Source organism: uncultured Streptococcus sp. (assembly GCF_963528215.1).
Taxonomy (GTDB): domain Bacteria; phylum Bacillota; class Bacilli; order Lactobacillales; family Streptococcaceae; genus Streptococcus.
In genome coordinates this window covers 1-52,179 of the sequence record NZ_CAURVL010000011.1, presented here as the reverse complement: position 1 = coordinate 52,179, position 52,179 = coordinate 1, and the positions used below count along the sequence as shown (strand labels likewise).

Annotated in this window: 49 protein-coding genes and 3 pseudogenes; 8 read left to right on the top strand and 44 right to left on the bottom strand. The window is 44.4% G+C overall.

Annotated elements, in window-relative coordinates:
* A partial coding sequence (locus RWS24_RS06310; protein WP_314366151.1) for a M3 family metallopeptidase occupies positions 1–371 on the top strand: 371 nt, incomplete at its 5' end.
* A 52-nt stretch (positions 372–423) separates the two neighbouring features.
* Here the strand turns inward: RWS24_RS06310 and RWS24_RS06305 are convergent.
* The 4 genes from RWS24_RS06305 to RWS24_RS06290 form a co-directional block, all read right to left on the bottom strand.
* The gene (locus RWS24_RS06305; RefSeq protein ID WP_314366150.1) at positions 424–834 is read right to left on the bottom strand and encodes a hypothetical protein; all 411 of its coding nucleotides are present in this window, start codon (positions 832–834) and stop codon (positions 424–426) included.
* A gap of 158 nt (positions 835–992) precedes the next feature.
* Complete coding sequence (gene trxA, locus RWS24_RS06300) at positions 993–1,307, bottom strand: thioredoxin (RefSeq protein ID WP_314366149.1); 315 nt, start codon at positions 1,305–1,307, stop codon at positions 993–995.
* Between the two features lie 18 nt (positions 1,308–1,325).
* Positions 1,326–1,547, bottom strand: a complete 222-nt coding sequence (locus RWS24_RS06295) for a DUF4649 family protein (protein WP_125337653.1) — start codon at positions 1,545–1,547, stop codon at positions 1,326–1,328.
* A 188-nt stretch (positions 1,548–1,735) separates the two neighbouring features.
* The gene (locus RWS24_RS06290; RefSeq protein WP_314366148.1) at positions 1,736–2,149 is read right to left on the bottom strand and encodes a YjdF family protein; all 414 of its coding nucleotides are present in this window, start codon (positions 2,147–2,149) and stop codon (positions 1,736–1,738) included.
* Between the two features lie 287 nt (positions 2,150–2,436).
* On the opposite strand from RWS24_RS06290, the pseudogene RWS24_RS06285 reads away from it, so the two are divergent.
* Both RWS24_RS06285 and RWS24_RS06280 read left to right on the top strand, forming a co-directional pair.
* Positions 2,437–2,751: pseudogene (locus RWS24_RS06285) on the top strand (cinnamoyl ester hydrolase); the annotation flags it as partial.
* Positions 2,742–2,970 (top strand): annotated as a pseudogene (locus RWS24_RS06280) (IS3 family transposase); the annotation flags it as partial. The pseudogenes RWS24_RS06285 and RWS24_RS06280, both read left to right, overlap by 10 nt.
* Positions 2,971–3,016: 46 nt before the next feature.
* Here RWS24_RS06280 and RWS24_RS06275 read toward each other — a convergent pair.
* Together RWS24_RS06275 and RWS24_RS06270 are read right to left on the bottom strand one after the other, a co-directional pair.
* A complete protein-coding gene (locus RWS24_RS06275; protein ID WP_314366147.1) occupies positions 3,017–3,988 on the bottom strand; it encodes an AraC family transcriptional regulator in 972 nt (323 codons plus the stop codon).
* 17 nt (positions 3,989–4,005) lie between these two features.
* Complete coding sequence (locus tag RWS24_RS06270; RefSeq protein ID WP_399553768.1) at positions 4,006–4,779, bottom strand: oxidoreductase; 774 nt, start codon at positions 4,777–4,779, stop codon at positions 4,006–4,008.
* A 232-nt stretch (positions 4,780–5,011) separates the two neighbouring features.
* Here RWS24_RS06270 and RWS24_RS06265 point away from each other — a divergent pair, with 232 nt between their 5' ends.
* Positions 5,012–6,157: a low temperature requirement protein A gene (locus tag RWS24_RS06265; protein ID WP_314366153.1), complete on the top strand. Its 1,146-nt coding sequence runs from the start codon at positions 5,012–5,014 to the stop codon at positions 6,155–6,157.
* A 135-nt stretch (positions 6,158–6,292) separates the two neighbouring features.
* A complete protein-coding gene (locus RWS24_RS06260) occupies positions 6,293–7,219 on the top strand; it encodes an alpha/beta fold hydrolase (protein ID WP_314366146.1) in 927 nt (308 codons plus the stop codon).
* A 450-nt stretch (positions 7,220–7,669) separates the two neighbouring features.
* On the opposite strand, the gene rpsO is transcribed toward RWS24_RS06260, so the two are convergent.
* From rpsO to RWS24_RS06245, 3 genes are all read right to left on the bottom strand, one after another.
* Positions 7,670–7,939: a 30S ribosomal protein S15 gene (gene rpsO, locus RWS24_RS06255; protein ID WP_003004251.1), complete on the bottom strand. Its 270-nt coding sequence runs from the start codon at positions 7,937–7,939 to the stop codon at positions 7,670–7,672.
* 166 nt (positions 7,940–8,105) lie between these two features.
* On the bottom strand, positions 8,106–8,834 hold the full coding sequence (locus RWS24_RS06250) for a pseudouridine synthase (RefSeq protein WP_314366145.1): 729 nt from the start codon (positions 8,832–8,834) through the stop codon (positions 8,106–8,108).
* A gap of 11 nt (positions 8,835–8,845) precedes the next feature.
* Entirely contained in the window at positions 8,846–10,015 is a 1,170-nt protein-coding gene (locus RWS24_RS06245) for an MFS transporter (RefSeq protein ID WP_314366144.1), read from the bottom strand.
* 212 nt (positions 10,016–10,227) lie between these two features.
* On the opposite strand from RWS24_RS06245, the gene def reads away from it, so the two are divergent.
* Positions 10,228–10,842: a peptide deformylase gene (def, locus tag RWS24_RS06240; protein ID WP_314366152.1), complete on the top strand. Its 615-nt coding sequence runs from the start codon at positions 10,228–10,230 to the stop codon at positions 10,840–10,842.
* 61 nt (positions 10,843–10,903) lie between these two features.
* On the opposite strand, the gene RWS24_RS06235 is transcribed toward def, so the two are convergent.
* The 5 genes from RWS24_RS06235 to RWS24_RS06215 all read right to left on the bottom strand — a co-directional run bounded on the left by RWS24_RS06235 (position 10,904) and on the right by RWS24_RS06215 (position 17,746).
* Positions 10,904–11,134 (bottom strand): GlsB/YeaQ/YmgE family stress response membrane protein, encoded by a 231-nt coding sequence (locus RWS24_RS06235; protein ID WP_002893807.1) that lies wholly within the window; start codon positions 11,132–11,134, stop codon positions 10,904–10,906.
* Positions 11,135–11,228: 94 nt separating this feature from the next.
* On the bottom strand, positions 11,229–12,470 hold the full coding sequence (locus RWS24_RS06230) for an aminopeptidase (protein WP_314366143.1): 1,242 nt from the start codon (positions 12,468–12,470) through the stop codon (positions 11,229–11,231).
* Between the two features lie 21 nt (positions 12,471–12,491).
* Entirely contained in the window at positions 12,492–12,644 is a 153-nt protein-coding gene (locus RWS24_RS06225; protein ID WP_000778898.1) for a hypothetical protein, read from the bottom strand.
* 18 nt (positions 12,645–12,662) lie between these two features.
* The gene (locus RWS24_RS06220) at positions 12,663–13,346 is read right to left on the bottom strand and encodes a class I SAM-dependent methyltransferase (protein ID WP_314366142.1); all 684 of its coding nucleotides are present in this window, start codon (positions 13,344–13,346) and stop codon (positions 12,663–12,665) included.
* Positions 13,347–13,357: 11 nt separating this feature from the next.
* Positions 13,358–17,746 carry a PolC-type DNA polymerase III gene (locus RWS24_RS06215; RefSeq protein WP_314366141.1) on the bottom strand — a complete coding sequence of 1,463 codons (4,389 nt, stop codon included), beginning with the start codon at positions 17,744–17,746 and terminating at the stop codon, positions 13,358–13,360.
* A 166-nt stretch (positions 17,747–17,912) separates the two neighbouring features.
* Between RWS24_RS06215 and RWS24_RS06210 the strand changes: the two genes are divergently transcribed.
* Entirely contained in the window at positions 17,913–18,455 is a 543-nt protein-coding gene (locus RWS24_RS06210) for a DUF1307 domain-containing protein (protein WP_125445691.1), read from the top strand.
* Between the two features lie 56 nt (positions 18,456–18,511).
* Here RWS24_RS06210 and RWS24_RS06205 read toward each other — a convergent pair whose 3' ends face one another.
* The 21 genes from RWS24_RS06205 to RWS24_RS06105 form a co-directional block, all read right to left on the bottom strand.
* Complete coding sequence (locus RWS24_RS06205) at positions 18,512–18,892, bottom strand: PH domain-containing protein (RefSeq protein WP_032905620.1); 381 nt, start codon at positions 18,890–18,892, stop codon at positions 18,512–18,514.
* An 89-nt stretch (positions 18,893–18,981) separates the two neighbouring features.
* Positions 18,982–20,832: a proline--tRNA ligase gene (locus RWS24_RS06200; protein ID WP_314366140.1), complete on the bottom strand. Its 1,851-nt coding sequence runs from the start codon at positions 20,830–20,832 to the stop codon at positions 18,982–18,984.
* Positions 20,833–20,897: 65 nt separating this feature from the next.
* Positions 20,898–22,154, bottom strand: a complete 1,257-nt coding sequence (rseP, locus tag RWS24_RS06195) for an RIP metalloprotease RseP (RefSeq protein WP_314366139.1) — start codon at positions 22,152–22,154, stop codon at positions 20,898–20,900.
* Between the two features lie 226 nt (positions 22,155–22,380).
* Complete coding sequence (locus RWS24_RS06190; protein ID WP_314366138.1) at positions 22,381–23,184, bottom strand: phosphatidate cytidylyltransferase; 804 nt, start codon at positions 23,182–23,184, stop codon at positions 22,381–22,383.
* An 18-nt stretch (positions 23,185–23,202) separates the two neighbouring features.
* Positions 23,203–23,952 carry an isoprenyl transferase gene (locus RWS24_RS06185; protein ID WP_125352480.1) on the bottom strand — a complete coding sequence of 250 codons (750 nt, stop codon included), beginning with the start codon at positions 23,950–23,952 and terminating at the stop codon, positions 23,203–23,205.
* Positions 23,953–24,191: 239 nt separating this feature from the next.
* A complete protein-coding gene (yajC, locus tag RWS24_RS06180; protein WP_126435040.1) occupies positions 24,192–24,527 on the bottom strand; it encodes a preprotein translocase subunit YajC in 336 nt (111 codons plus the stop codon).
* A gap of 178 nt (positions 24,528–24,705) precedes the next feature.
* The gene (gene tkt / locus RWS24_RS06175; RefSeq protein ID WP_314366137.1) at positions 24,706–26,682 is read right to left on the bottom strand and encodes a transketolase; all 1,977 of its coding nucleotides are present in this window, start codon (positions 26,680–26,682) and stop codon (positions 24,706–24,708) included.
* A 630-nt stretch (positions 26,683–27,312) separates the two neighbouring features.
* Positions 27,313–27,570, bottom strand: coding sequence for a hypothetical protein (locus RWS24_RS06170; RefSeq protein WP_002927965.1), 258 nt, complete (start codon positions 27,568–27,570; stop codon positions 27,313–27,315).
* Between the two features lie 205 nt (positions 27,571–27,775).
* A complete protein-coding gene (locus RWS24_RS06165; RefSeq protein ID WP_314366136.1) occupies positions 27,776–28,654 on the bottom strand; it encodes a CPBP family intramembrane glutamic endopeptidase in 879 nt (292 codons plus the stop codon).
* A 27-nt stretch (positions 28,655–28,681) separates the two neighbouring features.
* The gene (locus RWS24_RS06160) at positions 28,682–29,689 is read right to left on the bottom strand and encodes a serine hydrolase domain-containing protein (RefSeq protein ID WP_314366135.1); all 1,008 of its coding nucleotides are present in this window, start codon (positions 29,687–29,689) and stop codon (positions 28,682–28,684) included.
* Between the two features lie 368 nt (positions 29,690–30,057).
* The gene (locus RWS24_RS06155; protein WP_314366134.1) at positions 30,058–32,196 is read right to left on the bottom strand and encodes an ATP-dependent Clp protease ATP-binding subunit; all 2,139 of its coding nucleotides are present in this window, start codon (positions 32,194–32,196) and stop codon (positions 30,058–30,060) included.
* Positions 32,197–32,676: 480 nt separating this feature from the next.
* On the bottom strand, positions 32,677–33,828 hold the full coding sequence (locus RWS24_RS06150; RefSeq protein ID WP_314366133.1) for an iron-containing alcohol dehydrogenase: 1,152 nt from the start codon (positions 33,826–33,828) through the stop codon (positions 32,677–32,679).
* Between the two features lie 187 nt (positions 33,829–34,015).
* Positions 34,016–34,444, bottom strand: coding sequence for an RbsD/FucU domain-containing protein (locus RWS24_RS06145; protein WP_314366132.1), 429 nt, complete (start codon positions 34,442–34,444; stop codon positions 34,016–34,018).
* Complete coding sequence (locus tag RWS24_RS06140; RefSeq protein WP_314366131.1) at positions 34,445–35,929, bottom strand: rhamnulokinase family protein; 1,485 nt, start codon at positions 35,927–35,929, stop codon at positions 34,445–34,447. It abuts the gene before it with no gap.
* A 42-nt stretch (positions 35,930–35,971) separates the two neighbouring features.
* Positions 35,972–37,054 (bottom strand): ABC transporter substrate-binding protein, encoded by a 1,083-nt coding sequence (locus tag RWS24_RS06135; protein WP_314366130.1) that lies wholly within the window; start codon positions 37,052–37,054, stop codon positions 35,972–35,974.
* Between the two features lie 56 nt (positions 37,055–37,110).
* A complete protein-coding gene (locus tag RWS24_RS06130; RefSeq protein ID WP_004185311.1) occupies positions 37,111–38,094 on the bottom strand; it encodes an ABC transporter permease in 984 nt (327 codons plus the stop codon).
* A gap of 24 nt (positions 38,095–38,118) precedes the next feature.
* Positions 38,119–39,615, bottom strand: coding sequence for a sugar ABC transporter ATP-binding protein (locus RWS24_RS06125; RefSeq protein ID WP_314366129.1), 1,497 nt, complete (start codon positions 39,613–39,615; stop codon positions 38,119–38,121).
* 1 nt (position 39,616) lies between these two features.
* A complete protein-coding gene (locus RWS24_RS06120; RefSeq protein ID WP_314366128.1) occupies positions 39,617–39,979 on the bottom strand; it encodes a PTS lactose/cellobiose transporter subunit IIA in 363 nt (120 codons plus the stop codon).
* 4 nt (positions 39,980–39,983) lie between these two features.
* Positions 39,984–40,280 (bottom strand): PTS sugar transporter subunit IIB, encoded by a 297-nt coding sequence (locus RWS24_RS06115; protein WP_002916544.1) that lies wholly within the window; start codon positions 40,278–40,280, stop codon positions 39,984–39,986.
* A gap of 65 nt (positions 40,281–40,345) precedes the next feature.
* The gene (locus tag RWS24_RS06110) at positions 40,346–42,112 is read right to left on the bottom strand and encodes an L-fucose isomerase (protein WP_314366127.1); all 1,767 of its coding nucleotides are present in this window, start codon (positions 42,110–42,112) and stop codon (positions 40,346–40,348) included.
* Positions 42,113–42,133: 21 nt separating this feature from the next.
* Complete coding sequence (locus tag RWS24_RS06105) at positions 42,134–42,853, bottom strand: class II aldolase/adducin family protein (RefSeq protein WP_032906171.1); 720 nt, start codon at positions 42,851–42,853, stop codon at positions 42,134–42,136.
* 212 nt (positions 42,854–43,065) lie between these two features.
* On the opposite strand from RWS24_RS06105, the gene RWS24_RS06100 reads away from it, so the two are divergent.
* On the top strand, positions 43,066–43,818 hold the full coding sequence (locus tag RWS24_RS06100; protein ID WP_314366126.1) for a DeoR/GlpR family DNA-binding transcription regulator: 753 nt from the start codon (positions 43,066–43,068) through the stop codon (positions 43,816–43,818).
* A 138-nt stretch (positions 43,819–43,956) separates the two neighbouring features.
* Here RWS24_RS06100 and RWS24_RS06095 read toward each other — a convergent pair whose 3' ends face one another.
* The 9 genes and pseudogenes from RWS24_RS06095 to RWS24_RS06055 all read right to left on the bottom strand — a co-directional run.
* Positions 43,957–44,721, bottom strand: a complete 765-nt coding sequence (locus RWS24_RS06095; protein ID WP_314366125.1) for an amino acid ABC transporter ATP-binding protein — start codon at positions 44,719–44,721, stop codon at positions 43,957–43,959.
* A 12-nt stretch (positions 44,722–44,733) separates the two neighbouring features.
* Entirely contained in the window at positions 44,734–45,420 is a 687-nt protein-coding gene (locus RWS24_RS06090) for an amino acid ABC transporter permease (protein WP_314366124.1), read from the bottom strand.
* A 3-nt stretch (positions 45,421–45,423) separates the two neighbouring features.
* The gene (locus RWS24_RS06085) at positions 45,424–46,116 is read right to left on the bottom strand and encodes an amino acid ABC transporter permease (protein ID WP_314366123.1); all 693 of its coding nucleotides are present in this window, start codon (positions 46,114–46,116) and stop codon (positions 45,424–45,426) included.
* A gap of 207 nt (positions 46,117–46,323) precedes the next feature.
* Positions 46,324–47,208, bottom strand: coding sequence for a transporter substrate-binding domain-containing protein (locus RWS24_RS06080; RefSeq protein WP_314366122.1), 885 nt, complete (start codon positions 47,206–47,208; stop codon positions 46,324–46,326).
* A 15-nt stretch (positions 47,209–47,223) separates the two neighbouring features.
* Positions 47,224–48,225, bottom strand: a complete 1,002-nt coding sequence (locus RWS24_RS06075; RefSeq protein ID WP_314366121.1) for a uroporphyrinogen decarboxylase family protein — start codon at positions 48,223–48,225, stop codon at positions 47,224–47,226.
* 87 nt (positions 48,226–48,312) lie between these two features.
* Positions 48,313–48,513 carry a hypothetical protein gene (locus tag RWS24_RS06070; protein ID WP_314366120.1) on the bottom strand — a complete coding sequence of 67 codons (201 nt, stop codon included), beginning with the start codon at positions 48,511–48,513 and terminating at the stop codon, positions 48,313–48,315.
* A 55-nt stretch (positions 48,514–48,568) separates the two neighbouring features.
* Positions 48,569–49,615, bottom strand: coding sequence for a uroporphyrinogen decarboxylase family protein (locus RWS24_RS06065; RefSeq protein WP_314366119.1), 1,047 nt, complete (start codon positions 49,613–49,615; stop codon positions 48,569–48,571).
* 210 nt (positions 49,616–49,825) lie between these two features.
* The gene (glmS, locus tag RWS24_RS06060) at positions 49,826–51,637 is read right to left on the bottom strand and encodes a glutamine--fructose-6-phosphate transaminase (isomerizing) (protein WP_314366118.1); all 1,812 of its coding nucleotides are present in this window, start codon (positions 51,635–51,637) and stop codon (positions 49,826–49,828) included.
* Positions 51,638–51,988: 351 nt separating this feature from the next.
* Positions 51,989–52,179: pseudogene (locus tag RWS24_RS06055) on the bottom strand (type I glyceraldehyde-3-phosphate dehydrogenase); the annotation flags it as partial.

Below are 52,179 nucleotides of genomic sequence, written 5' to 3'. Positions count from 1 at the left end.
TCGGCGCAAGCAAACTCAACGCTATCATGAAAGAAGTCTTGACAGAATTCTGGGGGGATGCCGTTGAGATTGACGACGATGCTGCCCTGACCTGGATGCGCCAAGCGCATTACTACATGGGGCTTTACAGCTATACTTACTCAGCAGGTCTGGTCATCTCTACTGCCGGTTACCTCCACCTGAAAAATGACGAAAATGGTGCCCGCGACTGGCTTGAGCTACTCAAATCCGGCGGCAGCAAGACTCCGCTTGAGTCAGCTATGATTATCGGAGCAGATATCTCAACAGACAAACCACTCCGTGATACCATCCAATTCCTGTCAGACACAGTTGATCAGATTATTGCTTACAGCGAGGAGTTGGGGGAATAAAGAAGAAACAAAAACAGCTTGAAGCAAATCTTCAAGCTGTTTTTTAAATAGTTCAATAAAAATAAAGCGATCCAAAAAAGCGGAGATAAAGTAAAATATAGGCACTAAAACAAGCGATAAATATAAGCCATCTTGTCCAGTACTGTGACTTAGTATAATTCTTCATTCGCAGCAGCCCGATGAAAAACCAAATCAGACTCCAAAAAACCAGACCTAGTATCTGAGGAGCACAATAGGAAATTAAAAGCAAAATTGGAATCAACAAGGCTAATACTAGTATGATTCTTTTTTGCGTGATCTGCTCTCTAGGAATCATCCAACCTACAAAGAAACACAAAACCGCTGGAGCAACAAATGGTGTAAAAATCATAAAAACAAATAAAAGATGTTTTAGAAACTCAATCATTAACATTACCACATTCCCATCATGTTTTAAATAAACCGGATCTCTAGCGCAACCCATTGGAAAAAATTTACCTCTACTTATTATACCTTAAAAAGTGAATTTTCGAACAAATTTTTTAAATTGACTCCTTATTGTTACAATCGCAATAAAAAAGACCACTCTATAACCTGAGCAGTCTCAATTTTAAATAGGTCTAATTTAATCTTCTACTCACCTTATCCCAAGTCTGCCACAATCGCTTTAATCTGCTGGGCAGTATGAACACCTGCTAGCTGCTTGACGACTTGACTGTCTTTTTTAAAGAGCAGAGTCGGGATAGACATGATGCCAAAGGCGCGTGCTGTAGCTGGATTTTCATCCACATCCATCTTGACAATCTTGAGCTCATCTTCGGAAAGTTCCTCTGAGAGTTTGTCAAGGATTGGCCCCTGCATCCGACAAGGTCCGCACCAAGTCGCCCAAAAATCAATCAGCACCAATCCGTCTTTTGTTTCTTGCTCAAATGTTGCATCTGTGATTGCTTTTACCATTATTTTTCTCCTTTATTCTTAGTCAAACTTTGTTAAATCCTGCTTCATCAGGAAAAAGAAGACATCACCGTAAGTACCCTGATAATTCAAATCATGGCCTTTATAAGTCAATTTTTTAACTGGGTAATAATCTGCCACTCCAATCAAGCAGGCTTGCTGGGACTGCTCAAACTCCTGATAAGACTCAAAAATCATCTTCCGCTCCTGCTTGACAGCATCCAAATATGTAATTTCAATCATAATTTCTCCTTTTTCAAATTACTCTTGTAATTTTTATTTTATGATTATATTGTAATGACTTTGATTACATCTGTCAAATAAAACGACTTGGAGAAATCAATTCGCTTTCCAAGAAACTCACCGATTTCCTGACAAACAAAAAAGCCTCCCATCGGAAGACTTTCTCATATAAATAAGAAAAACCAGGCTCAATGCCCCTTGTGCTTTTCCAATCGTTTTTGCTGTTTGAGTTCGAATTTCCTTTGCTTAGCCAGTTCTTTCTGCTGCTTGCGCTTGACTCGAGCAATTTTCTTTTGCTCTTCAAATTGCAGTTGTAGCGCTTCCTGTGACTTTGAAGAACGTGAAGCCATCTGCTCTTTTTTAACCTGTCTCTGCAGGCGTTTAGGACTGACCGACTTAGTCTTCTCTTTCACTCTGATGCTAGGACTAAACTGCAACCGATGATAATAACGGTTTAGAAAATCCAGCAATTCCTGCGTGCTAGGCTCTGCACCAAAGGTGACTCGGCAAACTCTATAAGATTGAGCATGTTCCTGCTCGAAAAGACCGTGCCAAAATCCCTCTTCAAAATAAACTGTCAGCGTCATTGAAATCTTATCCATGACAGCACCTCCTTTAAAAATCCCTAAGAATGGACAACCAAGGAGGAAGGTTACTGACAAAAAATGGATTTTTTGCGTCTGGACTACCAACCAGAACTGTGTTTTTATCTTAGCAGCTACAGTTTAGCAAGATTTTCTAAAAAAATCAAGGTTATCGGAATCTCGCTTAGATGGCTGAATTGGATTTTCTTGTAAGAGATCCAGAAAAATCAAAAACAAGAAAGCTCACGTATTGTAAAACGCCTTCGTTTTCGCAATAATACTGCAAATAATGAAAGGAGAGAACTATGAAGTATATTTGGGCTTTCTTAGCAGCCTTGTGCTTGGCTGGACTAGGTCTTTTCTTCTGGCATTCCCAGACCAAACCGAATCCTACCCCTTCTACGCCAGAAACCACTCAGACAAGTTCTAGCGAGAAGAGCGATAAGCAGCCGACTCCGACAGAAGACATCGTATCCGAAGAGTACAGAATTTCATACGATAACAAACAGCTTTATGGAAAGATTACTGCTCCTCGTGACTACAAGAGTTAAAAATTGCCGACTATTGTTATCGCGCATGGATTGAACAACACCCTTGAGCAATATGAAATGTACAGCCGTCCATTTTACGCAAGGGCAACAGTCCAGACAACGTCATGATGGAGTCTTTCTTTGACATTTTGAAATCCGAAATGTTTTATGTTTTTGAAAAGGAGTCTCAGTATCTTGAAGAACTTAAGAAGGCGATTGTCAACTACATTAATTACTACAACAAACGAATTAAAGTCAAAATCAAAGGACTTAGCCTGTGCTTTCAGTACCAAATCCTTTGATGAATGATTTTACGAATCTTTTAAATCTGGAGTTCTTCCGACTACAAAGGTCTCTATTTCTCTTTGTCTCTATATTCTGAAATGGTTTGTCCTGTCCACTTTTTAAAGGCTCGTGAGAAAGAGGAGACTTCCGAATAACCTAGCAGATAGGCGACATCTTCTGTTGTCATTTCTGGATTTTTGAAATAAGCAAAGGCGAGAATCTTTTGGACATTTTGCAATTCTTGATTAAATTTGGTTCCTTCTGCAGTCAGGTTCCTTTGCAAGGTGCGACTGCTAATACCTAATGATGCTGCTATATCTTCAATAGTAAAGAAACCACTTGGAATAGCCTGGTAGAGTTTCTGCTGGACGATACCTGTGAAACTTTCACTGGTCATGACTTCTGCTAAGCGTTCCTTGAGTTGAGGTTCTAGGTAGTCTAACATGACATTATTGGCTGTGAGGAAAGGTTTCTCCAAGTCAGCTTTTTTAAAGACCTGTTCATTCCCTTCCATTACTTCAACTTGGCATCCAAAAATATTAGCACTGACTTCCTCATAAGAATATGGGGATCCGACATGCACTGGGACAATCTCTTCACCTGTTCCCGTCCGAATCAAATCAAGCAACAACAACTGTTCATTGAGGACTGCAAAGCGAGGCAGATCTAACCCTGGATAATCATAACGATAGCTTACACGGACAAGGTCATCAAAGACTTCCATATTCACAACAATCGGACCTGTAATCTTCTTGTATTTGGCAAAATGCTCTATGGCTGCGAGACCATTTTTAGAAGATAGGGCCGCGAAAAAAGGCGGCATAAACATCTGAATGTTCTTGATGCGGCTCATGGCTATGATTTGCTCATCATTGGCCACCTGATCAAAAGCTGTTAAGAGATGATAATAATCCAGAGTTGAGAGGTTCATTTCCTCTTTCCAAGTGCTATCTGGTAGATTAGCCAATTGCAGAATCATTTTCAGATCCAGCCCTATAAGGCTTAAATTTTCAATATACTGTTGACTGAGACTAAGGCGCATAAGCTTTCTCCATTCTATTAACGCATTGACATCAACATCATACGATCAAAGAATTTATCTCCAAAGATGCGACGGATTCCTACCAAAAGCTTGCCTCCACGGCCCACAAGATAGCGAGTTTTAGGGTTACGAGCATTGATGATTTTAAGAACTGTACGTGAGATGACTTCTGGATTTGAGACTGGTGTTGGGTTTTTTTCCATAGCTTTGATATAGCCATTCACCAAACGACTGTAAGCACCATTTTTAGATTCATAAGAGAAGTTTTGACCAACTGTTGCGTTAAAACCAGTATTGATCATTCCGGGTTCTAAAACAACCACCTTGATGCCAAATTCCTTGACTTCCATACGGAGACAGTCACTAAAACCTTCAATAGCGTGTTTTGAAGCGTGGTACCAAGCTCCAAGTGGTGTGTAGATTTTACCACCCATTGATGACGTATTGATGATCAGACCATCCTTTTGTTGGCGCATATATGGCAATACTTTCTTCGTCAAGCGGGCTACACCGTAGACATTGACTTCGAACTGTTGTTGCGCTTTTTCCATTGAAAGGTCTTCAACAGGACCATAAAGTCCGTAACCTGCATTGTTCCAAAGAACATCGATGCGACCTTGTTCTTCAATGACTTTTGCTACAACTCTTTCAATATCCTCTTCGTTTGTTACGTCCATTTTCATGATATGGCCACCAAGTGCTTCAAGGTCTTTCATTTTATCGACACTACGAGCAACAGCGTAAACGGTGTGACCAGCTTTGATAAGATCTTGGGCTGAAAGTTTCCCCATACCTGATGAAGCGCCTGTGACTAAGATATTTTTTTGTTTGACATGATATTTTCCTCTTTATTTCATTTGATTTATGAGACTATTATACAAGACAGAAAACGACAGGTAAATGACAAAAAAAGACAATACTTTGACAATTTACGCCACATAAAGTCATTAAAGAATATCCTTCTCGTTCATTGCCATTTTCTGTTATAATAAATTGTTACATTTTAAATAGAAAGGTCTTATGATGACAAACCTTATCAAGCACAAATGGGTAGAATTTTCAGAGCTATTTTATGACCTGGTTCTTGTTTTTGCCATTTCAAAAACAACTGCCCTTATTCACCATCTTCATAACGGCATTTTGACTTGGAGTTCTCTCTTTGATTTTTTCATGTCACTTTTGGTCCTGGTCAATTCCTGGATGATTCAGACCGTTTATACCAATCGCTATGGGAAGAACTCTTTATTTAACATGGTGATCATGTTTATCAATATGGGTCTCTTGCTCTTGATATCGAATATGATTGGCCATGATTGGCAGCTCTATTTCCACTCTTTTTGCTGGGCCGTTGGTACCTTAACCTTCACACTTTTCTTCCAATATCTAGTTGAATATTATCGAAAATCGACAGATGCTAGCGATCGAAAAAGCATCAAGGGTTTTCTCTGGATGACAGGGCTTCGCACATTTGGTGTCTACCTAGCAGCCCTGCTTCCCATTAATTTTGGTATCTATGCCTTCGTTCTCAGTATCCTCCTTACCTTTATTATGCCCATTACCATGACTCGTAGGGCCAAGCATTTTCAAGTCAATCTCCCCCATTTAATCGAACGCATCTCCCTTCTAGTCATTATTACTTTTGGGGAGATGATTATGGGGCTAGCTAACTTCTTTACCGTTGAGAACTTCTCGATTTATTCGGTTCTATATTTCATTATCATGCTTTCTCTATTCTTGTTTTATTTTGGTCAATTCGATCATGCTATTGATGAAGCATCTAATCAAAAGGGAATATTTCTAATTTACAGTCACTATCCTATTTTCATTGGACTGATTATGATGACTGTTTCTATGAGTTTTCTCCTTAATCCTGAAGCCAATCATATCTTTGTGACCAGCTTCTTCTATATCGGACTTGGCCTCTTCCAAGCGGCTGTCCTAGCAAATGGCCCCTATAACAAACACTATCTTCGCTATCCGAAACATTTCTACTTTGTCCAAACCGCACTCTATCTGACTGCCTTGATTCTCTCTTTACTCTTTGCTTCTAACCCTATGATAGTAGTGACTATTGCAACCATTTTAGCTCTAGCAATCCAAATCCATTTTGTTTACTTCTACATGACCCAGACTAGAAAATATTCAACACCTTACTGGGATTTATTCTAAGCGACAAAAAGACTCTTTTCCCGAAAGAGAAAGGAGTCTTTCTTTCATAAGATTGAGACCTTTATTGCCAATCTTTCTCCTTGTAAAACAGTTTCATTTCCGCTATAATACTACAAATACTGAAAGGAGAGAACGATGAAATACATTTGGGCTTTTCTAGCCATCCTGAGTTTGTCCGCTCTAGCTATTTTCTTCTGGCACTCCCAGACCAAACCGAATCCTACCCCTCCTAAGCCAGAAACCACACAGACAGCCTCTAGCGAGAAGAGCGACAAGCAACCGACTCCGACAGAAGACATTGTATCCGAAGAGTACAGTATTTCATACGATGACAAGCAACTCTACGGAAAGATTACTGCTCCTCGTGACTACAAGAGTAAAAAATTGCCGACTATTGTTATCGAACATGGATTGAACAACACCCTTGAGCAATATGAAATGTACAGCCAGCTGCTGGCAAAGCAAGGTTATCTGGTTTACAGCTTTGATTTCTACGGTGGTAGCCGCCAATCGAAAAGCGGTGGGCGGGATATGCTGAATATGTCGGTCAAGACCGAACTCACAGACTTGACTCAAGTCATGGAAAAGCTTCGTTCTGAGGCCTTTGTAGATAAGAGCAAAATGAGCTTATTTGGCGCCAGCCAAGGTGGGGTTGTGGCCAGTCTCTATGCTGCTACTTATCCAGACCGCGTGCACAAACTCATACTTATCTTTCCAGCTTTTGTTCTTTTCGATGATGCCAAAGAGACTTATCATGAGCTAGGGAGCCCTGACTTCGATCAACTTCCTGATAGCCTGACACACCACAATACTACTCTGGGCAAGATTTATCTAATCGATGCCTTAAACATTGACATCCAAGCAGAGCAGGCCAAAATCACGGATCCGACTCTCATTATCCACGGCTCTGATGATGCAGTCGTGCCCTACCAGTATGCGGTCGAAGCGAGTCAGATTATTCCAAATGCAGAGTTGGTCACTGTAGAAGGTGGGGAACATCGCATTGACGAAAGATTTGCTATCACTGCCGCTCCTGCAATCCAAAAATTCTTGAAAGAGTAAATACTCTGATAGAAAAAGTTCTTCTAAAATAATAGAAGGGCTTTTTTGGACCACAAAAAGAGTCTTACTGAGTTAGAAGCAAGACTAAGGAAAAGCCTTCTGAATCCAGAGGAGGTGATTTGTACTCGGACTAAGATCCTAGTGAAAACAAAAAAATCTCCCCGAAGGGAGATCATTCTGGTTTATTTTACCTTACAGTGCTAGGAACCGTAACCGAAGATAATACTTGAGTATATCGAGGTAAGGTGACAAGGCAATGTAAGTGGAAAATAAAGCAGATTAACGACGAAGTCCTAAAAAGTTGACAAAACAAAAAAGCCCCCTGAAGTCAGAGAGCTATTTTGATCTCGGGCTAAAATCCTAGTGAAAAAGATGAAACTCCTTGTGTTCATCGAACACGGTGTCGTTTCCCTATTTTCATACGGATTTTTGGCGCCCTTAGCATCATGATTAACGACGAAGTCCAAGAGAGTTGATCAACTCACGATAACGGTTAACGTCATTTGTACGAAGGTAAGCCAACAAGTTACGACGGCGACCGATTTTCTTCATCAAACCACGGTAAGTAGCGTGGTCTTTTTTGTGTTGTTTGATGTGTTCGTTCAAGTGGTTGATTTCCCAAGTAAGGACAGCAACTTGTACTTCTACTGAACCAGTGTCACCTTCGTGACGTGCGTATTGTGCAATGATTTCATTTTTTTTCTCTTTTGAGATTGCCATGATATACTCCTTTTCTTTACGCTTCATCCGAGTGGCAGGTTTGGCATGGCCTGCAACCAAGAAGAAGTTATTTGTCTTTTAGACATTCTTATTCTACCAAGAAGGGCTACCTTTGTCAAATGATTCTGTTTAAACTCTTTTGTATGAGGAATTCAGGCTCTTTCATTTACAATTCAACGCCGAAGATTTCTAAAGAAAGCATTTCTACCTCGGTCAGCCTCCGCCATTCTCCAAGAGCCAATGCAGGATCCGACTGTAGGGGTCCCATCGTGAGGCGCTGCAGATCCGTGACTTCTTTTCCACAGGCAGCCACCATGCGCTTGACCTGGTGAAACTTGCCCTCAGCTAAGGTAATTTCTACGAGAGAAGTCTCTTTTGCTTCATCTAGCTCTAAAATCTTGAGCTGAGCTGGCTGACAGGTGAAGTCTTTCAGTTCTATTCCCTCAGCAAATCGCTCTACATCTGCTTGGTTCATCAGGCCAGCCACTTGAGCTCGGTAGATTTTTTCGACGTGCTTTTTGGGTGACAGCATGGCATGGGCTAGCTTGCCATTATTGGTCAGAAGGAGCAGACCATGGGTATCAATATCCAAGCGGCCAACAGGAAAGACTTCCTTCTGACGGGCGGTCTCATCCAGCAAGTCCAGAACCGTCTTATGACGGTCATCCTCTGTCGCCGAAATGACTCCCTGCGGCTTGTTGAGAAGGTAATAAACGAATTTTTCATAGGTCAGCCTTTGGCCAGAAACAATAATTTCATCTTCTGTCTCATCAATCTGGGTCTTAGGTGATTTCTCTGCTCTGCCATTGACCAAAACTAACCCTTTCTTTAGGATCTGCTTAACCTGAGCGCGGGAGCCCAGACCATTTTCTGCTAAAAATTTATCCAGACGCATCGTATAACCTCCTAACTTTCTGAAGCCATTCCGCTCTTTTCTTTGCTAAATCTTAGCACAAAGAGCGAGGTCAAAATCATAGCCAGCCCCAAAACGCTGAAGATAAAGGCTGGGGCGTTAGAGAATCTCCCAATGAAACTGAGGACAAATGTAGTGGCCGTTGCTCCAATACTGCAACCTAAAATCACGATAGAAGTGGCTTGATTGAGGAGGTGGGCGGAAATGCGCTCGGACAGGGTGTAAAAAATGGTCGTCAGACCGACACTATAGACAAAGCCGGCGCTAATAGTAGCCATGCTGAGTGACAAGAGATTAGGTGAGAAGCCAATGATAATCTGACTCAGGCCAAAAGCCAGACCAGAAAGCATCAGCAGTTTATCTCTAAAAAGACGGGTCAAACTAGCAAAGCTGATACCCGCTGCAATCCCAATCAACTGCATCAAGGAAAGAATCACACCTGCAGTCTGGGCCGTTCCCATGCCGGACTTCTCTACAATCCCCGGCACGCGCACATTGATGGCAATATAAGCCAGCACAATGACCCCCGCCACAAAGGCAAAAGCTAGACTCAGCTGCCAATCCTGCCGGCTTAGCTTAGGAGTCAATTCAGACTGCTCGTGCTGCTTTTCAGAGACCTTGTTATAAGGGACAAAAAGCAGATATAGCACCAAGACCACCAGTCCGAAGCTATAGACGAGAAAGGCAGCCTGCCAACCGAGAGGAAGAAGCCGACTGACACCAAATGTCAAGAGGGCTGTCCCGACTACTTCTGCTGAGCCTCGCAGTCCTAAAAGATGTACGCGCTCCTGTCCCTTGTAGCGCTCGCTAACAATCGAAATTGCCTTGGCATTGAGCATGCCAAGCCCCATCCCAAAGACAAGCCGAGACGCAAACATCAGCCAGTAAGACTGATTAAGAAGAGGAAGAAGCCCGCAAAGTGAGAAAATCAGAAGCCCGCTCACAATCATCTGGCGCTCTGTCAGGTATTTTTCAATGACCCTATTAAACAGCAACATGAGCATAATCCCAGCCGAAGGCAAAGAAACCAGAAGTTCTACCCAACTTTCTGGAATCCCTTTATAAAAAGCAAACATGGCCGACTGGGCACTGGAAATCGAAAAAGCCGTAGTCAGTATCAAAGAAAGCGAGAGGATACTCACCTTTTCCATCAATTTTTTCATTCTATTTTCCTTTAAAATTCACACTACCTCTATCATACAGTTTTTTGGGTCAAGACGCAATTTCTTTGTCAGGAATATTATGGGACGCTGTGCCTCCATCCAAAATCAGGCACCAACAGCTATCCAAAAACCGCTCCCTCCTTTATTTCTGGCTTGTTTTATGTTATGATGAAGGATAGAAAAAGGAGAGAATCATGTCTGTGAGTGAAAAAATATCTGTTATTGAACGATTAACCAAACCAGCCCATTTAATTGATATGAAGGACATTATCCGCGAGGGCAATCCGACCCTGCGCGCTATCGCTGAGGAAGTCAGCTTCCCTCTATCAGACCAGGAAATCATTCTGGGCGAGAAGATGATGCAATTTCTCAAGCATTCCCAGGATCCAGTCATGGCGGAAAAAATGGGGCTGCGCGGTGGTGTTGGTCTAGCTGCTCCCCAGCTGGATATTTCTAAACGGCTCATCGCTGTTTTAGTTCCCAACCCTGAGGACGAAGAGGGAAATCCGCCTAAGGAAGCTTATAGCCTGCAAACGCTGATGTACAATCCTAAGATTGTGGCCCATTCCGTTCAGGATGCAGCCTTAGCTGATGGTGAAGGCTGCCTGTCAGTCGATCGAGAAGTACCGGGCTACGTAGTTCGTCATGCGCGAGTAACCGTGGATTACTTTGACAAGGACGGTCAAAAGCATCGTATCAAGCTCAAGGGCTATAACGCCATTGTTGTTCAGCATGAAATCGACCATATCAACGGCATCATGTTCTATGACCGCATCAATGAAAAAGACCCATTTGCAGTCAAAGACGGCATGTTGGTGATTGAGTAAATAGCTTATATATCATTATCAAAAATACCTAGATAATTCATATCTAGGTATTTTTTCTATTCTAACTATCCCGTCTCCAGAAAATAGCCAAGAGGATAACTGCTCCTAGCACTGATGGAACAATAGCTGTATCAGCAAGCATTGGTCCCCAATGGCCAAAGAGAAATTGACCAATCAAGGAACCAAACCAGCCCAAAAGGATTTTTCCGATACAGCCCATGCGCTCCCCACGGCTGGTAATAGCCCCGGCGATAAGGCCGATGATAAAACCGACAAACATACTACCAATCATATATTCCCCTTCTTTCTATATTTCTAGCAAGGCTTCTCAAGAAGCAAGTGGAAGCTGTCATTATGGAATGAGCCATTTAGGGCAGCTCAAAATCTTAGATTGCCCAGTCTCCATTGCGGAAGATTGCTACGCGGCTGCCATCTTCTCGGATACCGTCAATATCCATCTGATTTGAGCCAATCATAAAGTCCACATGGACATCCGAGCGGTTGAGACCCGCTGCTTCCAGCTCTTCCTCAGATAAATTCTCTCCACCAACTACACTAGTCGCATAGGCTGCACCGATAGCCAAGTGGTTAGAAGCATTTTCATCAAAAAGTGTATTGAAGAAAGTAATGCCTGACTGGGAAATCGGGCTTGGATCTGGCACCAAGGCACACTCACCTAAAGCGCGCGCACCCGCATTTTCAAAGACAAGATCCTTCATAACCTGGTCGCCCTTTTCAGAAGTAATGTCCACAATCTGTCCATCCTTGAAGGTTACCTTGATGCCTTCGATAATGTTGCCATTGTAGCTGAGAGGCTTAGTGCTGGTCACATAGCCATCAGCCCGACGGAAGTCCGGTGCTGTAAAGACCTCTTCTGTCGGCATGTTGGCAATGAAATATTCACCTTGGGCATTGAGGCTACCAGCTGACTCCCAGTGATGGTTCTTGGGCAAGCCCAATGTCAAGTCTGTTCCAGGAGCTGTGTAGTGCAGAGCAGTGAATTGCTCTTCATTCAAAACTTTAGCCTTTGAGCTGAGTTTTTCTTCATGCGCCTGCCAAGCGGCTACTGGATCATCTTCATAGACACGGCAGGTTTTGAAAATCTGATCCCAAAGCAAGTCTACTGCTTCCTCATCGCTGGCTGCATTTGGAAAAACCTTCTTAGCCCACTCTGTACCAGCTGCTGCAGCGACTGTCCAGCTGACTTTATTGGATTGGGTTGCGATTCGCATTGGCTTCATGGCTATGCCCATAGCCTTAGCAGAAGCTGATAATTTCTCAGCATCCACGCCGTTCAAAGCCCCCGGATCAGATGAACGAACGCCCAAGCGGCTGGCTTTCTTTTCGAGGAGATAGTTCATCTCAGCCACCTTATAGTCTGGGACATTGTCCAAGCACTCCATTGGCGCATGGAGGAATTTTTCCCGCGTAGTCAAATCATCCGCCCACTGGACGATGACCTCGTGAGCTCCCAGAGCATAGGCTTCCTTGACAATCAAGTGAGCCAGCTCACGCTGCTCCACATCAATATTGAGCGCCACTGTGTGACCCGGCTGCACATTGATACCATTGGCAACCAATAGTTTAGCATATTTTTCTAAATTTTCTTTAAAATTTGGCAGAACCATTCTGCTTCTCCTTTTCTTTTGTTATTTCTCTTTAAATAAGGACAGCAGGCTAACCGCTGCTACCGTACCACAAATCAAAGCGGTCATTTTCAAAATCGTATCTGGATCAAGATCCAGCTGGTAATCAAACACTTTTTGCGCTGGCTTATCCTGAGCGGAAATGGTAAGTTTCATGAGAAAGTCCTTTCTTTGCTAATCATATACTGTTTTTTGCCAGATGACTTTCATATTCCAGCCATTTTGACTGAAATTACAATCTGGCAGTCGCTTTCCATACATTTCTTCATATTCCTTTTTAGAAAGGTAGCGATCTGTTGCTAAATGATTGAGCCAAGATTTGGAGGTGCTATGTTTGAAGATTCTTCTGGCATTTTTCAAACCAAATCTTTTCCAATGTCGAGGAAAATCTAAATAGGCGCCTACAATATAGATCCAAGTTGAAGGAGTGGGCTTTTCTGATACATTGTCCATAACAAACAGGATACCACCTGGCTTTAATAATTTCTTACATTTTTCCAAAGCTTTGGGGATGTCCAAATGATGAAATGTCGTTCGACTAAAAATAAAATCAAATTGCTTTTCAAAAACAGCGGTTAAAAAATCATCCTGCAGTAACTCTATATTCTGTAAATCTTCTTTTTCTACTTTATCTTTTGCTATCTGCAGAAAATCTGCAGAAAGATCTATTCCTGTCACATGTTGAAAATATGAAGACAGAAAAATGCAGGTATTGCCTCCGCCACAACCAATATCCAAAGCGGAAACTCTAATGTCAGGCAAATTATCCAGTAGATAATCGGGCTTGCCTTCCAAAAGAGTGGTTACCCAATCATATTCTAAAGCAACCGCATTAAATTGTTCCGTAATATTTTCCATGAACATCCTTCTTAAAACAACTCATCAAACAGACTCAACTGGTTATCCTCAGGCATATTGCCTAAGATTCCCATGTCGTCCATTTTTTCGACTAGGGTGCTAGAGAGGCCGCCACGTTTGCGGAGCTCTGTCTTAGAGAGGAATTCGCCTTCTTCCCGCGCTCTGACCACTTGGCGGGCAACGTTGTCACCCAGACCGTCCATAGCAGAGAATGGTGGGATAAGGGTGTCCCCTTCGATGAGAAACTCAGTCGCGTGGCTCTTGTAGAGATCTAGCTTCCCGAACTTGAAGCCCCGCTCCAGCATTTCATTGACGATTTCCAGAGTCGTATAAAGGTCAATTTCTACATTGGAGGCTTCGTTGTTCTTGCGCTTTTCAGCGATTTTGTCCATCCGGCGCTTGACGGCATCAAGTCCGCCACTCATGGTCTTGATATCAAAGGCCTTAGCCCGGATGGAGAAATAAGCACAGTAGTAGTAAATCGGATGATGCACCTTGAAGTAGGCCACCCGCAGGGCCATCATAACGTAGGCTGCCGCATGGGCCTTGGGAAACATGTACTTGATCTTTCCACAGGACTCGATGTACCACTCTGGCACATTGTTTTCCTTCATGGCTGCGATGTAGCCGTTGCGCTCTTCTTCAGAAATCTTCAGCCAAAGGCCCTTCCGCACGCGCTCCATGATCGTAAAGGCCATCTTAGGATCCAAGCCCTTGTGCATGAGGTAAACCATGATGTCGTCTCGACAGCCGATAACGGTGGATAGGTCAGCAATCCCTTGCTTGATCAAGTCCTGAGCATTGCCTAGCCAAACGTCCGTACCGTGAGAGAGACCAGATAGCTGTAAGAGCTCGGCAAATGTCGTCGGATGGGTCTCATCAACCATGCCCCGTACAAAATTAGTCCCAAACTCTGGAATCCCCAGCATACCAGTCGGCGTGCCGATTTGCTCCTGAGTCACACCCAGAATGTCTGTTCCAGAAAAGAGGGCCATGACGCCAGCATCATCCATAGGAATGTCATTAGGATCAATGCCAGACAAGTCCTGAAGTTTCCGAATCATGGTCGGATCATCGTGTCCCAGAACGTCTAGCTTGAGGACATTTTCATCAATATCGTGGAAGTTGAAGTGGGTGGTCTGCCACTCGGCCGTCACATCGTCAGCTGGATATTGGACCGGTGTAAAGTCATAAACATCCATGTAGTTAGGAATAACAACGATTCCGCCTGGGTGTTGTCCAGTCGTCCGCTTGACTCCAGCAGCTCCCTGCGCCAGACGCTCAACTTCTGCGTCCCGATAGAACTTCCCGTAGTCGCGCTCGTAGCCCTTGACAAATCCATAGGCCGTCTTAGCCGCAACGGTACCAACAGTACCAGCCCGAAAGGCATACTCCGCACCAAAGATATCCCGCACGTCCAAGTGGGCGCTCGGCTGATCCTCTCCAGAGAAGTTCAAATCAATATCGGGTACCTTGTCGCCGTCAAATCCAAGGAAGGTCTCAAAAGGAATATCCTGACCGTTCTTGCTCAGCTTGTGACCACACTCTGGACAGTCCTTATCCGGCATATCAAAGCCAGAACCATAGGAGCCGTCCGTGATGAACTCGCTGTATTGGCATTTGCCACAGACATAGTGGGGCGACAGGGGATTAACCTCGGTAATTCCAATCATGGTCGCGACAAAGCTGGATCCAACTGACCCCCGTGAACCTACCAGATAGCCCCGCTCATTGGATCGTTGCACCAGCATCTGCGAAGCCAAGTAAATCACGGCAAAACCATTCCCCAAAATGGAAGTCAACTCTTTTTCAATTCGCAAGTCTACGATATCTGGTAGCGGATTGCCATAAATCTCAAAGGCTTTTTGATAGGTCAGCTCGGCAACTGTCTCCTCAGCCTTGTCAATGAAAGGTGTATAGAGGTCGCCCTTGACCACCTCGACCGGCTCAAAGGTTTCCGCCAGCTGATTCGGATTGGTGATAACCAGTTTCTTAGCCAAATCCTCGCCTAGGAAGGCAAATTCGTCCAGCATCTCATTGGTAGTCCGGAAGTGAGCCTTAGGAAGTGGAGCCGGCTGGGCATTTTCACCGTGACCAATAGTCCGGTTAATCATGGCTCCCTGACCAAGACTCCGGACGATAATCTCACGGTAAATCTCTTCTTCCGGCTCAATATAGTGGACGTTCCCCGTCGCAAGGACAGGCTTGCCCAAGCGATCTCCGACCTCAATCAGATTGCGAATTATGGTCTGCAGTTCTTCCTGATCCTTGATCTGCTCCTTGGCAATCAGCGGTTCATAGATAGCCGGCGGCATAACCTCGATAAAGTCATAATACTTAGCTACTTCGACAGCCGCGTCCACCCCCTGAGAGACAACGGCGTCATAGACTTCGCCTTCTGAGCAGGCCGAGCCCAGAATCAGGCCTTCACGATGGGCATCCAGCACGGTCCGTGGAATCCGCGGGACACCTTCAAAATACTTAGTATTGGACAGACTGACTAGTTTGAAAATATTCTTGAGTCCCGTCTGATTTTTCACATAAATAGTCGCATGCTTGACCCGAGCCTTCTTGTAAGAATTCTCATCGACCAGATCCGTATTCAAATCCTTGAGATTGGTCACACCATGCTTTTCAGCCACATCCTTGATAAAGATAAAGAGGAGACGGCCCGTCGCTTCCGCATCATAGTTGGCCATGTGGTGGTGCTCCAGAGCAATCTGGAAACGCTTAGTCAAAGGCCCCAGACCATGACGCTTGTACTCTGGATAGAGGTTGCGGGCAAATTCTAGCGTGTCAATGACCGGCTGGGTGATTTTGGGCAGGCCATGACGCTCATAATTGACATTCATAAAGCCCACGTCAAAGGTAGCATTATGGGCAACGAGGACACTGTCCTGGCAAAATTCCTGAAATTCTTTCAGCACCTGCTCCAGTGGCTTAGCATTGCGGACATGCTCATCTGTAATCCCGGTCAGATCCGTCGTAAAGGCCGACAGAGGATGCCCAGGATTGATAAACTCATCAAACTCAGCGATGATATTGCCCTTGTGCATCTTGCTGGCTGCGACCTGAATCAAGTCATTGTAAACCGCTGAAAGTCCTGTTGTTTCCACGTCAAAGACTACATAGGTCGCATTGCTCAGCTCCATGTCCACTTCATTGTAGACGATGGGCACCCGGTCTTCTACAATATTGGCTTCCATACCGTAAATCAGCTGGATACCAGCTTTCTTGGCAGCCTTGTAGCCATGGGGAAAGCTCTGCACATTGCCATGGTCAGTAATGGCGACAGCCTTGTGGCCCCACTTGGCTGCCGTTGCAACGATTTCCTCGACCTCAGGCAGGGCATCCATAGTAGACATATTGGTATGAGCATGGAATTCAACCCGCTTCTCCCCCTCAGGCATCAGATCCTTGCGCTCATAGTGAGTGACGGCCTGCACATCCTGCACATTCATGGTCAGGTCGCGGGTGAAGTTGTTCATCTCCACATTTCCGCGCACGCGCAGCCAGGCGCCTTTCTTAATCATGTCAAACTTCTTGGCTTCTTCTTCGTTTTTCATCCATTTCTGCAAGGAGAAGCTGGACGTATAGTCTGTCATCTTGAAATTGAGCAAGACCCGGCCAGTCCGAGTGACCTTCTGCTCCAGGTCAAAGACCATTCCCTCAAAGACCAGACGATTCTCCTCAGTCTGAACTTCAATCATAGGGGTAATCTCTGCCTTGTCTAGCTTTGGTTTAGCCGCAGCCTTGCGAGCTTGGAAGTCATAGGCTGGCTTTTCCTCTGGCGGTGGTGCCATCTGCTGCAGGGATTCCATGGCTTTGAGCGCTTCTTCATTAGCCGCCTGGACAATCTTATCATTCTCCGCTTGGAAATTCTCCGCTTGTTGCTGGGTCAGCTCATCGCTGTGCTGAACCTGACAGGTCAGCTGAGGAAAGCCGTACTTGACTAGCTGCTGGCTAAGATTGGGCAGGTGATTCTTGCGAAAATGCTCCGTATCAATGGTTGAAGCTCCCTCAATCAACAGCTTGTCCCCATCCAAATGAACCCGCAAATCCTGATACAGACTCTTGAAGCCATGGCTGGCACATGGACCTTCCTCAAAGGCCAACTGGTAATATGCCTGCAAGAGCTCATCCGATACCTGAGGAGCCTGACAGTGAATTTCAAAAACAGCTTGATTGCCTGTCTTCGAAAACTCTTGAGCTAAGCGCTTCTGCAATTCCCGAAAAATCTCAATGGGCAGAATATTCGCAAAAGAAAAATGAAACTCCCAGACCCGACTGACCTTGTGGACCAGAACCTTCTCAATTTCAGCATTCAAAAAGGCCTCTGAATTTCTCATTTCCAGTGGCATATCTAGCTGATTCATTAAAATTTCAAACTTGTTTGACATGACATTTCCTCGTACAGTAGTGACCCTATTTTACCATAAATCAGCACTTTTTTCGACAGAAAAAGAGTAGGGCAAAGCGCGACTCCTACACAATTGTCAATGCATTCTTCTTGACACTAAGTTATGATATAATAGAACAGAACATTTATCAAAAGGAGTCTTAATTGTGAAGAAAATTCTATTAGCCAGCGCTTGTCTGCTGACCCTGACTGCCTGCAGTATGCCTAATCAGCATAAGCAAGAAAACAAACCCAAGCAAAATCAGAATCAAAGCAAAACCAAAGAAGAAAAGACAAAGACGAAAACTTTTTCTAATAAAATCGATGAGTATTATACTAATTCAGTTAAACTTTTCTATACTAAAGACAAGATCCTATCTTTCCAGCTTATTTCCAGCAAGGCCATCCCTGAAGAAAATCAAAAAATGAGCGTCGAAGAACTAACAAAAATCTATAGAGAAGATCTTAAGAAAAGTCCCATGATTGAAGATCAAGAAAAGCTAAAAGGGCTTGAAATTCACGTTGAGATTTCCGAAGACAAGAAAAAAGCTATAGCCATTTTTGACTTTGACCTCAGCAAAATAGATCAAGAACAACTGATTCAGTCAGCAGGTGACTCTGAAAGCAGTCAAACTTTCTTCAAAAAACTCCAAGATAAACCAGATGTTGTCTTTGATTTTTTGAAGGGGCAAGGACTTAAAGAAGAATAAAAAAAGCTTTCTGAGTGATTTAACTTAACAGTTAATGCTCAGAAGGCTTTTTTTGTCTATCTTAACACTGCTTCCGCTAAGGCTTTTTGGATAGCGATGACGCTACGATCGCTGGTAAATTGCAGGACTTCTGCTGGCTCTTGAGCGCTGGAAACCCAGATTTTCAGCTCAGCATCTAAGTCGAAATGGCCGGCTGTTTCTACTGAGAAGCGACTGATTGAACGATATGGAAAGGACTTATAAGAAGTCTTTTTACCAGTCATTCCCTGCTTGTCGACCAAGATTAAACGCTTATCTGTAAAGACAATCAAGTCACGAATGAGGCTAAAAGCTAGTTCCACATTCTCTGTTGTTGTCAGAATATCCTCTAATTGTCTTTCTGTTTTTTCAATATCTTTCTGAGAGGCATTGCCTAATAAACCGCTGAATAATCCCATCATCGGTCCTCCAATCTATTTTTTCCTACTATAGCATTTTCACCTCCAATAAGCAAAAGAAAACTGCCAGATAAAACTGGCAGTTTGTTTTATTTTGTCAAAATTGACAGGGTTTCTAGTAAATTATCGGCGTGGACTTCAATGGTATCGCCAGTAGCCTTAATCTTGACTTCGACAATGCCTTCTGCAGCTTTCTTACCAACTGTCACACGGATTGGGAGACCAATCAAATCGCTGTCGCTGAACTTAACACCAGCTCGCTCATTGCGATCATCCACCAAGACCTCATAACCAGCACTTAGCAAGTTAGCCTCGATTTGGTCAGTTAGAGCCACGGCATCCTCGTCCTTGACATTAACCGGAATCAAGTGCACATCAAATGGTGCCAGCTCTTTCGGGAAGTTGATGCCCCAAGCATAGCGGAATTCACCCTTAGGAGTTTTATTGACAAAGAGACGGGCATGCTGCTCCATAACAGCAGACAGGAGACGGCTGACACCGATACCGTAACAACCCATAATCATCGGTACTGCTCGGCCATTTTCGTCCAAGACATTAGCGTTCATGCTGTCAGAGTAGCGAGTTCCCAGCTTGAAGATGTGTCCAATCTCAATCCCACGAGCAAACTTAAGGGTACCTTGGCCGTCTGGCGAAATCTCACCTTCACGAACTTCACGGATATCCACATACTCAGCGGTAAAGTCACGGCCTGGATTGACACCGGTCAAGTGGTAACCATCTTCGTTAGCGCCAACCACAGCGTTAGCCAGGTCTTGCACCTTACGATCAGCGATGATTCTCACGCCTTCTGGCAGATTGACTGGCCCTAGTGAGCCAAAACCTGCTCCCAAGAGCTGACGGACTTCATCTTCACTCGCCACTTCAAAGAAATCCGCTGCCAAATGATTTTTCAGCTTGACTTCATTAAGCTGGTCATTGCCGACCAAAAGTGCTACGACAGGAGCTTCGTCAGCCATGTAAACCAAGGTCTTGATTGTCTGGCTTTCATCCAGCCCAAGGAAAGCAGCAACTTCGTCAATTTTCTTGCAGTCAGGCGTGGAAACGCGGGCTACTTCTTCCTCAGTCACGACACGGCCGGCTGGCTTGTATTCATCCGTCGCCATTTCAAGGTTGGCAGCATAGCTGGACTCACTGGAGTAGGCGATGGTATCCTCACCAGATACCATCCAGCTGGTCAATTCTGTCCGAATAGCTTCCTGAACTTCCTCAGGAATTTCATCAAAGCTGGCTACAGACTTGTCCAAGACCACCCAGCGGTTCAAATCCGTCCGGTCTGGCGTAATGGCCATGAATTCCTGACTGTCCTTGCCCCCCATGGCACCGCCATCACCGATAATGGCTTTAAAATCTAGCTCGCTGCGGGTAAAGATTTTCTCATAGGCAGACTTGTATTCATCATAAGCTACATCCAAGCTGTCATAGTTAGCGTGGAAACTGTAGGCATCTTTCATGATAAACTCACGCGTCCGCAAGAGTCCGTTACGAGGGCGCTTTTCATCGCGGTATTTAGGCTGAATCTGATAGAGATTAAGCGGCAGCTGTTTGTAGGATTTAACCGAATCACGGACGATAGCCGTAAAGGTTTCCTCATGGGTTGGCCCTAGGATAAAGTCTGATTTCTCACGATTTTTCAGTTTGTAGAGGTCTTCACCATAGGTCTCATAACGGCCAGACTCGCGCCAGAGGTCTGCACTGAGCAGGGCTGGCGCCAGCATCTCTACTGCACCAATCTTGTCAAACTCTTCTCGCATGATTTTTTTTGCTTTTTCAATCACACGATTGGCCAGCGGCAGATAAGAATAAACTCCGGCTGAAACCTGACGGACATAGCCAGCCCGTAGCATGAGAGCGTGGCTGATAACTTGAGCATCGCTAGGCATCTCACGCAGAGTTGGAATTAACATTTTACTTTGTTTCATAAAAACAAAACTCCTTGACTTTCATTGAATAATTTCTTTTTCATAGTTCTAAGAACTTTAGTTTCCTAGAAGAATAATTTCATAATATCGTTCCAGGTAACGGCAATCATCAAGATGACCATAATAGCCACTCCAGACAGAGTGATATAGGTCTCCGTTTCTCTTTTCAGCGGTTTTCTGCGGATAGCCTCCAGAATATTGAGGACGATTTTTCCACCGTCCAAGGCTGGAATGGGAATCAGGTTGAAAATACCGATATTGAGCGACAGCATTGCCAAAAGGCTGAGTATTGCTGGCAAGCCTTGCTCGGCAGCCTGACTGCTGAAATTGTAAATAGCCACCGGACCGCCCAGCTTATTGATATTGAAGTTGAAGATGATATCTTTCAGAGCGGACAAGATGCGAACCGTTGTAGCCCAAGCTGCAGTAAAGCCGCCAATCACCTTGTCCCAAAAGCCTGTCTTAACCGTTGGAGATACCCCTAGCAGATAGCGATTGCCGTCTTTTTTAGGCTGTACGGTAATCTCTTTCGTTTCGCTGCCGTGTTTGTAGGTAACAGATAAGGTCGGCGCTTCCTTACTCTTGGCTGTGATTTTGGCCAGAGCACTGGTTAGATCCGCCCAGTTGCTGATTTTATAGTCATTAATCTTAAGGATTTGGTCATTGTTTTGAATCCCAGCAGCCGCTATGGCACTGCCATCCATGACTTGAAAATGGTTGCTATTCTCATCGCGCACGCCACCCTGCACAAAGGCCAGCAGCATAAATACCAGAACACTCAGGATAAAGTTATTCATAGGTCCGGCAAAGTTGGTGATGAGGCGACCCCAGATAGTGGCATTTTGATACTGAACATCTAGCGGAGCAATCCGCACCTCAGTGCCGTCTTCTTCAACAATCGTTGCATCATGATCTACTGCATAAGTCTTGAGCTCGTCAAGGACCAGACCTGTGATTTCCAGCTTTTCCTCAAAGTCAAAGCCGGTCACATTCATGGGCAGAGCTGTCTGGTCAACCTTTTTGCCAGAGAGATTGATGCGAACCACCTTGCCCTCTGCATCCAAGGTCAGACTAGCCGGTGTTCCCACCTTAATGTCAGTGGAGTCTTCCCCCCAGCCGGCCATGCGCACATAGCCCCCCAAGGGTAAAATCCGAATCGTATAGGCCGTCCCGTCCTTGCCAATATGGGAGAAAATCTTAGGTCCCATACCGATAGCGAACTCTCTGACCAAAATGCCGGACTTCTTCGCAAAGTAGAAGTGTCCGAACTCATGGACCACCACAATGATCCCAAAAATAATAATAAAGGTTATAAACTGCATGGACTTCTATATTTTACCTTTCCTAGAAATCTTGTTTTTGCTTTTAAATCAAAGAAGGAGCAGAAAACGGCCAAATACCGAGCTTCCCGCCCCTGCATAGCTGACACTTTTGAAATAGGTTACAAGCTCAACTCAAAATTTTGAGCTCTAAATCCTAGTTCCTTCTCCGATTGTGCGGTCTTTGGACAAGCTTGCCATCCCTTGCTTTCAGTCATGCACGACTGTCTTAGAACAAGCCGAAGAAATGCATCAGCGGAAAGACGAAGAGAAGGCTGTCAAAGCGATCCAAGACACCGCCGTGACCAGGAATGAATTTCCCAGAATCCTTGACCCCGAAATGACGCTTGACTGAGCTTTCGACCAAATCACCCAACTGGCCGGCAATACTAAAGAGCACTGCCAGAATCAAAAAAACAAGGGCATTATAAGGTGCGTACACTTGCGGTCGAACCAACATAAAGATTCCAGTCACTAGAACGGCTGATAGAATGCCGCCCAAGCTTCCTTCAATAGTCTTATTAGGAGAAACTCTCGGCGCCAGCTTTCTTTTACCGAAACGCACCCCGACCAGATAAGCTCCGCTGTCAGTAGCCCAGACGATAAAGAGAGCTAGCAGAACCTTGTCAATATTCATCAAGCGGGCATCAATCAAGGCGTTAAAGCCAATACCGACATAAAAACTCGCTGCAATCGGATAAGCCACATCTTCAAAGGTGTAGTTGGAACCTAGAACAGTCGAAATCAACAGAAGAAAGACGACCAAGCCATAGGCCACAACATTGCCATCGACCGGCAGAAACTTAAGATAGTTCTCTAGAGGCAGGGTTAGGACAAAGGCTGCCAGCATGGCCAAGACACCCTCGATGGTCGCTGTCGGCAGACCCTTCATTTGGAGAAATTCATGCACCGCAAGCATCGCCAGCAGTCCCACAAAAATCTGAAAGATTACGCCTCCTGTCAATACCAGAGGAATAAAAATAGCAAGAGCGATTCCTCCAAAGATTAGACGTTTTTGTAAATTTTTACTCATACTCTTTTACTTTCTCCCTTAAACACCGCCAAAGCGTCGATTTCGACGGCTGTATTCTGCGATTGCAGCTTTCAAAGCCTTCTCATCAAAGTCAGGCCAGAGGATATCTGTAAAATACAGCTCACTGTAGGCTGACTGCCAAGGCAGAAAATTGCTGAGACGCAGCTCTCCGCTGGTCCGAATCACTAGATCCGGATCACGCAGCATCTTAGGCAAGTTGCTGGTATAGAGATAGTTGCCAATGACTTCCTCAGTAATGTCGCCGGGACTGAGTTTGGCATCCAGAACATCCTGAGCAATCTCTTTAACAGCCTGATTGATCTCATATCGACCACCGTAGTTTAGGGCAAAATTGAGAATCAAACCTGTATTGAGCTTGGTCAGGCTTTCAGCCTTTTCCAGAGCTTCAAATGTCGCCTTAGGAAGCTTAGCCGTATCACCAATCATCTGGATTTTAACATTGTTCTTGTGCAGCTCTGGCACATAGCGGTCGTAAAATTCAACCGGCAGATTCATGATGAAGGAAACTTCCTTTTCCGGCCGAGACCAATTTTCCGTTGAAAAGGCATAGACAGTCAAGACCTGAACACCCATTTCCTTGGCAGCAATCGTCACCTTTTGCAGGGTTTCCATGCCAGCCTTATGACCGAACACGCGTGGCTGCATCCTTTTTTTGGCCCAACGGCCGTTGCCGTCCATAATGACAGCAATGTGTTTGGGAACATTCAGCGGTGCGTTCAGCTTTTCTTTTTTCTTAAAACTAAACATACTTTTTATCCTATTTAAAGTTTTGTCAGTTCATTATATCATAAATCCTTGGAATGTGGGCGATTCATCCGCTTTTTCAAGCCTGAGAGCATAAAATAAGGACAGAATGTCAACCATAGAATCCAAACTCAGTTAAAACTCAGCAGCTTGTCCAAACTGCAAGGCAGATAAGGTTGCAATCAAACACCTCTAGCTACATGAACCAAAACAAAAAAACAGCCCGCAAGCTGTTTATTTCTTTACTCTTCAATCGCTGATTCTTCCTCGGGAACGTCAACACTTCCTTCACCGCCAGCAATAGCGGGAGTGCCCTCAGTCAATGGCAGTACAGTTTTAATAGCTGTCAGTTCAAAGGTCAGGTAAACACCGTCCACATCCAGAACAACTGTTTTCTTGTCTGTGTCCACTTCATCTACTGTTCCGTATAAACCGCCAATGGTAATGACTTCATAACCCTTTTGCAGCTTGTTAAGACTTTCCATACGCTGCTGAGCCTGTTTCTTTTGAGTACGCATTTGGAAATAGGTCATCCCTACCAGTACAACCGCAAATACAATAAGCATAGTTGGATTCATATCTTTTCTCCTTCGAATGTCATATATGAACTACTATAGCAGATTTCCCTTATTTTTACAAGACGATTCTGACTTTTCAGGTAAAGTCCATCTCAAGTCGGAGGAAGCATGACTAATCTAACGACATTTTCTAAAAAAGCAAAAATCAGGATGATCGGCATCCTGATTTTATGTCTTTTTATTTAAGATTTTTAACAACTTCTGCTATGTGCTCAACTGTAAAGCCGTATTCTTCCAACACCTTTCCCGCTGGAGCAGATGCACCGAACTGGTCGATTCCGATAACTGAACCGTCCAGACCAACATACTTGTACCAAGGCTGGCTAGCTGCCATCTCGATCGCTACGCGGCGACGAACTGCATTGGGCAGAATTTCTTCTTTGTAGGCTGCATCTTGAGCATCAAAAAGCTCTGTTGATGGCACGCTGACCACGCGGATTTTAGCGCCTTCTGCTGCAAGTGCTTTAGCAGCTGCAACGGCCAAATTAACCTCAGAACCAGAAGCCAGCAAGATGGTATCGAAATCTGCTCCTGTTTCATAGACCACATAAGCTCCTTTAGCTACCTTGTCAAAACTTGTGCCCTCTTCGACTGTCAGATTTTGACGGGTCAAGACCAGAGCAGTCGGAGTAGATTGACTCTTAAGGGCCAGATACCAAGCTGCCTGAGTTTCACGCGCATCTGCTGGGCGGAAAACAGTCAGGTTTGGAATAGCACGCAGACCAGCCAAATGCTCAATCGGCTCGTGAGTCGGACCGTCTTCACCTACTGCAATAGAATCGTGTGTGAAGACATAAGTCACTGGCAAGCCTTGAAGGGCAGACAAACGAACAGCTGCCTTAACATAGTCTGAGAATACGAAGAATGTACCACCGTAAACGCGAAGACCACCATGAAGCGCCATACCGTTAAGAATCGTACCCATCGCAAATTCGCGCACACCAAATTGGATGTTGCGGTTGAGACGGTGGGCATCATCCTGCAAGCCGTCTTCCTTGATGTAGGTCATATTGGAGTGAGCCAAGTCAGCAGAACCGCCGAGGAAAGTTGGAAGGACCTTAGCTGCTGCATTGAGGGCATCCTGACTAGAATTACGGGTTGCTTGAGAGAAGCCATTTTCAAGCACTGGGAAATCTTCTGGTTTGATTTCTACTGAATCATGACCAGCGATGATAGCTGTTACTTCTGCTGCCAATTCTGGATGGGCTTGCTTGTAGTCCTCTACTAGCTGTTTCCATGCATCATAAGCTGCTGCACCACGCTCCGCCACATTTTGACGGTAGTCAGCATAGACTTCCTCAGGAATCTCAAATGGCGCATAGTCCCAGCCTAATGCTTTACGAGTAGCTTCTGCTTCTTCTGCTCCCAGAGGCGCACCGTGAACTGCATTAGTTCCTTGCTTGTTTGGAGAACCGTAACCAATAACGGTCTTAACTTCAATCAAAGATGGTTTGCCGGAAGCTTTAGCTTCATTGATAGCTGCATCAATCGCTGCAAGGTCTGTTCCGTCTTCCACCAAGGCAGTATGCCAACCGTAGGCTTCATAACGGGCACGAACATCTTCTGTAAAGGAATCCTTGGTCTCTCCATCTAGGTTGATATCATTTGAATCATAGAGAACAACCAACTTGTCCAGCTTTTGCAGACCAGCATAAGAAGCAGCTTCAGCTGAAACCCCCTCCATCAAATCGCCATCACCACAGATGACATAAGTGTAGTGGTCGAAAATTGGGTAGCCTTCACGGTTATACTTAGCAGCCAAGAAACGCTCTGCCTGAGCAAATCCAGTAGCTGTAGAAATCCCCTGTCCCAGTGGGCCAGTAGTGGCATCGACACCAGCTGTATGGCCAAACTCTGGGTGACCTGGTGTCTTAGAACCCCATTGGCGGAAGTTTTTAATTTCGTCCATGCTGACATCTTTAAAGCCAGACAGATGAAGCAAAGCATAAAGCAGCATAGAGCCATGTCCTGCAGATAGGACGAAGCGATCGCGGTTAATCCAGTTTGGCTGTTCAGGATTAATACGCAGTTGTTTAGTAAACAAGTCGTAAGCCATCGGCGCAGCGCCCATGACTACGCCAGGGTGACCTGACTTAGACTTTTCAATCGCGTCAATCCCTAAAAAGCGAATGGCATTAACTGATAATTGTGACATTGGATTCTCCTTATTTTTACTAAAATCTGTCCTGACATCAGAACAGGATAAACAATGGTCGTAGAAACGATAAAAATTGTCTCATATCTATTATAAGAAAATTATCCCTATATCGCAAGATAGGGATAATCTCATCTTTTTATAGATTTATTATAAATCTTGAAAGCGGTGACAAAAAGACCAAGAATTACACAGGTGACTGTTCACTCTTGGACTGTCAAAAAAATCTGCCCATAAGGACAGAAAGAAAGTGAGCATCGCTGCTCCTAAGTTCGACTGCGCACGTGGCTTGTCTCATTAAGTTTTTAAAGAATCTAGTTTTCGCTAACGCTCAAACTGCATCTATGCATCTAAGCTCTGCTCGACTCTGCGAGCCGACAATCGCTAAGAAATTAGCGGAACGTAGACTTTGCTTGCGTTCAAACTGCATCTTCGCCTCTAAGCTCTGCTCGGCTCTGCGAGCCGGCAATCGCTAAAAAATTAGCGGAACGTAGACTTCGCTTGCGCTCAGTCTGCATCTATGCCTCTAAATTCAACGGCGCCTCTGGCTTGTCTCATCAAGAGGCATAGAAAAACCCAGCTATCCAAATGGTTAGCTGGGTTAGGGTTGAGCTACATCATAGTTTTAGACTATCCTGCGGCCTTGTGATGAATGGTGATGCCATATTTTTCATGGTTTTCTTCATACCAATTAATTAAGGCCATCGCAGTTTGATAAGTAATGTTCTTAATCTTACTGGTCCCTTTAGTTAAGGTCAGGATACTCATCTTGCTGATGTTTGCATCCGTCGCAATCCGATAACTAGTTAAGGTTCCATTAACTAACAACTGAACAACAGCCTCGACTTTCCTGTAGTCAGGCATTGTTGTAATATCCAACTTTTTCATAATTAAATCCTCTCCTAAAATTTAATTTACTAATCCATTATACACTTTTTTCTGACATTTACATATATAAAAACTTGAAAATGTACAAAAAAATTAGAACATAATTCATTGAAATGTCAACTTTTCCAGTTTTATAGACTTTTGAGAGTCTTTTGCCTCTATTAAATAGAAAAATAAATCAACCTTATGGTCTTTTGTTACTCTGTTAGCTCGCCTTTCCGTATTCCTGTTTTTTTCTCCATTTCCGTATAGCTAGACCAACGGTTAAATAAAGAACGGTAGGAATCATCCCCACTGAAAGCGAGAAGAGGAAAGCCTGATTTTTTTCTACCGAGACAAATCCTAGTAATAGTAAAGGATTTATAACCGCATCCTCCATAGTGTGCATAATAACTAGAGGCCAAACAGATTTGGTAATTCTAAAAATCTCTGTATACATGACCGTCCAGCATGCAACAGTTATCATCCCGATAAGGAAGAATGTAAACCTTCCAACCGGCAAGGTATTTTGGATTTCTCTCTCAGACAGAAACTTCATAATGTAAGGCAGATGCCAAATCCACCAGATAAAGCCAACAAGTAGATATAGTTTTAAGTCGGATAATTTTAATTTGATTAATTGATTGGTAAGATATGCCCTCCAAACGGATTCTTCAAAAATATTTTTTATGAATTGAGTCCCTATCTGTGTTAACAAGATTCCAAGATAGGCCGTGAACTCAACCTTCACATCTGTCACTCTGATGCCTTGTGTCATCAGTCCCAAGAATATCACTATCATCGTAACGAGAGGGTAAACTAAAAAACTAATCAGGTATAATTTTTTATTATTTTTAAAATTAATGGAAAACCCTGCCTCTTTCCAGCCGTCTCCGCCAAAGCTTCGAAGAAAGATGGTACAGATTAAGGGAGTTACCAGCCAAATCAGCATCCCTAAAGAGCCGCTTCCTATCTCTGTTCCGATATTTTCGTAATGAGCTTGGCCGGTTACTTTATCAACAACATAACCAATCCAGCCACATAGGGTGCTGAAGAATGCAAAGATAATGACATTGCGCTTAATTGTAGTTATGGACTGTTTCATAGCAGTCTCCTTTCGTCAAAAAATTATTCATCTCTCTTGTTTTAAATCCTTCTGTCTCTTGACACCGGCCGCAATAGCCCGAAAAATGGTAGGGTAGGGACGTTTTTTTGTCTGGTTGAACGTACCTGTGACAAAGACATCCTTTTCTGGACAATAAAAGGCAAAACTTCCTGTTATCCCACTATGGCCACGAATTTCATGCGCGCCACCGAAAAAGAGAGACATGAAGGAGCTGATTGTCAGCTGCATCATACCGCTGCCATACTTGAGAGGGCGGAATTGAATAGGGCGAAAAGCCGGCTGCTGAATATGGGACTTTGCAAACAATCTGCCAGTAAAGAAAGCACGGATAAAAGTCATTAACTCCCTGTTAGTCGCCACAATACCACCTTGATAGATTTGACTGGAAAGATAGGCTTGAAAAGCTATAGTTTGCTGGCCATTGTATAGGGGAGCAAGTTTCTCATGGCCTGTCGCCCAATGGGTCTGACTAAGCTGAAGGGGTTTGCAAATCATTTGTTCTAAGAGTTGCTCAGCAGTCAGCCCCGTCACGCTTTCAGCTATTTTTCCTAAGAGCATAGCATCGATATCAGCGTAGTAGGCTTGATCTCCATCCAGACATGATCTAGCTGGCAATTCTTCTATCATTTCCAGCGCTTCTTCAAAAGGTATCCGCCGATCAGCTTTGTACAAGTCATCTATCAAAACCTTTCCATTTGTTTGACGATCCATTTCATAATTCGGAAAGCCGGATATTTGATCCAGCAGATGTCGTACAGTGACCTGCTCAGCTTGAGGCAAATGCTTGGTCACTTCTGGCGGTAAAATATCCGTCAAGCCTGTATCATAGGTCAGCTTTCCTTGGTCAATCAGCTGGAAAACAATGGCATCGGTGTATAATTTGGAAATACTGGCAATGGCAAAAGGCGTATCACTCGTCATCTGTCCCTTGTTTTCTTCCAAATAGAGTTGATCCCCTTGATAGGCTAATATACTGGCTTCATAAAGTTGCCTACTTTTTAGAAAAGTTGTCATTGCTACCTTCCTCCAAATTGTCTAAATTTTTCCTTGAAAATCCTACAGCATGCGAGCCTAATCTCTCATTGGAGAGAAGCTAGGTTGATTCTAGTCATCGATCGCTTCGGAAATATCAATAGTTTGTTTCATTTTACCGATACTTTCTAAGCAAGCCTGGCTTTTTATCAGCATCAGATTTCAATGTTTTTATATACCTAATAGTAACATTTCTTTTAGGTGTTGTCAAGAAGGATTAAGTTGAGATTTTGGGATAAATGCTAATTTATTTCCAGAAAGGGGAGATATTTGAAATTCATACTCAACAAAAAAAGACCTGCCTTCATTTAAGAAGGAGGTCTTTGAGAAGTTAGTTGACTCAGTAGGGTTTATTCTGCTTGCTTGTCTTCTTCAGATGCGGCAGCACCCTTTTCCTTGATAACCAAGACACCATCTTCCAAATCGGCCGTCAAGTGCTTAGCATCTAGATTATCCAAGTGGAAGTCAGTCACCTTGTCACGGATTTGTTGCTCGATGACACGGCGGAGCGGACGAACACCCATGACCTGGTCATAACCAGCATCGCGCAGGAATTCCTTAGCTGCATCAGATACAGCCAGATCAATTTCTTTCTTGCTCAAGGTTTGATTTACTTCAATCAGCATGAGATTCACAATCTCCATCAAATCTTCTTTCTTGAGATGAGAGAACTCAATAACCGCATTGAAACGATTGAGGAACTCTGGACGGAAGTAAGCTTTGAGTCGATCCATCAGATCAGGCTTTTCTGCATCCTCTTCCAAGCCTGCTTCATAGCCAAATCCGGCATTGGAAGTCGCAATGATGACCGTGTTCTTGAAGTTGACAGTATTCCCTTGACCATCTGTCAAACGACCGTCATCCAGAACTTGAAGGAGAAGGGTAATCACTTGTGGGTCAGCCTTTTCAATCTCATCCAAGAGAATGATAGAGTAAGGATTGCGGCGCACACGCTCGGTCAGGGTGTTACTGTTATCATCATAGCCGACATAGCCTGCAGTGGTACCAATCAGCTTGGAAACAGCTGTCCGGTCGGAGTATTCTGACATATCCAGACGGATGATGGCTTCCTTGGTACCGAACATATCTAGAGCCAGTTGCTTAGCCAGCTCAGTCTTTCCGACACCTGTCGGACCAACGAAGAGGAAGCTGCCGATCGGACGGTTGCCTTCATCAAAGCCTGCACGGTTACGGCGGATAGCCCTAGCCACAGCTTCTACAGCCTTGTCTTGACCAATCACCTTGGCTTTGAGACGGTCATTCATGCCCTTGAGGCGCTCAATGTCGCTGGCACCCATCTGAGAGACAGGCACTCCCGTCATCCGCTCAACAGACTCTGCTACATCGTTGACCGTAGCCGTCACCTTCATATCCTCGGTGTGGTTTTGAATTTTCTTTTCTAGCTCTTCAATGCGAGTCTTGGCATTCAGAGCTGCTTCATAATCTTCTTTTTCAACAGCTGCTTCCTGCTTGTTTTTTTGCTCAGCAATCTCATGTTCAACCGCATGAACATCAGTCACTGGATGCTGAGCTGCCAAGTGGGCAGCAGTCACGTCGACCAGGTCAATCGCCTTGTCTGGCAGGCTCCGTTGTGGAATATACTGAACAGAGTAATCCACAGCCGCTTTCAGCACTTCATCCGGCAGGATGACATTGTGGTGCTTTTCGTACAAGTCCCGAATGCCTCGAAGGATCTGATAAGTATCTTCGGCAGACGGTGCATTGACCTTGACTTCATTGAAACGACGAGCCAGAGCTGCATTTTTGAGAATGGTGTTTCGGTACTCGTCCTGAGTAGTAGCCCCGATGACGGTCAACTCCCCACGAGAAAGCGCTGGCTTAAGAATATCCGCCAAGCCCTTAGAGCCACTATCTCCACCGATAGATCCTGCTCCTAGGATTTGATGGATTTCATCAAAGAAGAGGATAATGTTGCCGGCTTCCTTGACTTCATTGACTAAGTTTTGAATATTTTCTTCAAAGCTACCACGATATTGAGTACCAGCTTCCAGACCGGAAATATCAACAGAAATAATTTCCTTATTCTTGATAGCCGCTGGCACATCACCATTGACGATAGCCTGAGCCAATCCTTCTACCACAGCTGTCTTACCAACTCCGGCATCTCCGACCAATACAGGATTATTCTTAGTCCGGCGGGAAAGGATTTCAGCAGTTTCTTGGATTTCCTTATTGCGTCCAATGACTGGATCTAACTTACCATCACGAGCTTCCTGAGTCAGATTGCGACCTAGCTTAGCCAGGATACCATCCTGCTTAGGTCCCTGAGCAGCAGTCTGGCTAGTCTGCTCAACTGCTCCTTGACCGGGGAGCTTTCCAGTAGCCCGGTACTGAGCAAACTCTTCCGGTGTGACCTCTCTACCATTAATCAAGTAGCGCCGGTGCTCACTGTTGTAGCCGCCCATGCGCCCCATGAGTTGGTTAAAAAGGTCGTCCATATTGTTAAAATTGTTGTAGTTGTTGTTCATAGCATTGCCTCACTTTTCTTCATTTTTCGCTTTACATAATTTTTATTTTTACCAAAATTTCAGATAAGAAATCTTTTTCTTATCTACTATAAATATTCATTTGGGAGATCTTCTCCTATCTATTATTTTACATAACTTATTTCATTTCCAAAAATCAAGACTGAGTCAGTCTCTACTTTTATGAGTGAATCAAATCTCTTTCAGACGAAGATAATTTTACATAATTTCTAATCCTCCCAAAAATAATTGCCTTCCAGCTGTATTCATACCTTCTGATTAAATTTACGTAAACTTTTTTGTTTACAGTTGTAATTTTATCATGACAGAATTTATTTGTCAATAGATTTTACATAATTTTTTAAAATAAATTTACGGTTGTAATCAAAATTTTCGTTTAGGTCCTTTTTATTCCTATAAAAACAAGCCCTGCAAGCTAGAATCATGCAGAGACTTGTTTGTTTCAGCAGAATTTTTTCGTTCTTAGAAGAGTTCTTTATAAAAAGCAATCGTTTCTTCTAGAGTTGGCATGAATGGATTGCCTGGCGCACAAGCATCAATCAAAGCATTTTTAGATAGGTAGTCAAAGTCAAAGTCTTTTTCTTCGATACCAAGTTCAGTGAGTTTCTTCGGAATACCAACTGTTTCAGACAGTTTTTCGATTTCAGAAATGGCATAAGCTGCACATTCTTCGTCAGTCTTGCCTTCGATTTGCAGACCAAGAGATTTGGCAACATTGCGGAAAGCTTCTGGAACCCGTTTAGCATTTTCACGCTCTACAACTGGTAGGAGCATGGCACAGCAGACACCGTGCGGCAGATTATAAACTGCCCCAAGCTGGTGAGCCATAGAGTGAACATAACCTAGACCAGCATTGTTAAAGGACATACCGCCAAGGAAGATCGCATTCACCATGCCTTCACGCGCTTCAATATCATGACCATTGGCAACCGCACGAGGAAGGTATTCCTTGATAAGTTCAATAGCTCCAATAGATAATTTCTTGGTTACACCGTAGGCTCCTGGTGTGACGAGAGCTTCGATCGCGTGAGTCAAAGCATCCATCCCTGTTGCTGCTGTGAGGGCAGCTGGTTTGGATACCATGAGTTCGGGGTCATTGACTGAGATCAGGGCCAAGCTATTCTTGTCCACCATAACCATCTTAACCTTGCGTTCTTCATCTGTGATGACATAGTTGATGGTGATTTCAGCTGAAGTTCCCGCTGTAGTATTGATGGCCACCACTGGCAGACCTTTCTTAGCAGACTTGTGCAGGCCTTCGTAGTCTTGTGGTTTACCACCATTTGTCTCAATAACTGAAATACAGCTAGCCGCATCCTGTGGTGAACCTCCGCCGACACTGATGATGAAGTCACAGTTGTGTTCCTTGAGAGCAGCCACACCATCCAAGACATTCTTACAAGTCGGGTTTGGCTCAACATCGCTGAAGACCACATACTGGATGCCTTCCGCATCTAGTGGTGCTAGGATTTGTGGCAGGATATCACTGCCTTCGATAAACTTATCCGTCACTAGCAAAGCCTTGCTATAACCCAGCTCTTTAACATAAGGGCCAACTTCCTTGACAACACCTTTGCCAATAAGATTGACAGCGGGTACGTAAAATGTAGACATATATTTTCTCCTTTTGAATTATATTGTTAATATAATGATACTGCAAAAATTCGCTTTTTGCAAGAATTTTTGTGATTTTTTTAACAAGTAGATTGATAAAAAAAGCAAAGAAAGTCCCAGATAAGGATGAGAAACAAGGACGCTCCTTTCCAGAAGCAACCTTGCCCACCTCTTACCTGTTTTTTCATTAGCTGGCAATGACACCTTTTTTCAAAATGATGTTGCCATACAGAGCTCCCTCGCCCGTTTGGATGACCAAATAAGCTTTTTCCGCCTGCTCATAGAAAGCAAAGCGTTCAAATTCTTTAATGGCTGTACCTGGATAGTGCTTTTCTAATAAAGCCTTGTAGTCATCCCAGATGACTGGTACGGTCGGATCTCCCGGCACTACCTGCATAAGACCTGCTTGGTAGTCGCTATAGGTATCCAAGGGCAGCACAGTCAAGATAGCATCTAGCAGCGCTGGAACTCCGTGACCGTCACAGCGAACAACCCGCTGACCAATCCGATGGGCAGGGAAGTTTGCATCGGCAATGACCACTTCATCTCCGTGCCCCATCTCCATCAGATACTTGACTAACTCTGGACTTAAAATAGTTGGAATATGCTTTAACATCTAGCTTCCTACTTTCATACTTGCTTGAAATTCTTGATAGGACTGAGCCAAATCTGAGCCTTCTTGAGGCTTGTATTGCTTGGTATTTTCTGAATCCTTGATGAGCTTTTGGGCAGTCTGTCGATCTTGAATCTCACCTAAGGTCAAAAGCTGTGCCAAGATATTTCCCAAAGCGCTGGCTTCAATCGGCCCTGTTAGGACTGGTTTCTGGCTTACATCGGCTGTCAGCTGGCAGAGTAGTTCATTTTGAATACCGCCGCCGACCATGTGAATCTGCTCGATTTTCTGACCGGTCAAGCTCTCAATTTGCTCCACGGTTTGACGGTAGGCAAAAGCGAGACTTTCCAAGACCACTCGGACAACCTCTCCTTTGCTTTGAGGGACAGGCTGGTTGGTCATATGACAACGCTCCTTGACCTTAGCCTCCATGTCTCCTGGGGCTGCAAAAATAGGGTCATTGGGATTGAGCCAAGAGCGATTATTCGTGACGTCTCTTGCTAGTTTCACCATTTCAGCAAAGCTGATGTCCTCTCCTTGCAAGTGCCAGTCCCGCTGCAGTTCTTGGATAATCCAGAGCCCTGTCGTATTCTTCAAAATCCGATAGCGTCCGTCAAAGCAGCCTTCATTGGTCAGATTGGCCGCTAAAGCTTCCTGGCTGGTTACAGGATTCTGAGATTCTAGACCGACCAGAGACCAAGTACCGCAAGAGATAAAGGCTGTTGGCTGCTCACTCGTATAAGGAATAGCCAGAACTGCTGCCGCTGTATCATGACCAGCCCCAGCAATGACATCAAAAGGCTCAATTTTCAGCTCTTGTGTGATCCGTGGCGACAGGCTTCTCAGGACTTTTCCTCCCTGTGTCACCTCACCAAACCACTTTTTAGGAATCCCCAGCGTCAAAAAAACGCTGTCAGACCATGTCTGAGAATTGATATTGAGCAAACCGCTGCTGCTGGCAATGGTATACTCGCTGGATAAAACACCTGACAAAAGATAGTTAATCAAATCCGGCATGAAGAGTACGCGCTCTGCAACTCTTGCCAAATGGGGCTTTTCCTGCAAATCAGCGAATATTTGCAGGACAGTATTAATGCAGGCAGGCTGTACGCCTGTCTCCTCAAAAAGCGCCTCTTTGCTGATTTTCTTATAAAAAGTTTCTTCGTATTGGCCCATACGATTGTCACGATAACAATGCGGCTGGTAGAGCAGATCTCCGTTTTGGTCTAGGTAGGCATAGTCCACTCCCCATGTATCAACGGATATGGATCGAATAGGAATCCCATCTTCTGAAGCTTTCTTGATCCCAATTTTGATTTCTCCAAACAGATGCAGGATATTCCAATAAAGACCGTCATTCACGTTCATCGGCTCGTTTTTGAACCGATGAACTTCTGATAGCTGGATACTATGGCCATTGTAAATTGCTTGCATGACACGACCTGAACTAGCACCTAGGTCAATGGCCAGTAATTTCATCAATGTCATTCTCATCTCCTCCAATACACCAATCTTTACAAATAATTTTGATTATTGGTAAAGCAATGGTTTGATTTCATCAGAGTCGATGTTCTTGGCATCATACCATTTTGAGCCTGTGTCTACATCTTTGACTTCTTTCCCTTGAGCCGCTTCAATAGCTAATTTTACAGATTGATAGCCGATTTGAATCGGGTCTTGCGTAACAGAGCCTACAAAGAGACCGTTGCGAATTGCATCTTGCTGCAAGGCACCTGAGTCAAAACCGACAGCCAAAATCTTGTCTGCACCGAGCTTAGATTCCTTGAAACTGCCATTGGCATTGATAATAGCTTTGGCTGCAAATTCATTTGAACCGTAAATAGCGACGGTATCTGATTTTTCAAGCACAGTGGATGCTTCTGTCTTACCTGCTGCATCGTCTACTTGTGCTGGTACACGAACTTCAATGATAGCTTTGGCATCTGATTCAGAGACATTGTTTTTGAATTTATCATGACCAACAACCGCCGTTTTGATGCCTTTCTTTTCTAGCAACTCAACCATCTTATCAATGAAACCGGAAGTCCGTTGTGTGATAGAAAGTGAGTTTGCTTCTTGGGAAACTACCCCGATACGAATCGGTTTGTCGCCCAATTTCTTTTCTAACAATGGGAACAAGTGTTCTGCTGCATTGGCACCAGCAGCATGGTTGTCTGTAGAGGCTGTTGCTTTGATTGCTCCGTCTGGTGCACCTGGAACACCTGAGTCAAAACCAATCAGCGGGATATTCTTGGCTTGGGCTTGTTTAATAGCGTCTAGCTCTGATTCTGTGTCAAGTGCTGCTAAGGCAATCGCATCTGGATTTTTGTTAATGGCATTATTTAACTGTTCCAATTGTTCTGCGATAGCGGTTTCATTTTGAGGTCCGACAAAAGTAATCTTAGCGCCAAATTCATCTGCAGCTTGTTCAGCACCCTTATTAACGGCTTTCCAGAAGTCATGTTGGAAACCTTTGGCAATCACTTCTACCCGATAGTCTCCACCCTTGCTATCCGCAGTTTTATTGTCTTTTTTAGAAGAAGAACAAGCAACTAGTCCAATCGCAGCAGCGGCCAGAAGTGCCGCAGTAGCAAATTTAAATGATTTTCTCATGATAAAAGCTCCTATTATATTTTATACACTCATATATATGATGGCGAGGGTTGTACTTATTTCTTCTTATTCTTGCGAATGAAAATATCAAAGTAAACAGCGACGATAACAACGAAACCAGTAATAAAGAGTTGATAGTGGGGTTGTAGGTCGATATATGGCAAACCAATTTTCAGGACTGACATGATGAAGACCCCGATAATGGTACCAATAACAGATCCGACACCACCAGCTAGAGAAGTTCCCCCTACTACGACACCGGCAATCGCATCCAGCTCCATACCGTTACCAGTACCTGGCAGAATCGTAGAGTAGGTGGCCGCATAAGCAACGGCAGCAAGCCCTGCTGACAGACCGCCTATGACATAGGCCATGCCTTCCCATTTGACAACATTGACCCCAGACAGACGAGTAGCTTCTTTATTGGAGCCAATCGCGAAGATATAGCGGCCAATTTTTGTCTTGTTCAATACTACCGCAGCAAGGACAGCCACAAGCACCAGCACGATTAAGCCTGTCGGGAAATTATCCTGGGTTCGGAATAAATCTTTGTACCAACCTTCACCTGTTCCACGAAGAGGGAAGGTTACACTTTGGACATTTGAGACAATGGAGCTCAGACCGCGGGAAATCATCATCGTACCCAGCGTCGCGATAAAAGGCGGCAAACCAAATTTTGCGACCATGATTCCATTGAGCAGACCGAATAATCCTCCAATGACTAGAATGGCCAGCAAAGACAGCCAGAGCGGCCAGCCCATCTTGGTATGAAGGACACCCCCGATAATAGCCGAGCACATCATCACCGTACCAATAGAGAGGTCAATACCACCTGTAATGATGACAAATGTGACTCCAATGGCAAGGAAACCAATGTAATAGGACGCATCTAAGATACTGACTACCGTATCAAACGAACGAAATGATTCGCTGGAGATGGCAAAGAAGGCAAAGATTACCACCAAGGCAATCAAGGCAATCAGCTTTTGTAAACCAACTGTTTTTTCTAATTTCATCCATAAGGATTGTTTCTCTTCCATACGTAAACACCTCTGTTTTCACTTTTAACGGTCAGTCGCTAGCGCCAAGATTCTCTCTTGTGTTGCTTGGCTAATATCCAACTCACCCGTTTTTCTACCTTCACACATGACTACGATTCGATCGCTCATCCGTAAGATTTCTGTCAGTTCAGACGAAATCATAATAATGGATTTGCCTTGAGCAACCAGATCATTCATCAGTGTGTATATTTCACTTTTTGCTCCGACATCAATCCCTCGTGTCGGCTCATCAAAGATTAAAATATCACTATTTTGTTCCAGCCATTTGGCGATGACCACTTTCTGCTGGTTGCCTCCCGAAAGATTGCGAACCAGCTGTTTGGATGACGGTGTCTTGGTATGTAAAGATTGAACAAACTGATCACTTGCCTTGACAATAGCACCATCATCAATCAAGCCAGACTTGATATACTTATCAAGATTGGTTATGACCGTATTGTTGGCAATGGTCATGTCCACGATACAGCCAAAGCGCTTGCGGTCTTCAGACAAGTAACCAATCCCTTCCCGAATGGCATCTTGGGGAGAATTGATGCTTACTTCTTTCCCATTTATAACAATGGAACCGCTTTCTTTTTTGTCTGCACCAAACAGCAAACGGGCAACTTCTGTCCGACCGGCTCCCATCAATCCTGAGAAGCCTAGAATTTCACCCTTATGGAGTTTGAAACTCACATCTTTAACAGCCGTTCCTGCACAGAGGTTTTTCACCTCCAGCACCACAGGAGCATCTTCTGCTACTGTTGATGCAGCCTTAGGATCTTCATAAATCGTTCGTCCAACCATCATCGAGATGATTTCATCTTTGGTGGTGTCTTTGGTATTGACCGTGCCTACATACTCACCGTCCCGCATAACAGTCACGCGGTCTGTGATTCGGGTAATCTCATCCATCCGGTGAGAAATGTAGATAATACCGACACCTTTAGCACGCAGGTCGTCAATGATGACAAAGAGCTCATTGATTTCCGATTCAGTCAGAGCTGCTGTCGGTTCGTCAAAGACTATCACTTTGGCATCCATTGAGAGGGCCTTTGCGATTTCGACCATTTGTTGTTTCCCAACCGTTAGATTTCCTACTTTTTCAGTTGGATTGATGTCTAGTTTTAAGAGACTAAAGAGTTCTTTTGCTTTTTTAATACTGGATGCATCGTTAATGAAGAAGCTGCCTTGGACTTCTTCCCGTCCAATAAAGATATTTTGAGCCACTGTTAGATGGTTCATCATATTCAATTCTTGGTGAACGATAACGATTCCTGCATCCATTGCTTCCTTGGGCTTGGAATAGACCACCTCTTCTTGATTGTAATGAATGGTCCCCTCATTTGCTCCGTAGATACCAGTCAAGACCTTCATCAAAGTTGATTTACCAGCCCCATTTTCACCCATCAGAGCATGCACTTCACCAGCCCGCAAGTCAAAATTGACCCCTTTTAAGGCTCGGACTGGACCGAAGCTTTTAACAATGCCCTTCATTTCTAATATGACAGGATGATCCATGCTACTCACCTACCTGTTCCAGTTTTGCAATTCTTGCTTTTAAATCTTCGATTTCTTCTATTTGATTGAGAAATACGGCGGCTAATTCGAGTAATAAATGGCTATTCATAAAATGGTCCTGAGCATGGACCGCCAGCAGACTTGGAGGATTGGCTTTGCCACTCAGTTCAGACTGGATAAGGCTGGTCTGTAAGTTGTGAGCCTCCACGCTAAGTTTTCTCGCTTGTTCCAACTCAGCATTTGCTTCTTCCTTCTGACCTGACTGAGCCAACTCCAAACTCTGCATGACTTGCGCAGTCACTTTACTACTCTTGATAATCAGTCGCATCAGCTCTTGGTTTGAGCCTTTGTCTTGTCCTGCCATAGGCCTAGTCCATCAATACTTCAGCCTGACGAAGCACTTCTTCGCCTCTCATCAACTCGAAATCTTCATCACTAATGACTGCGACCGGCACCTGTAGGCTTGCTTTAGCCTTTTCTTCTAAATAGGCTAATTGCGGACTGAGCAATAAGACATCGATATTCTTCAAGTTATTCATACCGGTAATCCCAATGGAATAAAAAGAATAATCCAATTGGTCACGATGAATAACTTCATTGATTCGCTCTACTAGCATGCTGGTTGTTAAGCCACCCACACAGGCTAGAATAATTGTCTTGGTCATCTAAGCTACTCTCTTTCTATTGGGTAGGCTGCGTGCCTAGAAAGAGGCACGCCCACCCAAAATCTTTATTTATGAATTGGCCCTAATAATTGGCAAGCACGGTAGTCGGCTGATTCCAAATCTTCTGTGCCAAACAGTGACCAGTTCTTCGGACGGAAGATGTCTTCCTCTGGCACATTGTGCATATTGACTGGGATACGCAGCATAGAAGCCAGCGTAATCAAATCCGCTCCAATATGGCCATAGGTAATGGCACCGTGGTTTGCTCCCCAGTTGTTCATAACATCATAGACAGACTTGAAGGCACCTTTTCCTGTCAAACGCGGTGCAAACCAAGTAGTTGGCCAGCCCGGATCTGTCCGATTATCCAAGGTATGATGCACTTCCTCTGGCAATTCCAAAGTATAACCTTCAGCGATTTGCAAGACCGGACCTACGCCTTTCAGGATATTCAAGCGCACCATGGTCACAGGCATATGACCCTTGGTCAAGAATCGAGTAGAGAAGCCACCACCACGGAAGTATTCGCGATTGGCTGGTGGGAAGTCTGTGTTTTCAAGCATCGCATCTACTTCGCTCTGTTCCAATTCCCAGAATGGCTTGATGACTGGCTTGCCATCTCGACTGGCTTGCCCCGTTCCATCCAGGGTACAAGAACCAGAGTTAATCAAGTGCAAGAAGCCATCAGCTGCCTGGCCTTCTAACTTGTGTCCTGTCACACGTTCTACCGCTTCTGGACTCCAATAAGTCCGGACATCTGCGAAGATTTGCGGTGTATTTGTCAAGAGATAGTTAAAGAGCATAGACACACCGTTGAGCGAGTCATTTTCTGTCGCAAAGACATAAGGCTTACGGATACCATTCCAATCAAACTGAGTATTGAGGAAGGTTTCCATGAAGTCCCCGTTCGGGAAGTGGTCAGTCCATTGACGCTGACCTTGGAAGCCAGCAACTAAGGCATGATGCCCAACAGCTTCTTCCTCAAAGCCAAGCTCAGCCAAGCGAGGATTGCCTTGCATGAGGTCCCGGCCAATCATGAACATCTTGACTACAAATTCCCATTGTTTTGCTTTTTCTTCAGGAGAAAGAACCAAGTCTTCCCGGTTGCGATCCACACCCTCTTTGATGTGCTCTTTGACCCAAACCATGGCCCGTTCAAATTCTTCGTGGTCATAAATGCCTCGGTCAATCCGACGAGTAAACTCCGTCATATCAACTGATTCATTGCGCATACCCAAGTATTCTTGGAAAAAGTCTGGATTGACAATGGAGCCACCGATTCCCATAGAGACGCTGCCCATGGACAAGTAAGCTGTGTCCCGCATCAGTCCTGTTGCCAAAGCAGCCCGGCTATAACGCAGAATTTTCTCTTTTACATCTTCTGGAATTTCAGTGTCGCTAGCTTCCTGTACATCCCTGCCATAAATACCAAAAGCCGGAATACCTTTTTGGGCATGTGAAGCCAATACTGCAGCGAGATAAACAGCTCCTGGCCGTTCAGTGCCATTGAAGCCCCAGATCGCATGCGGAATATCTGGTGACATATCCATGGTTTCACTACCATAGCACCAGCATGGTGTCACTGTGATAGTCGCGCAGACATTTGATTTTTTGAATAATTCATGTGATGCGGCTGCTTCAGGGACACGACCGATGGTAGATGGCGAAATAACACATTCAACAGGCTCACCGTCAGGATATTTCAAAGTTGAGCTAATCAAGTCAGCCACACTTTTAGCCATATTCATGGTTTGTACTTCTAGTGATTCCCGAACACCTTGGCGACGTCCGTCAATGGTTGGACGAATTCCAATACGTGGATGTTGAGTCATAATCATTTCCTCCAATGTTTCTTATTCTTTGATGCTTCCGTCACCATTATATTTACGATAACCAGGGTGACGGCCTGTGACTTTATAATTGGCCCGCATTGCAAACAAGCGTTCCAAGGTTGGACGAGAAATTTCTTCCTCCTCAACTCCCTTAGTAGAAAGCAACATGCGTCCGTGGAAGGTGGTCTTAGCAACCAACTCCAAGGTTTCCATCCGATAGTAAGCTGTAATTACATCGCTTCCTACAGTCAAGGCACCATGATTTTCAAGCAACATGACATCATGTTCTGGCAAGTACGGGGTGATGGCATCTGGCACTTCCATGGTAGATGGCACACCAAAGGGAGTGATAGGAATTGCCCCTACTACAATGGCACTCTCAATCAAGGAATAGGTATCAAGCGGAATATGAGCCAGCGCAAAGCCTGTTGCAATTGGCGGATGCGCGTGTACGACAGCATTTACATCCTCCCGTTCTTCATAGCAGCGAATGTGCATCTTGATTTCACTTGATGGACGATAGCCGTCCTGAGCCTCAATAATCTCCCCTTTTAGATTGAGCTTGACGAGTTTTTCAGGCGTGATAAAGCTCTTACTGATACCTGTTGGCGTTGCAATAATGGTATCTTGGTCTAGACGGACTGAGACATTGCCGTCATTAGCGGCGACCCAGCCTAATTGCCACATCTTGTGGCATACATCACATATTTGTTCGCGGATTATTTCTTCTTGATGATCCATAATCTCACTCCTTTCTGGATTCATCATAGTATTTTTGGTAAGCGCATTCAATACCTATACCTCTAATTGATAAATAGCCAACTTTTATATAACAATATAGTCAAAACTGTTCATAATCGTTCAATCTAATGGTTACTATATTGATTTTTTTTCGTTTATTGTGTTATAATGTGACCATAAATGTTCAGCTTTGTTCATCGGTGGAGGTCACTATGGTTTCTTTGGAACGAATGAGTCGAATTATAGACATTCTCAGCAAGCGAAAGATTATTGCAACCGCCCAACTTGAAGAACTTTTGTACTGTTCTACATCAACACTTCGACGGGACTTGATTGAGCTAGAAAAAGAGGGGAAAATCATCCGCTCTCATGGTGAAGTCATGCTGATTACGGCCAACAATGTAGAATATGTGTATTCTGCTCGCGCCCGTGAAGAAGAAAAAAGCAAGCAGCAAATTGCTGAAATTGCTTCAACTTTTATCACTCATAACCAGTCTATCTTCATTGACAGCTCTACGACTGCAGCCATGCTCATTCCGCATTTGGCACCTTTCCAGAACCTACGTGTAATAACCAATGGTATTGAAGCAGCTCGCCAGCTAAATAATTTTGAAAATGTCACCCTCTTCTTATCTGGTGGACATATTGGCTGCGGGACCAATTCCGCTCTGGGCGATTTTGCTGCCAACTTTATCAACAATTTCCATACAGACTTACTGTTTTTTAGCTGCCGCGGATTGGATCGCTACGCCGCCTACGAAGCCAATCACAATCAGGCACATATCAAGCGGGAAATGATAGCGAATAGTGACAAGGCAATTCTATTGGCCGACCACTCTAAGTTTAACACTAGTCATTATTTCAAACTTTCCAACTACTCTAGCCTGGATTGCATTATCACCGACCAGCCACCAGTTGAATCCTTCCAAAATGCTGTCGGCAGCCAGTGCGAAATCCTCTGGTAAGCAACTTTCTTTAAACACAAACTAGACCGAGATAGGCTTATCTCGGTCTAGTTTTTTACTATCTACTCATCCCTCCATTATCAAGCTAAAGGATAACAGCATTCTATCAAAAATAAAAATCTGGACACAATCCAGATTTTAAATCATATACTCTACACTATAGCTGGCATCCGATAGAATGCGGGACAGAAACTGTTGGGTCCGCTCTTCCTTTGGACTGCTGAAGAATTCCTGAGGAGGATTTTCTTCGACGATATGACCGCCGTCCATAAAGATGACATGGTTAGCCACATCGCGGGCAAAGCTCATCTCGTGGGTCACAACGACCATGGTTACTCCCTCCTGAGCCAGCTGTTTCATGACACTGAGAACTTCACCAACCAATTCCGGATCTAGAGCCGAAGTTGGTTCATCCAGCAGGATGACATCTGGTTTGACAGCAATGGCACGGGCAATCCCAATCCTCTGCTGCTGGCCGCCTGATAGCTGAGAAGGATAATAGTCCTTGTAGGCCAAGAGTCCCACGCGCTTCAAGGACTCTTCCGCAATCTTAAGCGCTTCTTCCCTCGGTATCTTACGAGCTATCACTAAGCCTTCTAAGATATTTTCAAGGGCTGTTTTATTGGCAAAGAGATTATAATGTTGGAAGACAAAGGCTGTCTTTCTACGAATTTCCAAAATCTCTTTTTTGCTGAGTTTAGCCAAATCATAGTCCTTACCAGACAAAGTCAGCTGGCCGCCATCCGCTTTTTCTAAGTGATTCAGACAGCGTAGAAATGTTGTTTTCCCAGAGCCTGAGGGTCCCAGAATAACCACAACATCACCTTGATTGACCTTGAGACTGACATCTGCCAGCACCTGGTGCTCTCCAAATCGTTTGGAGATATGTTTTACTTCTAACATAATCTTTCCTTCCTAAGCAAGAGCGGAGCGCTTTTCCAAGCCCCTAAAAATCCACTGAATCAAGCCGCAAATAATGAGATAAATAACAAAAATCACCAGATAAGACTCTGAATACTGGTAAGAATGGGAGGCTTCTATCTTAGCCAGGGCTGTGATATCCTTGACCGTCATGACAAATACCAGCGAGGTTCCCTTGACTAGATTGATAACCAGATTGGCCAGATTGGGCAGGGCAGAGCGCAGAGCCTGAGGAAAAACAATTCTCCGATAGGCTTGAAAATTCGTTAAACCAATCGCTTGAGCCGCCTCCAACTGCCCTTTATCCACTGTCAAAATGGCAGAGCGCAGGATTTCCGACAAACTGCCTGTCGTCATCAGGCTATAGATGATGAAAGCATAGTAAAGCGGATTGAACTTAAAGACATCTACCTGACTGCCCAGACTTTTGAATATTTGATTCAGTAAGCTAGGAAAAAGACTGTAGAAAAAGAGAATGAGCAAAATAGGAGGCGTCGCCCGAATGAAGGCCAGATAAACCACCGAAAAGGTCCGCACACCTCTAACTTTATAAATCTGTCCCAGAGCTAAAAACAGAGCCGGAATAAAGCTGAGCAGAATAGCCACCACCATAATGATTAAGGTTACCGGTATGCCTTTCAAAGTAACCAGAAAGGTATTTACAATATAATTCAAATCCATGCTTCACCTCTCCTTGACTGTCAGACTTTTTTCCAGAAGCTGGGAAGCCAGTGAAACCACTAGAGCAATCCCCCAGTAAATCAAGGCCACCGCTGTATAGGTTTCTAGGGAATAATTTCCCAGATTACGGCTGATGAGATTTTGCCCTGCTCCCATGACATCAACTGCTCCAATCGTATAAGCCAGAGCAGCATCCCGCATGAGATTAAGAAGGGCAGTCGTGAGATTGGGCAGGGCGATGCGAAAAGCCTGTGGCAAGACGATGCGCAGAAAAGTCTGTACCGGTGTCAAGCCAATACTGAGACCTGCCTCGGTCTGTCCCTTGGGAACAGCAAGATAAGCTGCCTTGAAGACTTCCGCAATCATGGCCGCAAAGAGTAGAATCATGGTGATGATGACAAAAACAGTCCGCGACCAATTATTGATATCCAGCCCCAGCCACCATTCTAAAAACTCTGGAATACCATAAAAAACCAAGAAAAGTAAGACAATAGGCGGTGTACATCTAAGAATAAATATATATCCTCTAGCCAGACCAGCAAAAGACTGCTCCTCAGCAATCTGAGCCCAGGCCAACAGACCACCCAGCAAGGAGGCAATCAAAGCTGTCACAAACATAATCCATAAAGTGGTCGGCAGAGCCTGCAGCAGACTAGGCAGCAGGCCAAAGACACGGGATAAGTCATACGAGACCATAATTTTCTTCTCCTTCGACAGTGATTAGATAGAATAAGCTTCTCTTGGACAGGCACTTTCAGCTTGGAGCAGACTTGCTCTCGTCTAGCTACCTTCTTTGAAAATCACTTCAAACAGTATCAAGGTCAGCTCGGAACTCTCCAGTTCTGCATTCAGCTAGTTTCTCAGTCAATCTTTTGATTTTCCATAATCAGCAGGCAGCAGCCACTAATCCTTGTCCACATAAGAGAAGACATCTTCTCCGAAATACTTCTCTGATAGTTTAGCCAGAGTTCCGTCTTTTTCCAGTTCCTTAATTGCCTTTTCGTATGCCTTGGCAAATTCTTCATTCTTTTCGTTTTTATGAAGCAGTGGATAGGTCGGAATCCCCTTGTAAGGGAACCAAGTCAGTTGATCCGCATACTGATGGTAAGAACCTTCCTTGTCCGTCACAGCTTTTTCAAACGACAGCTTGATGTCAAAGAAGGCATCGTAGCGCCCTTCCAGAACCCAAGCATAAGCGTCAGCTACCTTGAAGGACTCTGCTGCAGTCAAATCGATAGGAGCACCGCTATGCTTTTGGTTATACTCTTCGATAACGGCCCATTGAGCATTCTGCGGAGAGATCGGTACCAGCTTGCCCTTTTCCTTGGCAAAATCATCAATAGTTTTGTATTTTTCAGCTTCTTCCTTGCGGATAGTGAAACCGATAATGCTAGCCCCGATTGGGCTTTCTGGAATGATGAACTTCTTCGCCCGCTCTTCGGTGTACCATGCTCCCTTGGTTCCAATATCATATTTTCCAGATTCCAGACCGACTAAGAGATCCTCATCACTAGTGCCAGTATATTCAAACTGATAGTCTGGCAGCTTTTCATCAATAGCCTTGAGAACAGCAACCTCATAGCCATCTGATTCTCCCCTTTCATCTACAAAGTCATAAGGAACATAGTTCTGTGTATGTGCCACTTTCAAAGTCGTGACCTTGCCACTGCCTGATGCAGAGCTGCTCGCCTTGCTAGATGAAGCACCTGTCAAGGTCCGCCCCAAATAAGTCGCCGCTACAATAGCAATCACTGCTGCTCCACCAATAATCCATTTTTTCTTGCTCATTCTTTCGTCTCCTTCTTATGTTAAGCTTGCTGCTTGGCGAATCCACTGAATCCGCTCTGCCTTAATATCGCTTGGAATAGTACAGTCAGCCCCGATAATCAAAGCGTCCTTGCCAGCCTCTGCTATCAGCCGCTTGGTCTCGTCTTGAATAGCCGCTTGACTGCCCGTGTAGAGCAGGCCGTTCTTACCATTTTCAAAGCCACCCAGGACAGTCCGACCGCCAAACAATTTCCGGCCCTCCGCTAGGCTGATGCCTTCTGGCCCCACTGCCCAATTGATGACTTGAGCTGGATAGTCAATGAAAAGATGAACATCGTTTCGCGCGCCTTCGTAACCGCAAATGTGCAAGATATTCACTCCACCAGCCGCGTTGGCTGCTTCCAGCACTGCCAATTCACTAGGAGCAATAAAAGCCTTATAGTCTTCAGCTGACACCCGCGCATCCTGAATGCTCTGAACGCTAAGGTAGATTCCATCCGCACCAGCTTCCTTGATAATCCGCTCCGTCAGAGCCGCAATATCTTTAGCAATCACATCCAGAACCCGCTTCGTGAGCACTGCATCCTCTGCTAGGAAATCTGCAATGATATCATCTCCTCCGGCAACCTTGCCGACCAACCATTTGAAATAGGTCACTGGCGCAAAAATATTGTAAATAGCGACCAAGTCCTCTGTAAAGCCAACCCTAATCTTCTGAACCAGCTCCACCTGCTCACTAATCCAAGGGTGGTCAGCACCTAGCGGCTCAATGTCTGCCAACTCCTTGATAGATTGGACTTTTTTCAAGCGCTCGTTGGGATAAGCAAAATAACCATCACTCATCAGTTTGATAAAGTCTGGCTCGACTTCTGCCAGAAAAGCTTGATGACCTGCCAAATTTTTCTCAATAATGGCCTGATTTCCAAAACCAGCCAGCCACTCATCCTCGCTGGTAAAATGATGCCAGAAACCAACTGGCACTCGGTCAACGGGCTCTCCTCTGAAAGCCCTCAGTACTAATTCTCTTTTTGAAGTCATCTTCTCTCCTTTTTAAATCGTTCCTATCTAGCCAATGACTTGCTTTTAGCTTTCTCATTGTGTTAATCTAAAATTTTAGCAAAAATTCTAATCCGACAAGAGCAGGGCAGCAATATCATTGGGCTGCATCAAGCCAGTTGACTGCTCTGGCAGTTTCTTGATCACCTGCAAATCATCTTCTTTTTTTTCTGAAGAATGGTGAGCATAAATCTGACTGATGCTCAGAAATGTTCCTATTATCAAGAATATCAGAGCAAGAACTGCAAGCCTTTTTTGATACCGCTTCATCTATCTTCCTCCTTTAAAGAGTTGAAAAATGCTCTTTAGGACTTTGGCAATTCCATCAGAACTGACTAGTTGCCTGGCGGATCCAGTCCAATCTTTCTATTTCAAAATCATCTGGTACAGTACAGTCAGCCCCTAGAATCACTCCCTGACTGCCAGTTTCAGCCAGCAACTGCTTGGTCTCATTCTCTAATTCTGCACGACTGCCCGTATTTAGAAGAGCTGCTCTGCCATTTTCAAAGCCGCCCAGGACAGCCTGACCGCCAAAGAGCTTACGCCCTTCCGCTAAGCTGATCCCCTCATGGTGAGTTGCCCAGTTAAACACTTGAACTGGGTAATCCTTGAACAGTTCTAAATCATTGCTGGCCCCTTCAAAGCCGCAGATATGGAGAATATTCTGACCGCCAGCCGCATTGGCCGCTTCCAGAACCTTAACCGTACTAGGCTCAATATAACGACAATAACTGGCCGCATCTACCCGGCCGTCTTGGATTTGCTGTGTACTGAGATAAATCCCCTCAGTGCCCGCTTCCTCAATGATGCGCCTAGTCAAAATAGCAATATCACCAGCAATGACATCTAAAATATGTCCTGTCAGCTCAGAATCCTCTGCCAGAAAATCTGCAATTTCTCTATCTCCTCGTGACCCTTCCCGGCGGAACCAGCGCTTGAGATAGGAGACCGGCGCAAAGATATTGTAGAAGGAAGCGAGGTCCTCCGGATAGCTTGCCTTTACAGCCTTAACCATCTCAATCTGCTGCTCAATCCAAGGATGATGCTCTCCAATAGACTGGATAGCTGCCAAGTCCCGAATAGATTCAATATGATCCGAATAAAGCGCGCTAGGATACTTAAAGAAGCCATCGCTCATAATCTTGACAAAGTCTGGCCGTGCAGCTCGAACATAAGCAGCATGCCCCTCAACACTTTTATTGAAAATCACTGGATTGTCCAGGCCCAACATCTTTTCCTCTTGGCTTACAAAGTGAAACCAAAAACCAACAGGCACTCGGTCAACTTCTTCACCCCGAAAAGCTCTCAGCACTAATTCTTTCTTGCTGGCCATCTCTTCCTCCTTCTTTGAATTTGTAATATATCTTACCATCCTCTCCTTCTCCTGGGAAATATATTTTCCCTATCAGCTTGATTAAAAATATTTATCAAAGCAAAATAAAAAAGCTAGACTAAGCTAGCTTTTTCAAGGCTTTTCAGACTCTGCTGAATAACCTTATTTGCTGTACCCTTTTTAGATAAGGACCATATATATTTTCTATGGATGAGATAGGTAATTTTTATAGGCAATGGCCCTCTGTGCTTATTCTACAGTGACAGACTTAGCCAGATTACGCGGTTTGTCAACATCCAGACCACGGTGCAAGGTTGCAAAGTAAGCAATGAGCTGTGTCGGTACCACCATAGAGATTGGTGACAGGTATGAATGAACCTGATTGAGTACGATATCGTCACCTTCTTTAGCTACATTCTCTTCAGCAATAGTCAGCACCTTGGCACCCCGAGCTACGACTTCTGAAATATTGCCTCGTGTATGACTAGCCAAGACTTCGTCTGAAAGCAGGGCCAAAACTGGTGTTCCGTCTTCAATCAGAGAAATTGTACCGTGTTTGAGCTCACCAGCTGCAAAACCTTCACACTGGATATAAGAAATTTCTTTGAGTTTTAAGCTAGCTTCCATCGCCACATAGTAGTCTTGACCACGGCCGATATAGAAAGCATTGCGGGTTGTTTCCAGAAGGCCACGAACCTTATTGTCAATCAACTCCTTTTCTGACAAAGTGGACTCAATAGACTGCGCAACTAAGGACAGCTCGTGAACCAAGTCAAAGGCTGCCGCTTTCTCAGAAGCATTGGCATCTCCAACAGCTTTAGCCAAGAAAGCCAAGGTTGCAATTTGAGCTGTATAGGCCTTAGTAGAAGCAACCGCAATCTCAGGACCTGCATGCAGCAGCATGGTATGATTGGCTTCCCGAGAAAGTGTAGAACCCGGAACATTGGTCACGGTCAAACTTGGAATACCCATCTGATTCGCCTTGACTAAGACCTGACGGCTGTCAGCTGTTTCACCAGATTGGCTGATAAAGATGAAGAGAGGCTTCTTGCTAAGGAGCGGCATAGCATAGCCCCACTCAGAAGCAATGCCCAGCTCAACAGGTGTATCTGTCAGCTCTTCCAGCATACGCTTAGAAGCATAGCCAGCATGATAAGAAGTTCCAGCTGCAAGGATATAGAGACGATCAGCTTCCTGGACAGCTTTGACAATATCTGCATCTACTGATACTTGCCCCTTATCATCTGTATAAGCGCTGATTAGCTTACGCATCACAGTTGGCTGCTCATCGATTTCCTTGAGCATATAGTATGGATAAGTTCCCTTACCGATATCGGACAAGTCAAGCTCAGCTGTATAGCTTTCACGCTCCAGAGTATTCCCATCATAATCCTGCACTTCCACACTGTCTTTACGGACAATAACCAGCTCTTGGTCATGAATTTCCATAAACTGATTCGTCTCACGAATCATGGCCATGGCATCTGAACAGACCATATTGTAGCCTTCACCCAGTCCGACTAGAAGTGGAGATTTATTTTTAGCAACATAGATAACATCTGCATCTTCTGAGTCCACCAAAGCAAAGGCATAAGAACCACGGATAATGTGGAGAGCTTTTTTAAAGGCTTCTAAAAGAGACAAGCCTTCTTCTTCAGCGAATTTGCCAATCAGATGCACAGCAATCTCTGTATCAGTCTGACCCTTGAAGTCATGATTAGCTAGATAAGTATTTTTGATATCAAGGTAGTTCTCAATCACACCGTTGTGAACCAAGACAAAACGGCCTGTCTGTGAAGTATGAGGATGGGCATTGTTTTCACTTGGTTTTCCATGAGTAGCCCAACGAGTATGTCCGATACCAGCAGTCCCAGCAACATCAATGCCAATTTTAGCATGTAGGTCAGCGATACGACCGACTGACTTGACCAGACTAGAAGTTTTCCCTGTTGTTACAAAAATTCCAGCTGAGTCATAACCTCGGTATTCCAGCTTTTCCAAGCCCTGCATCAAGATATCAGTTGCATTGCGATTTCCGACAACTCCGACAATTCCACACATAACGTTACTTCTGATTTCTAGCCTTAGAAACCAGCCCTTCTTATTAAAAATTGGTATAGTCTTCTTAGAGCCCAAAAACTCCAACAAAGCTAGTATACACACAGTTTTTTGGTTTGTCAAGTGTAAAATTGGTATAGTTTTCTTTAAGAAAAGTATGCTTAGCTTCTCTTACCGCAAAACAGCCCCTTGAAGCATTTAGAAAAATGGACAGATATAGTAAAAATGACTTTCTATATGACTAAAAATTTGGAAAATAGAAGTACAACATACCACAGCCCTGTCTTTGATGATTCTCACAAAGCAAGGTACAGAAAAAGAGACTCAAATGAGCCTCTTTCTTTTACCATTGAATTATTTAGCGATTTTCGCGAAGTATTCAAGAGTACGTACAAGTTGCGCAGTGTATGACATTTCGTTGTCGTACCATGATACAACTTTAACCAATTGTTTGCCGTCAACATCAAGAACTTTAGTTTGAGTTGCGTCGAACAATGAACCGTAAGACATACCTACGATATCTGAAGATACGATTGGATCTTCTG

Excerpts from the sequence above, each read along its gene's own strand:
- RWS24_RS06305 (WP_314366150.1), bottom strand. The coding sequence starts at position 834 with ATGGGTTGCGCTAGAGATCCGGTTTATTTAAAACATGATGGGAATGTG.
- trxA (WP_314366149.1), bottom strand. The coding sequence starts at position 1,307 with ATGGTAAAAGCAATCACAGATGCAACATTTGAGCAAGAAACAAAAGAC.
- RWS24_RS06295 (WP_125337653.1), bottom strand. The coding sequence starts at position 1,547 with ATGATTGAAATTACATATTTGGATGCTGTCAAGCAGGAGCGGAAGATG.
- RWS24_RS06290 (WP_314366148.1), bottom strand. The coding sequence starts at position 2,149 with ATGGATAAGATTTCAATGACGCTGACAGTTTATTTTGAAGAGGGATTT.
- RWS24_RS06275 (WP_314366147.1), bottom strand. The coding sequence starts at position 3,988 with ATGCGCCTTAGTCTCAGTCAACAGTATATTGAAAATTTAAGCCTTATA.
- RWS24_RS06270 (WP_399553768.1), bottom strand. The coding sequence starts at position 4,779 with ATGGGGAAACTTTCAGCCCAAGATCTTATCAAAGCTGGTCACACCGTT.
- RWS24_RS06265 (WP_314366153.1), top strand. The coding sequence starts at position 5,012 with ATGACAAACCTTATCAAGCACAAATGGGTAGAATTTTCAGAGCTATTT.
- RWS24_RS06260 (WP_314366146.1), top strand. The coding sequence starts at position 6,293 with ATGAAATACATTTGGGCTTTTCTAGCCATCCTGAGTTTGTCCGCTCTA.
- rpsO (WP_003004251.1), bottom strand. The coding sequence starts at position 7,939 with ATGGCAATCTCAAAAGAGAAAAAAAATGAAATCATTGCACAATACGCA.
- RWS24_RS06250 (WP_314366145.1), bottom strand. The coding sequence starts at position 8,834 with ATGCGTCTGGATAAATTTTTAGCAGAAAATGGTCTGGGCTCCCGCGCT.
- RWS24_RS06245 (WP_314366144.1), bottom strand. The coding sequence starts at position 10,015 with ATGAAAAAATTGATGGAAAAGGTGAGTATCCTCTCGCTTTCTTTGATA.
- RWS24_RS06235 (WP_002893807.1), bottom strand. The coding sequence starts at position 11,134 with ATGATTGGTAGTATGTTTGTCGGTTTTATCATCGGCCTTATCGCCGGG.
- RWS24_RS06230 (WP_314366143.1), bottom strand. The coding sequence starts at position 12,470 with ATGGTTCTGCCAAATTTTAAAGAAAATTTAGAAAAATATGCTAAACTA.
- RWS24_RS06225 (WP_000778898.1), bottom strand. The coding sequence starts at position 12,644 with ATGAAACTTACCATTTCCGCTCAGGATAAGCCAGCGCAAAAAGTGTTT.
- RWS24_RS06220 (WP_314366142.1), bottom strand. The coding sequence starts at position 13,346 with ATGGAAAATATTACGGAACAATTTAATGCGGTTGCTTTAGAATATGAT.
- RWS24_RS06215 (WP_314366141.1), bottom strand. The coding sequence starts at position 17,746 with ATGTCAAACAAGTTTGAAATTTTAATGAATCAGCTAGATATGCCACTG.
- RWS24_RS06205 (WP_032905620.1), bottom strand. The coding sequence starts at position 18,892 with ATGGGATTATTCAGCGGTTTATTAGGCAATGCCTCTCAGAAAGATATT.
- RWS24_RS06200 (WP_314366140.1), bottom strand. The coding sequence starts at position 20,832 with ATGAAACAAAGTAAAATGTTAATTCCAACTCTGCGTGAGATGCCTAGC.
- rseP (WP_314366139.1), bottom strand. The coding sequence starts at position 22,154 with ATGCAGTTTATAACCTTTATTATTATTTTTGGGATCATTGTGGTGGTC.
- RWS24_RS06190 (WP_314366138.1), bottom strand. The coding sequence starts at position 23,184 with ATGAGTAAAAATTTACAAAAACGTCTAATCTTTGGAGGAATCGCTCTT.
- RWS24_RS06185 (WP_125352480.1), bottom strand. The coding sequence starts at position 23,952 with ATGTTTAGTTTTAAGAAAAAAGAAAAGCTGAACGCACCGCTGAATGTT.
- yajC (WP_126435040.1), bottom strand. The coding sequence starts at position 24,527 with ATGAATCCAACTATGCTTATTGTATTTGCGGTTGTACTGGTAGGGATG.
- tkt (WP_314366137.1), bottom strand. The coding sequence starts at position 26,682 with ATGTCACAATTATCAGTTAATGCCATTCGCTTTTTAGGGATTGACGCG.
- RWS24_RS06170 (WP_002927965.1), bottom strand. The coding sequence starts at position 27,570 with ATGAAAAAGTTGGATATTACAACAATGCCTGACTACAGGAAAGTCGAG.
- RWS24_RS06165 (WP_314366136.1), bottom strand. The coding sequence starts at position 28,654 with ATGAAACAGTCCATAACTACAATTAAGCGCAATGTCATTATCTTTGCA.
- RWS24_RS06160 (WP_314366135.1), bottom strand. The coding sequence starts at position 29,689 with ATGACAACTTTTCTAAAAAGTAGGCAACTTTATGAAGCCAGTATATTA.
- RWS24_RS06155 (WP_314366134.1), bottom strand. The coding sequence starts at position 32,196 with ATGAACAACAACTACAACAATTTTAACAATATGGACGACCTTTTTAAC.
- RWS24_RS06150 (WP_314366133.1), bottom strand. The coding sequence starts at position 33,828 with ATGTCTACATTTTACGTACCCGCTGTCAATCTTATTGGCAAAGGTGTT.
- RWS24_RS06145 (WP_314366132.1), bottom strand. The coding sequence starts at position 34,444 with ATGTTAAAGCATATTCCAACTATTTTAAGTCCAGAGTTAGTCAAGTAT.
- RWS24_RS06140 (WP_314366131.1), bottom strand. The coding sequence starts at position 35,929 with ATGACATTGATGAAATTACTGGCCATTGACCTAGGTGCTAGTTCAGGT.
- RWS24_RS06135 (WP_314366130.1), bottom strand. The coding sequence starts at position 37,054 with ATGAGAAAATCATTTAAATTTGCTACTGCGGCACTTCTGGCCGCTGCT.
- RWS24_RS06130 (WP_004185311.1), bottom strand. The coding sequence starts at position 38,094 with ATGGAAGAGAAACAATCCTTATGGATGAAATTAGAAAAAACAGTTGGT.
- RWS24_RS06125 (WP_314366129.1), bottom strand. The coding sequence starts at position 39,615 with ATGGATCATCCTGTCATATTAGAAATGAAGGGCATTGTTAAAAGCTTC.
- RWS24_RS06120 (WP_314366128.1), bottom strand. The coding sequence starts at position 39,979 with ATGGCAGGACAAGACAAAGGCTCAAACCAAGAGCTGATGCGACTGATT.
- RWS24_RS06115 (WP_002916544.1), bottom strand. The coding sequence starts at position 40,280 with ATGACCAAGACAATTATTCTAGCCTGTGTGGGTGGCTTAACAACCAGC.
- RWS24_RS06110 (WP_314366127.1), bottom strand. The coding sequence starts at position 42,112 with ATGACTCAACATCCACGTATTGGAATTCGTCCAACCATTGACGGACGT.
- RWS24_RS06105 (WP_032906171.1), bottom strand. The coding sequence starts at position 42,853 with ATGGATCATCAAGAAGAAATAATCCGCGAACAAATATGTGATGTATGC.
- RWS24_RS06100 (WP_314366126.1), top strand. The coding sequence starts at position 43,066 with ATGGTTTCTTTGGAACGAATGAGTCGAATTATAGACATTCTCAGCAAG.
- RWS24_RS06095 (WP_314366125.1), bottom strand. The coding sequence starts at position 44,721 with ATGTTAGAAGTAAAACATATCTCCAAACGATTTGGAGAGCACCAGGTG.
- RWS24_RS06090 (WP_314366124.1), bottom strand. The coding sequence starts at position 45,420 with ATGGATTTGAATTATATTGTAAATACCTTTCTGGTTACTTTGAAAGGC.
- RWS24_RS06085 (WP_314366123.1), bottom strand. The coding sequence starts at position 46,116 with ATGGTCTCGTATGACTTATCCCGTGTCTTTGGCCTGCTGCCTAGTCTG.
- RWS24_RS06080 (WP_314366122.1), bottom strand. The coding sequence starts at position 47,208 with ATGAGCAAGAAAAAATGGATTATTGGTGGAGCAGCAGTGATTGCTATT.
- RWS24_RS06075 (WP_314366121.1), bottom strand. The coding sequence starts at position 48,225 with ATGACTTCAAAAAGAGAATTAGTACTGAGGGCTTTCAGAGGAGAGCCC.
- RWS24_RS06070 (WP_314366120.1), bottom strand. The coding sequence starts at position 48,513 with ATGAAGCGGTATCAAAAAAGGCTTGCAGTTCTTGCTCTGATATTCTTG.
- RWS24_RS06065 (WP_314366119.1), bottom strand. The coding sequence starts at position 49,615 with ATGGTAAGATATATTACAAATTCAAAGAAGGAGGAAGAGATGGCCAGC.
- glmS (WP_314366118.1), bottom strand. The coding sequence starts at position 51,637 with ATGTGTGGAATTGTCGGAGTTGTCGGAAATCGCAATGCAACTGATATC.